This is a genomic window from Streptomyces sp. I05A-00742 (genome assembly GCF_013055795.1).
In the GTDB taxonomy this organism is placed as follows: Bacteria; Actinomycetota; Actinomycetes; order Streptomycetales; family Streptomycetaceae; genus Streptomyces.
Genome location: NZ_JABETO010000047.1, coordinates 1 through 44,066 on the forward strand (window position 1 = coordinate 1; position 44,066 = coordinate 44,066).

Below are 44,066 nucleotides of genomic sequence, written 5' to 3' on the forward strand. Positions count from 1 at the left end.
AGCACCCCCTCGTCCACGACCGCCCCGGCGGCCGGCCGGTCGGCGACCGGCGCCGGCCGGCCCTCCCGCACGGGCCTGCGCGCCGCCGGGGCGGGCCTGGCCGGCTCGGTGAAGAACGAGGCAGCGGGCCGCTCACCGCTCTCCACGGCCCGCACGGCAGCCGCGAGCGCCTCCGCGACAGCGGACCGCTTGGGGGCGGACGCGCCGCCGGAGCTCGCGTCCCCTGCGGCCTGACCGGCCTTCGTACCGCCGGGCTTCGGGCCTGGCGCGTCGGTCGTCTTTGCCGGTTGCGGTACGTCCGCGTCCTGTCCGGAATGTCGCTCCGCAGGGTCGCCGTCATCCGCGGCCTCCCGGCCGGGGCTCATGGTCTCTGCGGTCCGACCGTCCTCCGTACCGCCGGGCCTCGGTTCTGCCGTGCCGGCCGCGTCCGCGGTTTCCGGCGCGTCCGCGTCCTGTCCGGAAGAGCCGGAACGCCCCTCCGCCGAGGCGTCGTCCCCCGTGGCGGCCGTACCGCCGGGGCGCGCGTCGCCCGTGCCCCGACCCGTCTCCGCGCCGCCGGACCTCGGTCCTGGCGCGTCGGCCGCGTCCTGCCCGGAACGCCGCTCCGCCGGATCGCCGTCGCCCGCGGGCGTGCCCGTCGGGCTCCCCTCGGGAGCCGCGCTCCCGGACGCGTGCCGTCCGGTCGGTACGTCGTCGTGTGCGTCGGGCGCTCCGGCGTCGGGCGCGTCCGGGGCGGACGATCGCTGGGCCGGACCGCCCGGCGCCCCGGCAGTCCCGCCGTCAGGTGCTCCCTCGGCAGCGGGTGCGGCCGCGTCCGGCGGGGCCGGTGCGTCCGCGGGCGCCCGCTGTGTGTCACGTTCCGCGGCGGCCGCCTCCCGGGCTGTCACTTCGGGCGCGTCCGGCCCCTCGGGCCCGTCCGGTGTCCCACGATCCGGGGTGGCCGAGGCGTCGGCCGTCTCCCGAGCGGTGCTCTCGGGTCCCTCCGGTTCCACAGGGCCGTCCGGTCTCCCGGGATCCGCGGCAGCCCGGCCGTCCCCCGACCGCGCCCCCGGCGCGCCCTGCGGCGCGTGCGCGTGCGGGTGCGCGTGCGGTTCGGCCGCGAGGGCATGCGTGCCGGGTGTCCCGGGGGCGGCCTCGCCGCCGAGGCGGTCCGTGTTCACAGCTCGCTCCAGTCCTGATCGGGGTAGCGGTGCACCGGAGCCGACACATCGTCGAGCGCCCGGCAGATCTCGTCCGGAAGCGTAAGGGCTTCCACTGACAGAGCCGCCCTGAGCTGGTGCGCCGTGCGCGCGCCGACGATCGGGGCGGTGACGCCGGGGCGGTCGCGGACCCAGGCGAGGGCCACCTGGAGGGCGGTCGTGGCGAGGCCGTCGGCGGCGGTGGTGACGGCGTCGACGACGCGGCGCGCGGGCTCCTCCAAGTAGGGCGCGACGAACGGCGCGAGCTGGTCGGAGGCGCCCCGTGAGTCGGACGGGGTCGCGTCGCGGTACTTGCCCGTGAGGACGCCCCGGCCCAGCGGTGAGGAGGGGAGGACGCCGATGCCGAGGTCGAGCGCGGCGGGCAGTACCTCGCGCTCGATGCCGCGTTGCAGCAGCGAGTACTCCATCTGCGTGCTGGCGAGCCGGGTGCGCGCGCCCGGGGCGGCCAGCTGCCAGGTCGCGGCCTTGGCGAGCTGCCAGCCGCAGAAGTTGGAGACGCCGGCGTAGCGGGCCCGGCCGCTGGTGACGGCGATGTCGACGGCCTGGAGGGTCTCCTCCAGGGGCGTGCCCGGGTCGAAGGCGTGGAGCTGCCACAGGTCGACGTGGTCCGTGCCGAGCCGGGCCAGGGAGGCGTCGAGGGCGGCCAGCAGGTGGCCGCGCGAGCCGTCGGTGCGGTGGTCGGGGTCCAGGACGCTGCCGGCCTTGGTGGCGATGACCAGGTCGCGGCGCGGCACCGCCGTGTCGAGGAGCCGGCCGAGGAGGTATTCGGCGGCGCCGCCCGCGTAGACGTCCGCGGTGTCGACGAGCGTGCCGCCCGCCTCGTGGAAGACCCTGAGCTGTTCGGCGGCCTCGTGCTCGTCGGTGTCCCGTCCCCAGGTGAGCGTGCCGAGTCCGATCCGGGAGACGCGCAGGCCCGTGCGGCCGACATGCCTTAGCTCCATGACGGGTGAGCGTACTGGCCCGTGGCCGGGGGGTCGGGGGCCGGCCGGAGGGGAGTTCGGCTGATCATGGGACGCCCGGTACCCGGTGACGTACCGCAGGTCCGCGCGCTAGAGTCGCCGCGACGACGACGTTACTGATCGGTAGGGAGAGCGCGATGCGGCTCGGAATCAACCTCGGCTACTGGGGCGCCGGGATGGACGCGGACAATCTCGCGGTCGCCAAGGAGGCCGACCGGCTCGGCTACGCGGTCTGCTGGGCCGCCGAGGCGTACGGCTCCGACGCGCCCACCGTGCTGTCCTGGGTCGCCGCGCAGACCGAGCGGATCGACGTCGGTTCGGCGATCTTCCAGATCCCCGCCCGGACGCCCGCCATGACGGCGATGACCGCCGCCACCCTCGACTCGCTCTCCGGCGGCCGGTTCCGGCTCGGCCTCGGCGTCTCGGGGCCGCAGGTCTCCGAGGGCTGGTACGGCGTGAAGTTCGACAAGCCGCTCGCCCGCACCCGCGAGTACGTCGAGATCGTCCGCAAGGCCATGTCCCGCGAGCGCCTGACGCACGAGGGCGAGCACTGGACGCTGCCGCTGCCCGGCGGCCCGGGCAAGCCCATCAAGCTGACCGTGCACCCGGTCCGCGAGCACATCCCGCTGTACATCGCGGCCATCGGCCCCAAGAACCTGGAGCAGACCGGCGAGATCGCCGACGGCGCCCTGGTCCTGTTCTTCGCCCCGGAGCTCGCCGAGGAGACCACGCTCGGCTCGATCCGCGCCGGCCGCGCCAAGGCGGGCAAGGACCTGGACGGCTTCGACCTCGTCCCGACCGTCCCGCTGGCCCTGGGCGACGACGTGGCGGCCCTCGCGGACACCTTCCGTCCCTACACGGCCCTCTACGTGGGCGGCATGGGCAGCGCCAAGCAGAACTTCTACAACCGGCTCGCGGTGCGCATGGGGTACGAGAAGGAGGCCGCCGAGATCCAGGAGAAGTACCTCTCCGGGGACAAGAAGGGCGCCGCCGCGGCCGTCCCGCAGCAGCTCATCGACTCGACGTCACTGCTCGGCCCGGTGGAGCGGATCGCCGACCGGATGCGCGCCTACGCCGAGGCCGGGGTCACCACGCTGTCGCTGACCCCCTCGGGCTTCACGCTGGAGGAGCGGATCGCGGGGCTGCGCGCCGGCGTCGAGGCCATGGAGCGGGCCGGGCTCTGAGACGAGCCTGACGAAGGACGAGTCCGCAAGAGGCCCCTGCGGCCGTGGTGGGGGCTCGGGGTGTCTTCCCCGCCACGGCCGGCACCGGGCTCAACGCCCGCGGGCCCGGCGGGTTACGCGGCGGGGGCGCCCGGCCGTTCCCGCGCCCGCCGTCGCCCGTCCGGCCGAGCGCCCGCCGCCCTCCGGCTGGCGCCCCCCACCCCGGGGACCTTGACTGGAAGCCGACGGAGGTGAGGGCCATGCCGATGGCCGGAAGTCTGTTCCAGGAGATCCTCGACAACGACGCGGCGTACCGTCTCTTCTGCTCCATCGCCGCCGGCGGCGAAGCCCAGGGCGGCTGGGAGAACGGCCGCATCGCCACCCTGGTGCCCGAGGGCCACCGTGCCCTCGCCCCCAAGATCGCGCGACACGGCGCCGACGAGGACAAGCACGGCAGGATCTTCCTCGCCCTGCTGCGCAAACGCGGCCTGGAACCGGTCGAGGTGCCCCCGGAGACCGACTACACGATGCTCCTCGAACGCCGGGGCATCGGCCTGCCGCACACCAGGCTCCGGGCGGACGAGCCGCTGACCGAGCGGGACATCATCACCTACCTCGCCCACAGCCGCGTCACCGAACAGCGGGCGGCCGCCCAGATGGACATGCTCACCCACCACTTCGGCGACCACCCCGAGATCGGCCGGGCGATCCGGATGATCTGCCACGACGAGGCCAACCACCTCGCGTACTGCCACGAGGAGCTGCTGCGCCTCGCCGCCGCCGGACACGGCCGCACGATCCACACGCTGCTGCGGGAGACCGCCCTCGCCGAGATCGCCGTCCACCGGGACGTCGGCCTCGCCGTCATGGGGCACATGGGCCGCATCCTGCGCTGGCCCCGCGCCAAGTCGGCCGCCCTCGCCGCGGGCATCCACGCGCTGTACGGCTGGGAACGGGTCGGCGGCTGGCGGCGGATGGTCACCCTGCGGATGCCGGAGCGGCGGGACGCGCTGGGCGGCGGCGCGGCGGCCGTGGCCCCCGAGTTCGCCTGAGCCGGCCGGCCGGGGGCGCCGGGGGACCGTCACAGCCACCCCCGGTGCTTGAACAGCCGGTACAGCAGGAGGACCACCCCGGCCATCAGCACGACCGCGGCCGGGTACCCCCACGTCTGCCGCAGCTCGGGCATGTGCGTGAAGTTCATCCCGAACACCCCGGCGATCATCGTCGGGGCCGCCGCCATCGCCGCCCAGGCCGAGATCTTGCGCATGTCGTCGTTCTGCTGCACGCCCATCTGCGCCAAGTGGGCGGAGAGGATGTCGGAGAGCAGCCGGTCCAGCTGCTCCACCGACTCGTTCGCCCGCGTCAGATGGTCGCCCACGTCACGGAAGAACGGCCGTGCGTCGTCGTTCACGAACGGCAGGCCGGCGCCGGCCAGCCGGGCCACGGGGTCGGCGAGCGGCACGGTGGCCCGCCGGAACTCGACCACCTGCCGCTTGAACGCGTAGATCCGGGACGCGATGTTCTTGTTGTCCACGCCGAGCGGGGCGAACACCTCGGTCTCCAGCTCGTTCAGGTCCGCCTGGAGCAGCCCGGCCACCTCCGTGTAGTGGTCCACGACCGCGTCGCTCACCGCGTACAGCACGGCCGTCGGCCCGTACCGGAGCAGCTCCGGACGCTCCTCCAGGCGGCCCCGCAGCTCCTTCAGCGGGCTGCCCTCGCCGTGGCGGACCGTCACGACGAAGGAGTCGCCGAGGAAGAGCATCAGCTCTCCCGTGGTCACGGTGTCCGCGTCGTCGTCGTAGACGACGGGCTTGAGCACGACGAACAGCGAGTCGGCGTACACCTCCAGCTTGGGCCGCTGGTGGGCCTTGAGCGCGTCCTCCACGGCCAGGGGATGGAGTCCGAACTCGCTGGTCACCAGCGCGAACTCGCTCTCCGTCGGCTCGTGCAGGCCGACCCAGAGGAACGCGTCCCCGTCGGCGCGCGCCTGGTCGAGCGCGTCGGAGTAGTCGGCCGGGCCGTCGGTGCGGTGTCCGTTCCGGTAGATGGCGAAGTCCACGATCACGCGGGGCATTCTCCCTTCCCGGGGGCCGTTCGTCGTCCGCACCGCCCCCGGACGCCCGTCCGGGGCCGTCGTAGGCTGGCGGACATGCCCACCCTGATCCTGGTCCGGCACGGCCGGTCGACCGCCAACACCGGCGGGGTGCTCGCGGGATGGACCCCCGGCGTCGCCCTGGACGAGCGGGGCACCGCCCAGGCGGCGGCCCTCCCGGACCGCCTGCGGGAGATCCCGCTCGCCGCTCTCGTCACCAGTCCCCTCCAGCGCTGCCGGGAGACCGTGGCTCCCTTGCTCGCCGCCCGTCCTGAGCTGCCGTCGCACACGGACGAGCGGATCGGCGAGTGCCACTACGGCGACTGGTCCGGCCGCAAGCTCGCCGAGCTCCACGACGAGCCGCTGATGACCGTCGTGCAGCAGCACCCTTCCGCCGCCTCCTTCCCCGGTGGCGAGTCCCTACGCGCCATGCAGTCCCGTGCCGTCGAGGCCGTCCGGGACTGGAACGCGCGGATCGAGCGGGAGCACGGCGCCGACGCCGTCTATCTCATGTGCTCCCACGGCGATCCGATCAAGGCGATCGTCGCCGACGCCCTCGGAATGCACCTCGACCTCTTCCAGCGGATCTCCGTCGATCCGTGCTCGGTCACGGCGATCCGGTACAGCCCCCTGCGGCCCTACCTGCTGCGGCTGGGCGACACCGGCGAGACGGCCTCGCTGGCCCCCCGCGAGGAGCCGTCGGGCGGGGGAGCGGGGGCGGCTGGGGACGCGGTGGTGGGAGGCGGTGCGGGAGCACCGTGATCCACGTGCGCAGTAGGGTGGTGACGCGAGGGCGCCCCGTGCGCCCCTGACCCGTACCGGACCGCTGTTCCCCCGCCGGATCCGGAACTTACCCCTCCGACACCGAACCAATGGAGCAGGACGTTGTCCCGTCAGGTGTTCCTCTATGACCCGCCGGACCGCTTCGTGGCCGGCACGGTCGGGCTGCCGGGCCGCCGCACTTTCTTCCTCCAGGCGACCGCGGCCGGCCGGACCACCAGCGTCGCGCTGGAGAAGGCGCAGGTCGAGGCGCTCGCCGAGCGCATCGACGAACTGCTGGACGAGGTCGTCCGGCGCACCGGGGGCAATGCCCCGGTGCCGGCCGTGGCACCCGTCGAGTACGCCGACACCGCTCCCCTGGACACCCCCGTCGAGGAGGAGTTCCGGGTCGGCACCATGGCCCTGGCCTGGGACGGCGAGGGGGAGCGGATGGTCGTCGAGGCCCAGGCCCTCGTCGAGCTGGAGGCCGACACCGACGAGGACCTGGCCGCGGCCGAGGAACGCCTCCTCCAGGACGAGACCAACGGGCCGCCCATGCTGCGCGTCCGCATCACCGGCACCATGGCCCGCGCCTTCGCCAAGCGCGCCCTGGACATCGTCAACGCCGGCCGGCCGCCCTGCCCGCTGTGCAGCCTGCCGCTCGACCCGGAGGGACACGTATGTCCGCGCCAGAACGGATACCGCCGCGGAGCGTGACCCCGCAGGAGCTGCTGGCCCGCGGTGAGCTCACGGTGCGCGGCCGGATCCGCGAGGCCTCCAACGCCGTCCTGTACTGCACGGTCGCGTACGAGGGCGTCACCGCCGCCTGCGTCTACAAGCCGGTCGCCGGGGAGCGCCCGCTGTGGGACTTCCCCGACGGCACCCTCGCCCAGCGCGAGGTGGCCGCCTACGAGCTCTCCGAGGCCATGGGCTGGGGCCTCGTCCCGCCCACCGTCCTCCGCGACGGCCCCTACGGCCGCGGCATGTGCCAGCTCTGGATCGACGGCCCGGCCGGGGACGCCGCCGCCCAGGAGGTCCAGCGCCTCCTCGCCCTCGTCGAGGGCGACGAGCCCGGACCCGGCTGGAAGGCCGTCGGCTACGCGGACGTCGGCGACGACCGCACCGCCCTCCTCGTCCACGCCGACGATGAACGGCTGCGCCGGCTCGCCGTCCTCGACGCCGTCATCAACAACGGCGACCGCAAGGGCGGCCACCTCCTTCCCGCCGCCGACGGGCGTCTCTACGCCATCGACCACGGCGTCACCTTCAACGCCGACGACAAGTTGCGCACGTTGTTGTGGGGGTGGGCGGGGGAGCCGCTGACGGATGAGGCGCTGGAGGCGTTGCGGCGACTTTCGGCCGATCTGGCCGAAGGGAGTCGCCTGGCGGCGCGGCTCGCCGAATTGATCACCTCGGCCGAGATCGACGCCCTTCGGGCTCGGGTCGGGGATCTGCTGCGGACCGGGCGGCATCGGGAGCCGAGCGGGGAGTGGCCGGCGATTCCTTGGCCGCCGGTGTAGGCGCCTGCGGCGGGCGTCCTCAAACTCCCCCCGGAGGGGGCACCCCCAACAGGCTGAGACAGCCCGTCCGGCGTTTGAGGACAACCGCGCGGAGCGCGGTTTCAGGGGGTCCGGGGTCCTCCCCGGGAAACGGTGAAATGGGGGTGCCCCCTCTGGGGGAGGGACCGGGGCACAGGCACACCCCCCACCCCCCGCACAAGCCCCCCTTCTCGGCCAACCACCCGGTCCGGTTCGTATCCGGAACATGCATCCGGTTACGCTCAAGGACATGTATGCCTGGCCCGCTTCTGAGGTTCCCGCCCTGCCCGGCAAGGGCCGCGACCTCCGGATCCACGACACCGCGACCGGTGGACGGGTGACCCTCGTCCCCGGCCCCGTCGCCCGCCTCTACGTCTGCGGCATCACGCCGTACGACGCCACCCACATGGGGCACGCGGCGACCTACAACGCGTTCGACCTCGTACAGCGCGTGTGGCTCGACACCAAGCGGCAGGTCCACTACGTCCAGAACGTGACGGACATCGACGACCCGCTGCTGGAGCGGGCCGCGGCCAACGGTGACGACTGGGAGGCTCTCGCGCAGCGGGAGACGGCCCTGTTCCGTGAGGACATGACCGCGCTGCGGCTGCTCCCGCCCCGCCACTACGTGGGCGCGGTCGAGTCGATACCCAAGATCGTTCCGCTGGTCGAGCGGCTGCGCGACGCGGGCGCGGCGTACGAGCTCGAGGGCGACGTGTACTTCTCGGTCGCGTCGGACGGCCACTTCGGCGAGGTCTCCGGCCTGGACGCCGAGGCCATGCGGCTGCTGTCCGCCGAGCGCGGCGGCGACCCGGACCGGCCGGGCAAGAAGAACCCCCTCGACCCGATGCTGTGGATGGCCGCCCGCCCGGGCGAGCCGAGCTGGGACGGCGCCTCGCTGGGCCCCGGGCGCCCCGGCTGGCACATCGAGTGCGTCGCGATCGCCCTGGAGCACTTCGGCATGGGCTTCGACGTCCAGGGCGGCGGCTCGGACCTGATCTTCCCGCACCACGAGATGGGCGCCTCCCACGCACAGGCGCTGACCGGCGAGCACCCCTTCGCCAAGACGTACGTCCACGCGGGGATGGTCGCCCTGCACGGCGAGAAGATGTCCAAGTCCAAGGGCAACCTGGTCTTCGTCTCCGCCCTGCGCCGCGAGGGCATGGACCCGGCCGCGATCCGGCTCGCGCTGCTGTCCCACCACTACCGGGCCGACTGGGAGTGGACCGACGCCGTGCCGGACGAGGCCGTCGAGCGCCTCGGCCGCTGGCGGGCGGCGGTCTCCCGGCCGGACGGTCCCCCGGCGGACGCCCTGGTGGAGGAGGTCCGCGAGGCCCTCGCCGACGACCTCGACGCCCCGGCCGCCCTGGCCGCCGTCGACCGCTGGGCCGCCACCCAGGCCGCCGGCGGCGGCACGGACGAGGGCGCGCCCGGACTGGTGTCGCGCACGGTGGACGCGCTGCTGGGTGTGGCGCTCTGACGCCGCCCGCGCTCTGACGCCGCCCCGGCCGAGGTGCCCGCCGCCGTCCAGGTGGCGGGCATCCGCTTTTGGGGCGGTCTGGCCGGAGGAGCGGCATCTGTGCTGAGGTGAGCCGACCGCACAGCCGACTGCACGTCGACCCCACCGCCGGGCGCACGCCCGCCGCCGGAAGGACGCCGCCATGCACCGTGCCGCCGCACGTCGTCCGCTCGACCGCCGAGGACTGCTGGGCGCGGGAGCCGCCGCTGCCGCCGCGGCGGCTCTCGGCCCCCTCGCCCCCGCGGCCCGGGCCGCCGCGCCCGCCCCCTGGCCCACCCGTTTCCCGCTTCCCGACGGCTTCCGGCCCGAGGGCATCGCGACCGGCCCCGGCCCGTACGCCTGGTTCGGCTCCCTCGGCAGCGGCGCGCTGTACCGCGCGCACCTGCCCACCGGCCGCGGTGGCGTGCTGCCGACCCGGATGGAGGTCGGCTCGGTCGGGCTCAAGACCGACCGCCGCGGGCGCGCCTTCGTCGCCGGCGGCCCCACCCGGCAACTGCGCGTCGTGGACACCCGCGACGGCCGGATCCTCGCCGTGTACGAGGTCGGCAGACCGGCGACGCTGATCAACGACGTGGTGCTCACCGACCGGGCGGCCTGGTTCACCGACTCGACGCAGGCCCTCGTGCACGGCCTCCCGCTCGGCCCGCGCGGCGAACTCCCCTCCGCCCGCGACGTGATCACGCTCCCGCTGACGGGCGAGTGGGCCGAGGCCCCCGCCGACGGCTTCACCTCCAACGGCATCTCCGCCACACCCGACGGCCGCGCCCTGCTCGTCGTCAACGTCTTCCAGGAGGGCGGCAGCCTCCTCCGCGTCGACCCGCGCACCGGCGACACCCGCCGTGTGGACCTCGGCGGCCGGAAGCTGCCCGACGGCGACGGGCTGCTGCTCCTGGGCCGCACCCTGTACGTCGTCCAGCAGGTGCAGAACGCGATCGACGTCTTCCACCTGGACGCCGCCGGCCTGCGTGGAACCTGGACCACCCGCATCACCGACCCGCGCTTCCGCATCCCCACCACCGTGGCCGCCCACGGCGACCGCCTCTACCTCCCCAACTCCCGCTTCACGGAGGAGCCGAAGCCCACCACGGAGTACGACGTGGTGGCGGTGCGCAGGGCGGGCTGACTTCAGCCTGTTGGGGGCCCTGTGGGGGAGGACCGGGGAGCCGCACCGTAGTCGTGCACACATCACATGCGCTAAGCATTCCGCATGACCATGACTACGACCACGACCACACGCGGACGACGCAGAACAACCGTCGCCGCCACCCTGCTGGGCCTCCTGGCGGCGGCCGTCGGCCCGGCGGCCGGCGCCAGGGCCGACGACCCGCCCGCACCCCGGCACACCGTGGGCGACGTCACCGCGTTCACCGCGCACGGCCCCGACTACCGGTTACGCGCGGGCGACGCCGAGGCCCGCGTCCGCTTCGTCACCCCGGACACCCTCCGCCTCGAACTCGCCCCCGACGGGAAGTTCACCGACCCCACCGGCACCGACATCGTCCTGCCGCAGGGGCCACCCCCGCCCACCCGCTGGCGCGACCGCGGCGACCGCTACGAACTCAGCACCTCCCGCGTCACCCTGCGCGCCTACAAGGCGCCCCTGCGCTTCGCCCTGTACCGCGCCGACGGCACCCGGCTCTGGTCCGAGACCAAGGGCCTGACCTGGGACAAGGACGGCACGACGCAGACCCTCGCACGCGGCGCCCGCGAGCAGTTCTACGGCGCCGGCATGCAGAACGGCCGCGGCAACACCTCGCACCGCGGCAAGAAGGTCGAGGTCGGCGTCGACTACAACTGGGACGACGGCGGTCACCCCAACTCCGTCCCGTTCTACCTCTCCTCGGCCGGCTACGGCACCTACCGCAACACGTACGCCCCCAACACCTACGACTTCGCCGACCCGGTGACCGCCACCGCCCGCGAACAGCGCTTCGACGCCTACTACTTCGCGGGACCGACGGCCAAGGACGTCATAGGCCAGTACACGAAGCTGACCGGCAGACCGTTCCTCCCACCGCTGTACGGCCTGGAAGTGGGCGACTCCGACTGCTACCTGCACAACAAGAACCGCGGCGAGCGCCGCACCCTCGACGCCCTCAAGATCGCCGACGGCTACGTCGCACACGACCTGCCCCTCGGCTGGATGCTCGTCAACGACGGCTACGGCTGCGGCTACGAGAACCTGCCCGAGGTGAACAAGGGCCTGGCCGACCGCAAGATGACGATGGGCCTCTGGACCGAGGACGGCCTCGGCAAGCTCGCCGACCAGGTGCGCGCCGGACAGCGCGTCGCGAAACTGGACGTCGCCTGGGTCGGCGACGGCTACAAGTTCGCCCTCGACGGCTGCAAGGACGCCTACAAGGGCATCGAGGACAACAGCGACGCCCGCGGCTTCACCTGGGCCCCGGAGAGCTGGTCGGGCGCCCAGCGCTGCGGCGTCCAGTGGTCCGGCGACCAGAAGGGCTCCTGGGAGTACATCCGCTGGCAGATCCCCACGTACGCGGGCGCGACCATGTCCGGCCTCGCCTACACCACCGGTGACATCGACGGCATCTTCGGCGGCAGCCCGAAGACGTACGTCCGCGACCTCCAGTGGAAGGCGTTCCTCCCCGCCGTCATGACCATGGACGGCTGGGCGCCGAGCGACAAGCAGCCCTGGCGGTACGGGGAGCCGTACACCGCCATCAACCGCAAGTACCTCAAGCTGAAGGAGTCGCTGCTCCCGTACATGTACACCTACGCGGCCGAGGCGACTCGCACCGGCGTCGGCCCGGTCCGGCCCCTGGCCCTGGAGTACCCGGACGACCCGAACGCGGCGACGGACGCGGCCAAGTACGAGTTCCTGAGCGGCGACTCCTTCCTCGTCGCCCCGGTGTACGAGGACAAGGAGACCCGCGACGGCATCTACCTGCCGCGCGGCACCTGGACCGACTACTGGACCGGCCGCACGTACCGGGGCCCGGCCACGATCGACGGCTACCGCGCCCCGCTCGACACCCTGCCGCTCTTCGTCAAGGCCGGGGCGAACATCCCCATGTGGCCCGGGATCCGCTCCCACCGCGACCGCACGCCCGGCTCCCCGCTCGCCTGGGACCTCTACCCGAAGGGCACCTCCTCCTTCACCCTCTACGAGGACGACGGCACGACCCGTGCCCACCGCACGGGCGCGTCCGCCCGCCAGACGGTGACCGTCCACGCGCCGCGCACCGGCCGGGGCGACGTCACCGTCCGGGTCGGCGCGTCCCGGGGCGACTTCACGGGCAAGCAGACCTCACGCCCGTACGCGTTCACCGTCCACTCGCGGACAGCACCGCACGCCGTGACGCTCGCCGGGCGGACCCTGCCGCGGATGGCGCCCGGTTCCTCCGGGGCGGGCTGGTGGTACGACCCGGACGACCGCGGCGGCATCGTCCACGTCACGACGGCGAGCCGTGCCACGGACCGGCCGTTCACGCTGACGCTGCACGGGGCGAGCGCGGTGGGGTGAGGTGAGATGACGTCCGGCGCGGCGGGGTGCCCCGTCGCGGGCGTCCGATCCGTTCAAGACGGAGGTGATCGTCCTCCGTAGCGTCGGCGGGGTGCGGGCGGCCTCCCGCACCCCGCCGACGCCGAGTTGGAGCCACCATGCACCCCGCCGAGCGCACCGCGCGCATGCGCATAGGAATCGGTCTGCCGAACGCCGTCCCCGGTCGCCCCGCCCAGGGCATCGCCCCCTGGGCCCGGGAGAGCGAAGACCTGGGATTCCACTCCCTCGGCTCGATCGACCGCCTCCTGTACGACGTCCTTGACCCGCTCGTCGCCCTCGCCGCCGCGGCCGCGGCGACCGAGCGGGTCCGCCTCGTCACCAACGTCCTCAACGTGGGCTGGCGCAACAACGCCGTCCTGCTGGCCAAACAGCTCGCCTCCCTCGACCTCCTCTCCGGCGGTCGGCTGACGGCGGGACTGGGCATCGGCGGCTGGCCCCAGGACTTCGCCGCCGGCGGTGTGCCGGCGAAAGGACACGGCAGGCTGTTCGACGACGCCCTGCTGACCATGCGCCGGACGTGGAACGGGGAGGTGACCGGCCTCGCCGGCCCTCCGCCCCTGCCCGGCCCCGGACGCCCCGGACTGCTCGTCGGCGGCATGGTCCGGGCCGGCTGGGCACGCGCCGCCCGCTTCGCCGAGGGCTGGGTCGCACCGGGCGCGGGCCGCGCCCTCCTCCTCGACGGCATCCGGGGCGTGACCGAGGAATGGGCCGCGGCGGGCCGCTCCGGCCGCCCCCGGATCCTCACCTCCCGCTACTTCTGCTGCGGCCCCGACGCGGCCAACGCCCTCTCCGACCATGTGGCCCACTACTACGGTTCGAAGGATTCGGAGTACTACGCCACCTTCCGCGCCGACTGCCTCGACTCCGACGAACGCCTCCACGCCGAACTGACCGCCCTCGCCCTGGCCGGCGTCGACGACGTGCTGCTCCTGCCGTGCTCCGCGACTCTCGACCAGGTCGGGCTGCTCGCGGAGGCTCTGGAACGGGTGGGGGCGCGGCGCGATCCGGACTTCGTCTTCGAGACCGGCCGGGCCGGCTGACGGGGAGGGCACCTCCGGCCCAACCGTAGGGAGGACGACGTGAACGATCTTCCCGCTCCCCCCGCTCCCCACATCGAGGTCGACGGCCGTCCTGTCCCGGCCGACCCGCTGTTCCTCTCGCTCCTCGGCGGTTACGGTCACATGACCGCGATGGAGATCAGGGACGGCCGGGTGCGCGGGCTGGACCTGCCCCTCGCCCGGCTCGACGCCGCCACGCGCGAGCTGTTCGGTGAGGGACTGGACGGCGGGACGGTCCGCGACCGGGTCCGGCAGGCGCTGCGGTCCGCGGGGACGGCCGATGCCGCGGTACGCGTCTATGTCCACGCGCCCGCCGCCCCGGCGCCGCAGCGGACGGTCCGGTCACCACGGTGATCGTCCGGCCCCCGACTCCCGAGTACGGGCCGCCGCAGAGCCTGCGCAGCGTCCAGTACCTGCGCCCTGCCGCCCACATCAAGCACGTGGGCGTCTTCGGGCAGGCGTACCACCTGCGACGGGCGCAGGCCGCCGGCTTCGACGAGGCGCTGCTGGTGGGGCCGGACGGGGCCGTGGCCGAAGGGGCCATCACCAACGTGGGCTTCGTCCGGGGCGACACGGTGATCTGGCCGGACGCCCCCGCCCTGGACGGCATCACCATGCTGCTGCTGCGCCGCGAGCTGGAACGCGCCGGCCTCCGCTGGCTCCGGCAGCCCGTCCGCCTCGGCGAACTCGCCTCCTTCGACGGCGCCTTCGTCTCCAACTCCCGCGGAGTGACCCCCATCGGACGCATCGACGAGCAGCACGTCCCTACAGATGTGGCGCTCGTGGCCCGGCTCCGGGCTCTGTACGCGGCCGCGCACCGGAACGAGGTCTGAGCCTCTGAACCCGGCTCTGGAACTCCCGTACGGACCAGCCCGTTCCCTCCACATGATGAGCCTGCTCACGGGCCCTGGCCTGGCCCTGCTGATCGTCGTCCCGCTCTTCCTGCTCGCCGCCGCCCGCAAGGGCGTCCAGCTCGTCCGGGGGAGCGGTGGCGGCGGCCCGCGCGGCGCGGGCGCTTCGGCGACGGAGGAGCTGCACGCCCTGATCTACCCGAGCAAGCGCGTCCAGTTGGACCAGCGCCGGATCGAACTCGTCCTGCGCGACGACGAACAGGACGGCGCCCCGCGGCGCGCAGACATCGACCTCGACGCCGGAACGGCCCGCCTGACCCCCCGCGACCACGCGCACTAGATTGCGACCATGGACCCCGCCTCCCTCCCCCGCGTCGAATTCGCCTTCCCCGGCCCCCTCCGCGACCGCCTCGTCGCCGCCGTCCTCGACGGCTCCAAGACCTCCACCACCGGCCTCGTCATCGACTACGAACACGAGGGCGAACCCCTTCCCCGCCCGGGGCAGCGAAGCGTCGTCGTCGACTCCGCCGACCACCCCGTCGCGGTCATCGAGGTGACCGACGTACGCGTCGTCCCCCTCGCCGACGTCGACTTCGCCCACGTCGTCGCCGAAGGCGAAGGCGACACCTCCATCGCCGAATGGCGCGCCAACCACGAATCCTTCTGGCACAGCCCCGAGATGCGCGCCGCCCTCGACGACCCCACGTTCACGGTCGACGACGCCACGCAGACGGTCCTGGAACGGTTCCGGCTGGTGGCCGACCTGCGCTGACCGCCCGCTGCCGGGACGACAACCGAAGTCCCGCGATCAGCAGCCGCGCCGACGCCGCTCGTGACCGCATGCGCATCCGCACACAAGGCGTTCGACGGGCACTTCGCCGTCCTCCACCGTTCTGCCGACGCGACGGATGTCCGTCCCACCCGTGCAGTCGCCGTGACGCCCGAGCCTGCACTCAGGTGTGGTGTACGAGGGCGGTTCCACCTGACGGATCAGGGGCACGGGGCCGCCCTCCCGGCCAGTTGCAGAAGCGCGGCGTCGATCGCCTCCCGGAGTTCGCCGGCGGACGTGAGGGCCGGCACGCCGGGAAGCACCCAGACACGATCGCCCTGGTATTTTCCGGGCGGAGGAGCTAACAACTCCGCCCCCTTGGGGTGCCGTACGACACCGGGCGGGCCCATGAGGCGGTGGGACGAGCCGAGCGGCAGCAGCCACCACATCGCGTGTTCCACACCACCCATCAAGTAGGGGCCGATGTGCCGCTTCCGGGCCTTCAGTTGGGCAATGGCGGCGGTCGCAAGGGTGAAGTCGAGCTGGACGAGATCCCAATGGATCCCGATGGTCAAGGGGGTGGTCCGACCCGAGGACCACTGAGCTGTCACGATGCGCTGGTCCGGAGCTGCCCGGCAGAGCCGGCGAGTCACGGTGCTCGCTGATCCGTCCCGTCGTAGGGGGCGTGATCGACTCCCGTGTTCGGTGAGCAGGGCGGCTGTGCGCCTGCGGTCACTGAAGGGCGTCTCCGATGAGACGCCCGCACTGGAATGGTCCACCGGTGGACTAGTCAGGGCGAGGTGTGGAACCACGAAAGCCCCCGCCAAGTGCGGGGGGCCACGGGGTGAGTTGACGATCGCCTAGTCGGTCATCGAATACTCGTCCGTACGGGTCCACCTGCCGCCCGGGCTGACTCCCACCTCGTAGGTGAGCGCCCGGCCCTCGGCGTCGTACGCCACGTGTCGTGCCTCCGCGACGGCGGCAGGGCCTTCGAGCCGCAGCAGTTCCAGCTCCGCTGCCGTTGCCAGCCGCGCGGTCCACCAGTCGCGCCCGGTGTGCGGTCGCCGACCGGTCTGCATCTCGACGTAGCGGGTCGTGCCCTCCCGCACGCGCTCCCGGTGGAGGAGGCGTGGGGCCGCGGCGGCCACGTCTGCGGTGAACCACGACCACGAGGTCGCAGTCGGGTCTCGCCTTCGAAAGTGACGCGATGCCTTCGCGCCACCTGTTCGCCCACGTTGATGTTCAGGGCGGTGGCCACCTCTTCCGGTGTGGGAAGCAACTCCGCCCCGATGATCTCCGCGTACTCGCCGGCGGTGTACACCTGACCTGTGCGTACGGCGGTGCGGTACCGCTCACCGGCCGTCCGTGCCAGAGGTGCGCGCTCGCGCACGGTCGAACCCGTCCCCTGCCGGGTCTCGACCAGCCCCTCCTGGCGGAGTACATCGAGTGCGCGCACGACGGTGGCCCGTGCCACCGACCAACGTTCCGTCAGCTCCCGCTCCGACGGGAGGGCATCGCCCGCCCTCAACTCACCCCGGACGATGCGGCCCCGGATGTCTCCGGCGATCTGGTCGTACTTCGGTAGCGCCATGGATACCTCAACTCATCTGGTGGACCAGTCCAGTAGTCACGGTGGGGACGGGCCCGGCGCCGGTCAAGGCGAGGACTGAGGACATGTGTGCGGACGGTACGGTTTCGGCTGACGCCGGGCCGCGGAGGGGACGTCTGCGCCATCGCCGTCCTCGCCGCCGGGGGCGGCTTCATTGACGTTCCCGCGTTGGAAGCCGCGACCGGGCGCCCGGTTCGCAGCACAGCGCCGCCCGGGTGAGCTGAAGCGAGACCCACCGCCCGATGCTCTGATCGTCGCGCCCATGACCATGGACACGGCCAACAAGTGGGCCGCCGGGATCGCCGACACCTACGCCCTCGGGCTGGCCGTCATCGCTCTGCCTGACTGGTCCACGGCCCCGGACGGTCACCCGGCCACATGACGGTCGCCGGAAGTGCTGTGCAGCACTGGCATCCGGGTCCTTTACGGCGAGGGTGACCGGACGCCGCAATGCCCCGGGCGCCGGCGGCCGGTTCGTGGACGTCCATCCGTGGGAGCCGACCTTGGACGCCGTCCGGAGCCAAGCGCGACGCGGACTCCGGGGCCCGACTGGTTGGCGGGCGTGAGGTCTGTCGAGGGCTGAGCAGGTCATCGGGGTCGTCATGGACGTCGCAACCGACGTTCCCGGGCAGTTGTCGGCGAACGGGGACCTGCGGCAAAAATGGCTGGTCATGGGCCTTGGGCTGTGCTTGCATGCCGCGATGAAGAGCGAAATCCTGTCCGTCGACAACACATCCCGGCGCGTGCGCTATCGGACCGATCGCGACCTCGGTGAATGTGTGCGGGTACTGGCCGAGGTCCATGAGCACGACGGCTATCCGGTCAATTGGCCCGACCACCCCGGCGCATGGCTCACTCCGCCGTCGCTCATCGCCTCGTGGGTGGTGGAACTGGATGGCCGCGTCGCAGGCCACATCGGCCTGTCCCGGAGCGGCGCGGGAGACGTGGCACCCGGGCTGTGGAGCGCTCGCGCGGGGGTGAGTACCGAAGCGACCGCCGTGGTCAGCCGGCTGTTCGTCGCTCCGTCGGCCCGCGGTCACGGGATAGGCGCGTTGCTGATGGCGCGGGCTGTCACGGAAGCACGGGATCGCGGCTTGCATCCCGTGCTTGACGTGGTGGCATCCGGCACCGCGGCGGCAGCCTTGTACGAGCGGCTCGGCTGGCAGCTGCTGGCCACGGTCGAACAGCAGTGGAGCCCCGAGCAGAGGGTGGCCGTCCGGTGTTATGCGGCTGCGGGCACCTGACCGTTGGCCGCACGCCCCGGGCATCGGCGGTCAGTACGCGGACGGCAGAACGAACCGGCATCATCCCTTCCTGGGCCGGGGATGTGGTCAGCGGCGAGCGAGTACGACGAGTTCGCCGCCGCCCACCACCAGTCGGCCGTCCGATGCCACAGCCAGTGCATCGATCCCTGAGGAGAACTTCAGCTCCCGGCCGACTTGCTTACGGGTGGTCAGGTCCCAGACTTCGGCTACCGAAGAGCCGGCGGTGATGGCGTAAGGACGGTTGTCCACCGCCGTCATGGCCACCACCGCGTGCACGGAGTCATAGCCTCTCATGGGCTTGCCCACGGGCCGGCCGGTGGTGAGGTCCCAGAGCCGCACCGTCGCGTCGCTGCCGGCCGTGACGGCGTGCGGTCGGCCCTCGATCTCCACCGTGGCGACCGCACACACCATGCCGTCATGACCGGTCAAGGGCTTTCCGACTTGTTCACCGGCGATGAGATCCCACACCCGCACGGTCTCATCGTCACCGCCGGTCACGGCGAGCGGACGGCCATCAACCACCGTTGTCGCCAGAGCCAGCACGCTGTCGGTGTGTCCGGTCAAGGGCTTGGCCATGGGCCGGCCGGTGGTGAGGTCCCATACCCGCACCGTTGCGTCGTCACCGGTTGTGACGGCGTGCGGTCGGCCTTCGATCTCCGCCATGGCCACCGCCTGTATCCAGCCGTCATGACCGGTCAAGGGCCTTCCGGCCTGTTCGCCGGTGGTGAGATCCCACGTCCGCACGGTCTTGTCATCGCTGCCGGTCACGGCGTACGGACGCCCGTCGATCACCGCCGTCGCCAGCGCGCGGATCCCGTTGGTGTGTCCGGTCATGGGCTTGCCCACGGGATGGCCTTCGGTGAGGTCCCACAGCCACACTGACTTGTCATCACCACCCGTAACGACGTGGGGACGGCCATGGACGTTCACTGTCGCCACCGCACTGATGCCCCCAGGAGGCCCGATCAGAGCCTGGCCGGAGCGGAATTCAAGACGGGAGCCGGTCGCCCACTCGACGCCCCACTGTGCGGCAGGCTCACCCTCCACCGACACCGCGCTGATCCGGGCCGACAACTCACGGTCCCCATACCGGGCCGCGTCCAACGCCAGCAACTGACGGCGTTCCCAGGCAGTGGATTCGTGGTGCCAGTTCTCCGAAATCCGGTACACGGCTGCCGCTAGCCGCTCCGCGGGTCCCGCCGCCGACTCCAGCAGCCTCAACACCCGCCCCGCACGTTCATTGACCAGGAACGCCGGATCGGCCAACTGCTCGTACCGCAGGGACAGTTCACCATGTAGATCGTCAGCCATGAATCAGTATGCTAGCCAACCCCACGGAGATGTCGTCGGCAGGCCACCCCGAGATCGAGCTGCGCGGTCGGGCAGCGGGTCGGCGGAGTCAGGTTGAGGATCCGGTTGCCGAACCGGTGGATGACCTGGGTGACCTGCTCGCGCGGTCCGGGGCGGACAGAAGATCAGGTCGTGCCAGTTGCGGATGCGGTGTGCCCTTGCGCTGCCTCCTGTCCGGCACGGCAGGGGGAGGCCTACCGTTGACCGTGTGGACCTCCGCAACCCGGCCGGGCGCGGGCAGAGCTCGGATCAGAGCTCCAGATGGGACAGGTCGACCGCCGCGGCCATGGCCTTGGTGCCCTCGTCGTTGAGGTGGAGGTGGTCGCCGCAGTCGTAGGCGGGGAGGATCTGTTCGGGGTCGGTCGGGTCCTCGACGGCGGTGGCGACGTCGGTGACGGCGTCGAAGATGTCGGTGGTGCGGATCCAGTCGTTGACCTTGCGGCGGATGGCGCGGCCTTCCTCGGAGTCGTAGCCCTCGTAGATGGTCCCGGCGTAGGGGCCGATGGTGTGGGCGATGACGGTGAGGCCGGCCTCGTGGAGGCGGCGGGTCAGTTCGGTGTAGCCGTCGATGAGTTGGTCGAGGGTGGGGAGCGGCGGGCGGGAGGGGGCGACGATGGTGCCGGGGGTGCCGAGGTCGTTGATGCCGAAGTTGAGCAGGACGTGGGTGACGCCGGGTACGTCGAGGACGTCGCGCTGGAGGCGGGCGAGGGCGTGCTCGCCGACTTCGTCGGTCAGCAGACGGTTGCCGGAGATGCCCTGGTTGACCACCCAGCCCTTGTCCAGACGGCGGTTGAGCTGGTCGGGGAAGCGGGCGTTGGCGCCGGGGGTGGTGCCCGCGCCCTCCATCCAGGAGTCGCCGAAGGCGACGGCGACCGCGGTGCCCTCGGGGGCGAGGACATCGATACCGGAGACGAAGTATCGGGACATGTCCAGCAGTTCCGCCCCGTCGAGGCCGGGAGTCGCGGTCAGGTCGCCCGGGGCGACGAAGCCCGTCTCGGAGGCGACCACGGAATAGGTCGCGAGCCCGGTGTCGTGCGGGAAGTAGAGGCTGAGGGCGTACTGCTCGCCGGCGGACACCTCGCGCACCACCGGGTCGCTCACGGCCTCCTCGCCGGCCGCGAGCGTGAACTCGCGTTCGCCGCCGAAGGTGAGCGGGACGGAGGTCTCCGGATCGGTGCCGTGGCCCTCGGTGCGTCTGGCCAGACGGGCGGCGCCGATGGTCAGTGGCTCCTTCCCGAATCTGTTGCTCAGGCGTACGCGGAGGGCCTCGCCGCCGCCGGCGAGGCGCAGGACCTGGCGTACGGTCTGGTCGGCGAAGCCGCGCGACGGGAAGAGCTGGTAGTCCTCGTAAGGGCTCAGTACGGCGGAGCGGAAGCCGGCGACCCAGTGGGATGTCGTTGTCATGCCGGTTTGAACATCTATGAAGTGGATCTTGTTCCCGCCGGTTGGCCACGCGTCATCCGGCCTCTTCTCACTGACCGGCATCGGGTAACTCCGCCCAGGACGAGGGGCGTTGGTGTCCTCGTCTGCTGAACCCGATGTACTCTCCGGTCAAGTTTGCCCAGAGATTCGCGAATGGCTGAGACGACCGTTCCGGTGCTTCCGTGTCGCACCCTCCGCCCGTCCTCGACTTCTGCACCGCCCTCGGTTTCGAGGTGATCTTCGAGCAGCGGAGTCCCAACCCCTACGCAGTCGTCCGACGCGGCGGCATCGAGCTCCACTTCTTCGGGATGAAGCGCTATGAGCCGTCCGAGTCGTACAGCACCTGCATCGTCGGGACCGACGGGATCGACGGGCTGTACGCCGCAGTCCGGGCCGGGCTGAAGGCGGCGTACGGGCGGATACCGACGCGTGGGCTGCCGCGGATCGGGGCGTTGAAGGACACCTCACACGGGACACGGCAGTTCCTGCTCACCGATCCGGGTGGCAACTGCCTGCGCATCGGGCAGCCGATCAGCGAGGATCGGCGCCACCGGCCCACGCCCGTCGAGCTGTTGCGCCTGCTCGTGCTGCGGGCGGACGTCGCCGGGCGGCTGGAGGACGAGGCCGGCATGGCGGAGGCACTGGCCGGGGCCGCCGCGGTCCGGCTCACCGACGAGGAGCGGGAGACGGTCCGCGACGACCTGGCGCGGCTGGACGAGTTGCGGACCCCGTGAGAGCTGGAGGCGTGCGGACCCCGTGAGAGCGGTCAGCTCAGCGGGTCGATGCCCCGGGACGCCTTGTCGCGGATGTCGCGGAGCCACTCGTCCTGGGTGATGGTCTCCTTGCCCTTCGGGATCCGGATCCCGAGGTCGGCGCCGAAGTCCGTGTACTCCTCGGTCACGCGCGTCTCGCCCTTGGAGCCCTTGCCGTACTCCTCGCTCTTGACCGGGAGGTCGCCCTCGCCGATCCACAGGTCGATCTCGACCTTCTCCAGGCCGGCTTCCCGGTGCTTCCGCACGTAGAGCTCGCGGAGCCAGTCCCGCATCGTGCCGCCCTTGTCCGCCGAGAGGTCGGCGAGGACGACCGTGCCCTTGAAGTGGGTGGCCTCGTGGTCGCCGACCGTCTCGCGGCCGACCTTCCGGACGTCCTTCGAGGTGCGCAGGACGCCCAGCAGGTTGGGCAGCGAGCCCTCGGCCGTCTTCTGGATGTCGCCGGGCTTCGGCGGGGCCTCGCCCTTCTCCTGGAGGCTCATGCTCACCCACCGGCCGTCGGCGATGCCGGCCTCGCGCGAGTAGAGGGTCCGGCCCTCGCTCAGCGTGTGGTCGAAGCGGTCCCGGCCCTTCTTGCCGTTCTTGGTCTCGGGCCGCCAGGTCTTGCGCTCGGCGAGGTCGGGCTTGCGCGAGAAGGCGTACTCGCCGCGCTCCGTGCCGTCCTTGTCCGTGACCCGCCGCTTCGTCCGGTAGGAGTTCGCCTCCGCGGTCTTCTGGGCCGCCGCCTTCAGCACGGTCTGCGGATCGCGGGTGTCCTTCTCCCCGCCGCCGCACGCGGTGAGTGAGAGCGCGAGAGCGGTTCCGGTGGCCGCTATGACGTATTTCCTGATCGCCTTCACGGCCGTTCTGTCCTTTTGTGTGCGCTGTGGTGTGTGTATGGGGTGAAAATGACCGACCTGGAGAGAGTACGTGGCCGTCCCCGCCGGCCGGTGGGCACCCCCACGTACGAAGAAGGGGTGCCGCCCACCGGCGGCACCCCTGGAGCCCGGAGCTCAGTTCCCGCCCTCCGGCGGGCCGGCGTCCTCGCCCCCGCCCTGGTCGTCGCGGTCGTCGTCCCGGTTGCCCTGGCCTTCCCGCCCGTCCCGGCTCTCCCGTCCCTCCTGACCGGTGCGTCCGTCGGCGTCCGCCCCGTGGACGTCCTCCTTCGGTGCCCGGCGCGGCGGACGCGTCCGTCCGCTCGTCGTGTCACGCAGGTACGAGCCGTCGCGGCCGCCGGACTCCCCGAGCCCGGGTTCTGCCGCCAGGCCGCCCGGACCGCCCGGCTGGCCCGGGCCGGAGCCCGCGCCGGCGACCGGACCGGAACCGGCGACCGGTCCTGACTGCCCGTCCCGCCGCCGCAGGTACCGCTCGAACTCGCGGGCGATCGCCTCGCCCGACGCCTCCGGCAGATCCGCCGTGTCCCGGGCCTGCTCCAGCGACTGGACGTACTCCGCGACCTCGCTGTCCTCCGCCGCCAGCTGGTCCACGCCGAGCTGCCAGGCACGGGCGTCCTCGGGGAGCTCGCCCTGCGGGATGCGCAGGTCGATCAGGTCCTCCAGCCGGTTGAGGAGGGCCAGTGTGGCCTTGGGGTTCGGCGGCTGCGAGACGTAGTGCGGAACCGCCGCCCAGAGGCTGACGGTGGGCACGCCCGCATGGGTGCACGCCTCCTGGAGGATGCCGACGATGCCGGTCGGGCCCTCGTAACGGGACTCCTCGAGGTCCATGGTGCGGGCCAGGTCCGGGTCGGAGGTGACACCGCTGACCGGGACCGGCCGGGTGTGCGGGGTGTCGCCGAGCAGTGAGCCCAGGATCACCACCATCTCCACGCCCAGCTCGTGGGCGAAGCCCAGGATCTCGTTGCAGAACGAACGCCAGCGCATGCTCGGCTCGATGCCCCGGACGAGCACCAGGTCGCGCGGTCTGTCCGTGCCCTCCGCGTCGGCCCCGCCGCCCGTGCCACCGGTGCGCACGACGGACAGCCGGGTCGTCGGCCAGGTGATCTTGCGGACCCCGCCGTCCAGCCAGACCGTGGGCCGGTTGACCTGGAAATCGTAGTAGTCCTCCGCGTCCAGCGCGGCGAAGACCTCGCCCTTCCACTCCCGGTCCAGATGCGCGACCGCACTGGAGGCGGCGTCACCGGCGTCGTTCCAGCCCTCGAAGGCACAGATCATGACCGGGTCGATCAGCTCGGGTACTCCCTCAAGCTCGATCACCCAGCGCCTCCTTCCGACCGGGGCGGACGGGGTCCGTGCCACCGCCGGTTGCCGTTCAGTGCAGTTGTTTGCAGGTCTTTTTCCGTGCCCCCCAAGCCTACGACTTCCGGGACCGCTGTCCGCAGTCCGCGCAAGGGATGCTCATCACCCTCGCGTACCCCAGCCCTCGCGGTAGGCACGCCAGTCATCCTCCGTGGCGGCGAAATCGACGTACAGGGCGAGGCCGAACCGTTCGCGGTGCCGGTCCTCGCGCGTCAGTCCGAGGCGGGCGCCGCGCAGCGCGGCCGCGGCGGTCTCGGCGGAGCCGTGGTGGCCCATGTCGTCGGTGTGGAAGAAGGGCAGCCCCATCAGCAGGTCGGTGCCGGCCGGGGTGGCCTCCAGGGCGAGCCGGGTCTGCTGGGCGACGTAGCCGCCGTACAGGCTCTCCCACGGCAGGGCGGTGTCGTACGACATGACGGCGATCTGGTCGGTGCGCCGGGCGACCTTGGCGAAGTACCCCTGCGACCACCACTTGTTGCCGCCGAACGCGCTGGACGCGGAGTGCATCGAGGGCAGCGGGTCGATCTGCTGCGCGGCCACCGAGAGCACCCCGCCGCCCGAACGCACCGCCGCGCGCAGGGAGTCCAGCAGCTTCAGGAAGTTCCGGTCGCCGTTCCTGACGGGTTCGACGTCGAGGTGGACGCCCTCGAAACCGGCGCGCAGCACCTGCCGGGCGCTCGCCACCACGGCGTCCCGGGTCGCGGCGGAGCTCAGCCGCAGACCGGCCCGCCCGTCGTGGGCGACCACGTCGCCGAGCCACGCCTGCACCCGGACCCCGGGCAGCTCGCGGTGGACGGAGTCGAGCAGCCGGCGGACGTCCCGGTAGGCGGAGGCGGGCAGGGTGCCGTCGTGCTCCAGGGGGCCGGCGTGCACGTAGAGGTCGCGGATGCCGGTGCCGCCGACGCGCCGCTTCAGCTCCGCGAGGTCCTTGTCCGTCCGCCGGCCGTCGACCCAGGCGTGCCCCAGCCAGACGGCGTCCCGCCCGCGGGTGACGGCGTCCTCGGCGGGCGAGCCCGCGTACGAGGCGCGCAGCGCCCCGGCGGCGGCCACCACCGGCACGGCGACGATCAGGAACACCGTGAGCGCGACGCGCTTGACCGTCCGCCTGCGCGGCAGCCAGGACCTGCGCGGCAGCAAGGACTTGCGCGGAAGCCAGGACTTGCCCGGCAGCCACCTCCGGACGTCCGGCCGTTTCATGAGCATGAGCGGCCCCCCTTCCCTACTGACTGACGGGGGACGGGCACGGCCGGTTCTCGCGCGCACGCTGAAGGGGAGGGACGTCACACGTCCCTCCCCTTCAGCGGGGTGCGTCCCGTGGGGCCGGGGTTCAGCCCTCCTTGCGCTCCAGCATGTCCTTGACCCGGGCGCGGACGTCCTCGTCGTCCAGGCCGCGGATGGTCAGCGTGGTGCGGCGGCGCAGCACGTCGTCCACCGTCTCCGCCCACTCGTGGTCACGGGCGTAGACGACCTGGGCCCAGATCTCCGGGCCGTCGGCGTGGATGCGCTCGCCGAGCGACGGGTCCTCGTTGACCAGGCGGGCGATGTCGAAGGACAGCGAGCCATAGTGCGTGGCCAGGTGACGGGCGGTCAGCGGGTCCATACGGGCGCCGGGCTCGCGGTCCACGAGCAGGCGGTGGGCGACCGCGTTGGGGTTGGCGACACCGGGCAGCGGGGTCCGGCGGACCAGGCTGGAGACGGGCTCCATGTCCTCGGTCAGCGGGCTGCCGGGCACCTGGGCGAGCTTCTTCATGACCGTACGGCCGATGTGGCGGTAGGTCGTCCACTTGCCGCCCGCGACGGACAGCATGCCGCCCTTGCCCTCGGTGACGACGGTCTCGCGCTTGGCCTGGGCCACGTCGCCGGGGCCGCCCGGCAGCACGCGCAGACCGGCGAAGGCATACGTCATCAGGGAGCGGTCGAGGTCCGCGTCCTGGATCGAGAAGGCCGCCTCGTCCAGGATCTGCTGGATGTCCTCCTCGGTGGCGCGCACGTCCGCCGGGTCACCCTCGTACTGGGTGTCGGTGGTGCCGAGGAGGAGCTGGTCCTCCCAGGGGAGGGCGAAGGTGATGCGGTACTTGTCGATCGGGGTGGCCATGGCGGCCTTCCAGGGCGACTTGCGCTTCATCACGATGTGCGCGCCCTTGGAGAGACGGATCGACGGCGCGGCGCCCTTGTCTTCCAGCTTGCGCAGGTGGTCCACCCACGGGCCGGTGGCGTTGAGGACGACGCGCGCGTCGATGCCGAACTCGGTGCCGTCCGTGCGGTCCTTGAGCTCCGCGCCGGACACCTTGCCGTGCGTGAAGCGCAGGCCGGTGACCTCGGCGTGGTTGAGGACGACCGCGCCGGACTCGACGGCCGCGCGGACGGTCATGACGGCCACGCGCGAGTCGTTCATCTGGTGGTCGTAGTAGACCGCGACGGCCTTGAGGTTGTCCGTGCGCAGACCGGGGTTGTCGGCCTTGGCGCGGGACGGGGAGATCACCTTGCCGACGCCGTCGCCGAAGGCGGACAGCGCCGAGTAGGCGAAGACACCGGCGCCGAGCTTGGCGGCGCCGACCGGCCCGCCCTTGTAGACGGGCAGGTAGAAGGTGAGCGGGTTGACCAGGTGCGGGGCCACGTCCTTGGCCAGCACCCGGCGCTCGTGGTGGTTCTCCGCGACCAGCTTGACCGCGCCGGTCTGCAGGTAGCGCAGACCGCCGTGGACCAGCTTGGAGGACGCGGAGGAGGTGGCGCCGGCGAAGTCGCCGGCGTCCACCATGGCGACCCGCAGTCCCGACTGCGCGGCGTGCCAGGCGACCGAGGTGCCCAGGATGCCGCCGCCGATGACCAGGAGGTCGTACGTCGCGTTGGACAGTCTCTCCCGGGTCTCGGCACGGCCCGGGTTGGCGCCGGCGGCCGGGTGCGTTCCCAGGGTCGGAACGCTCTGCGGGGTTGTCATGATTACTCCTCGTCCTCGATCCAGCCCATGGTCCGCTCGACGGCCTTGAGCCAGCTCTTGTACTCGCGGTCACGCGTGTCCGCGTCCATGCGGGGGGTCCACTCGGCGGCCCGGCGCCAGTTGGCGCGCAGCGCGTCGGTGTCCGGCCAGAAGCCGACGGCCAGGCCGGCGGCGTAGGCGGCGCCGAGGCAGGTGGTCTCGGCGACCATCGGGCGCACCACGGGGGCGTCCAGGAAGTCCGAGAGCGTCTGCATCAGCAAGTTGTTGGAGGTCATGCCGCCGTCGACCTTGAGCGCGGTCAGCTCGACGCCGGAGTCCTTCGTCATGGCGTCGGTGATCTCGCGGGTCTGCCAGGCGGTGGCCTCGAGCACGGCGCGGGCGATGTGCGCCTTGGTGACGTAGCGGGTCAGGCCCGCGATGACACCGCGCGCGTCGGAGCGCCAGTAGGGGGCGAACAGGCCGGAGAAGGCCGGCACGAAGTAGGCGCCGCCGTTGTCCTCGACGGAGCTGGCGAGCGTCTCGATCTCGGCCGCGCTCTTGATGAGGCCCATCTGGTCGCGCATCCACTGCACGAGGGAGCCGGTGACGGCGATGGAGCCCTCAAGGGCGTAGACGGGCTTCTGGTCGCCGATGCGGTAGCCGACGGTGGTCAGCAGGCCGTTGTACGACTGGACGGGCTCGTCGCCGGTGTTCATCAGCATGAACGTTCCGGTGCCGTAGGTGGACTTGGCCTCGCCCTTGTCGTAACAGGTCTGGCCGAACAGGGCGGCCTGCTGGTCGCCGAGCGCGGAGGCGACCGGAACGCCGTCCAGGGCGCCGCCCTTGGCGGTGCCGTAGACCTCGGCGGAGGAGCGGATCTCCGGCAGCACGGCGGCCGGGATCTCCATGGAGCTGAGGATGCGCTCCTCCCACTCCAGGGAGCGGAGGTTCATCAGCATGGTGCGGGAGGCGTTGGTGACGTCGGTGACGTGGACGCCGCCGTTCACACCGCCCGTGAGGTTCCAGATGACCCAGGAGTCCATGGTGCCGAAGAGGATGTCGCCGCGCTCGGCGCGCTCGCGCAGCCCCTCGACGTTGTCCAGCAGCCAGCGGACCTTCGGGCCGGAGAAGTACGAGGCCAGGGGGAGGCCGGTCTCGCGGCGGAAGCGGTCCTGGCCGACGTTGCGGCCGAGCTCGCGGCAGAGGGCGTCGGTGCGGGTGTCCTGCCAGACGATGGCGTTGTAGACCGGCTCACCGGTGGTTTTGTCCCACATCAGCGTGGTCTCACGCTGGTTGGTGATGCCGATGGCCTTGACGTCGGCGGCGGTGATGCCCGCCTTCTCGACGGCGCCGGCGACGACCTCCTGGACGTTGGTCCAGATCTCGTTGGCGTCGTGCTCGACCCAGCCCGGCTTCGGGAAGATCTGCTCGTGCTCCTTCTGGTCGACGGAGACGATGCGGCCGTCACGGTCGAAGACGATGCAGCGGGAAGAGGTGGTCCCCTGGTCGATCGCGGCAATGAACGGGCCGTGCCCGTGGGAGGGAGTGCCGTGGCCGTGGGTGCTGGTCATGTGGTGTGTGCTCCTCAGGGTCTGAAGGTCTCGGCTGTCGTGCGTCAGAACGCGAGCTTGTGGATGCCTGCCGCGAGGGCGGCGCCGGCGAGCGGGCCGACCACCGGGATCCAGGCGTAGGTCCAGTCGGAGCCGCCCTTGTTGGGCAGCGGAAGCAGCGCATGCACGATACGCGGGCCGAGGTCACGCGCGGGGTTGATCGCGTAACCGGTGGGGCCGCCGAGCGAGAGGCCGATGCCGACGACCACGAACGCGGTCATCAGGACACCGGTGCCGCTGACGGCCAGGCCCTCCGTCAGACCCTGGGTGAGGATGGCGAGGACGAGCACCGCGGTGCCGATGATCTCGGTCGCGAGGTTCTGCGCGACGTTGCGGATCTCGGGACCCGTGGAGAAGATGCCGAGCACCGGGCCGGCCTTCGGAGTGACGGTCTGGTCGACCATGCCCTCCTGGGCGTTGAGGCTGCCGACGATCTCCGGGTCGGTCATATGGGCCTTGAACTGCCCGTAGTAGGTGACCCACACCAGCGTCGCACCGATGATCGCGCCGAGCATCTGGGAGCCGATGTAGAGCGGTACGTCGCTCCACTCGGTGCCGCCGTCGATGGCCAGGCCCAGCGTGACCGCCGGGTTGAGGTGGGCGCCGGACGGCTTCGCGATGTACGCGCCCGTCAGTACGGCGAAGCCCCACCCGAAGGTGATGGCGAGCCACCCCGCGTTCAGTGCTTTCGAACGCTTCAGTGTGACGGCGGCGCAGACGCCACCGCCGAGCAGAATCAAAACGGCGGTACCGATGGTCTCGCCGATGAAGATGTCGGAGCTGGACACCCGCGACTCCTTTGTCCTTCGTCCAGGGGAAGGCGAACCCCGGGTACCTCCGGCGGTCCGCGCCCTCCGAGAGGGCGTTGATCGGTCTCCCATGGCTCTGCAGCACTGCACGCACTGCACACCATAGCGAATATTGTCGTCAGGTGTTCGACAATGCCGACCGATGAACGGCAGTTTTCTGCACGGTTAAGGGCCCGTCAAGGGTTCTGTGACAGGAAACTCCCGGCCAACTGGCCTGAAATGTACGTTTGGATACCGACCGGTAACGAAGGGGTCTCGGGTGGAGCGGAGGGGCAGGGGAAGGGGCCCGGGCGAGGGTCCCGGCCCCGCCGGGAGGGCGGCGCCCGGGGCGGGGCGCGGACGCCGGGACCCGGGCCGGTCCGTCAGAACCGCCCCGCTCCGAGGTCCCGCGAGACGGCGCGGGCGCAGTCGCGGACGGCCGCGACCAGCTGCGGGCGCAGGTCGCCGCCCTCGCAGACGCGCTCCACGGCGCCCGTGACGCCGACGGCGCCGACCGGCATCCGGCGCCGGTCGTGGATGGGGGCGGCGACGGACGCCACGCCGGCCCAGGTCTCCTCGACGTCCGCCGCCCAGCCGCGGGCGCGGGTCAGGTCCAGCATCCCCTCCAGCTCGTCGAGGACGGTCACCGTGCGGTCGGTGAACGCCTCGTGGCCGGTCTCGGTCAGCTGGCTGTGGGCCACCGGGTCGTAGGCGCACAGCACCTTGCCCAGGGCGGTGCTGTGCAGCGGGTGCATCGCGCCCACCTCCAGCACCTGGCGGCTGTCGTCCGGCCGGAAGACGTGGTGGACGATCAGTACGCCCTGCTGGTGGAGGACGCCCAGGTAGACGCTCTCGCCGCTGGCGCGGGCCAGGTCGTCCGCCCAGACCAGGGCGCGGGCCCGCAGCTCGTGGACGTCCAGGTAGCTGTTGCCCAGGCGGAGGAGCTCGGCGCCGAGCTGGTAGCGCCCGGAGGCCGGGTCCTGCTCGACGAAACCCTCCTGCTGGAGCGTGCGCAGGATGCCGTGCGCGGTGCCCTTGGCGAGCCCCAGCGCGGAGGCCACGTCGGACAATCCCAGCCGCCGCTCGCCGCCCGCGAGCAGCCGCAGCATGGCCGCCGCCCGTTCGAGCGACTGGATGGTCCGTGCCATCGAGCAACCTCCTCCAAAATGCCGTTCGGCATTGCTGAACACTATCGGCCCATGCCGACCACGGGGTAGCCGACGTGGCGTGATCATGATCGCTGAGACTCCGCCGTGCCGCGTACCGGAGGGCCCGCCGCACGGCGTGGCCCGGCCTCGTGCCGGGTGTCCGCGCCGTGGGACGCCCCCTGCTTTCGGCGGGGACTGCGGCTACGCTTGCGGCGTGCGCCCTCTTCAGGAGGGCGCAAAGCCGACAGCCGTCGCAACCACGGGAGCACATCCATGGCCTCGAAGCCATCGACCGTCCGTTCATCCCGATCCGACCTGCTCCGGGAGGCACTCGCCACCCGGGTCGTGGTCGCCGACGGGGCCATGGGAACCATGCTCCAGGCACAGGATCCGAGTCTGGAGGACTTCCAGCAGCTCGAAGGCTGCAACGAGATCCTCAACGTCACCCGGCCCGACATCGTCCGCTCCGTCCACGAGGCGTACTTCGCCGTCGGCGTGGACTGCGTGGAGACCAACACCTTCGGCGCCAACCACAGCGCCCTCGGCGAGTACGACATCTCCGACCGCGTCTTCGAGCTGTCCGAGTCCGGCGCCCGGGTCGCCCGGCAGGCCGCCGACGCGTTCGCCGCCGACGGCCGTCCCCGCTGGGTGCTGGGCTCGATGGGCCCCGGCACCAAGCTGCCCACCCTGGGCCACGCCCCCTACACCGTGCTCCGCGACGCCTACCAGGCCAACGCCGAGGGGCTGGTCGCCGGCGGCGCGGACGCGCTGCTGGTGGAGACCACCCAGGACCTGCTCCAGACCAAGGCGTCCGTCCTCGGCGCCCGCCGCGCCCTCGAAGCCTCCGGCGCGGACCTGCCGCTGATCGTCTCGGTGACCGTGGAGACCACCGGCACCATGCTCCTCGGCTCGGAGATCGGCGCGGCCCTCACCGCGCTGGAGCCGCTGGGCATCGACATGATCGGCCTCAACTGCGCCACCGGCCCGTCCGAGATGAGCGAGCACCTGCGCTACCTCGCCCGGCACGCGCGCACCGCCCTGTCCTGCATGCCCAACGCCGGTCTCCCCGTCCTGGGCAAGGACGGCGCCCACTACCCGCTGACCCCCGGCGAACTGGCCGACGCCCAGGAGACGTTCGTCCGCGAGTACGGGCTCTCGCTGGTCGGCGGCTGCTGCGGCACCACCCCCGAGCACCTGCGGCAGGTCGTCGAGCGCGTCCGGGGACTCGCCCCGACCGAGCGCAGCCCGCGCCCCGAGCCGGGCGCGGCCTCCCTCTACCAGACCGTCCCGTTCCGCCAGGACACCTCGTACCTGGCCATCGGCGAGCGGACGAACGCCAACGGCTCGAAGAAGTTCCGCACGGCCATGCTGGACGGCCGCTGGGACGACTGCGTGGAGATGGCCCGCGAGCAGATCCGCGAGGGCGCCCACATGCTCGACCTGTGCGTGGACTACGTCGGCCGCGACGGCGTGGCCGACATGGAGGAACTGGCCGGCCGCTTCGCCACCGCCTCCACCCTGCCCGTCGTCCTCGACTCCACCGAGGTGGACGTCATCCGGGCCGGCCTGGAGAAGCTGGGCGGCCGCGCGGTCATCAACTCGGTCAACTACGAGGACGGCGACGGCCCCGAGTCGCGCTTCGCCAAGGTCACCGGCCTCGCGCGGGAGCACGGCGCGGCGCTGATCGCGCTGACCATCGACGAGGAGGGCCAGGCCCGGACGCCGGAGAAGAAGGTGGAGATCGCCGAGCGGCTGATCGCCGACCTGACCGGCAACTGGGGCATCCGCGAGGAGGACATCCTCGTCGACACCCTGACCTTCACCATCTGCACGGGCCAGGAGGAGTCCCGCAAGGACGGCATCGCCACCATCGAGGCGATCCGGGAGCTCAAGCGCCGCCACCCGGACGTACAGACCACCCTGGGCCTGTCCAACATCTCCTTCGGCCTCAACCCGGCCGCCCGTATCCTGCTCAACTCCGTCTTCCTCGACGAGTGCGTCAAGGCGGGCCTGGACTCCGCGATCGTCCACGCCTCCAAGATCCTTCCCATCGCGCGCTTCGACGAGGAGGAGGTCACCACCGCCCTCGACCTCATCTACGACCGCCGTGCCGAGGGCTACGACCCGCTGCAGAAGCTGATGGCCCTCTTCGAGGGCGCCACCGCGAAGTCGCTGAAGGCCGGCAAGGCCGAGGAACTGCTCGCCCTGCCGCTGGAGGAGCGGCTGCGCCGCCGCATCATCGACGGCGAGAAGAACGGCCTGGAGGCCGACCTCGACGAGGCACTGACCGAGCGCCCGGCCCTCGACATCGTCAACGACACCCTGCTGGAGGGCATGAAGGTCGTCGGCGAGCTCTTCGGCTCAGGCCAGATGCAGCTGCCGTTCGTCCTCCAGTCCGCCGAGGTGATGAAGAACGCCGTCGCCCACCTCGAACCGCACATGGAGAAGAGCGATGCGGAGGGCAAGGGCACGATCGTGCTGGCCACCGTGCGCGGCGACGTCCACGACATCGGCAAGAACCTCGTCGACATCATCCTCTCCAACAACGGCTACAACGTCGTCAACCTCGGCATCAAGCAGCCGGTCTCCGCGATCCTGGAGGCCGCCGAGGAGCACCGCGCCGATGTGATCGGCATGTCCGGGCTGCTGGTCAAGTCCACCGTGATCATGAAGGAGAACCTGGAGGAGCTGAACCAGCGCAAGCTGGCGGCCAGCTACCCGGTGATCCTCGGCGGCGCGGCACTGACCCGGGCCTACGTCGAGCAGGACCTGCACGAGATCTACGAGGGCGAGGTCCGCTACGCCCGCGACGCCTTCGAGGGGCTGCGCCTGATGGACGCCCTGATCGCCGTCAAGCGCGGCGTCCCCGGCGCCACGCTCCCCGAGCTCAAGCAGCGGCGGGTGGCCCGGCGGGACACCCCCGTCGCGGTCGAGGACGAGCCCAAGGGCGCGGTGCGCTCGGACGTGGCCACCGACAACCCCGTGCCCACGCCGCCCTTCTGGGGCACCCGCGTCATCAAGGGCATCGGCCTCAAGGACTACGCGTCCTGGCTCGACGAGGGTGCCCTCTTCAAGGGGCAGTGGGGGCTCAAGCAGGCCCGCGCCGGCGGCCCCAGCTACGAGGAACTGGTCGAGACCGAGGGCCGGCCCCGGCTGCGCGGCTGGCTCGACAAGCTGCACACCGAGAACCTGCTGGAAGCGGCCGTCGTCCACGGCTACTTCCCCTGCTACTCCAAGGGCGACGACCTGATCCTCCTGCACGAGGACGGCACCGAGCGCACCCGCTTCACCTTCCCCCGCCAGCGTCGCGGCCGCCGGCTCTGCCTCGCCGACTTCTTCCGGCCCGAGGAGTCCGGCGAACGCGACGTCGTCGGCCTCCAGGTCGTCACCGTCGGCTCCCGCATCGGCGAGGCCACCGCCCAACTCTTCGCCTCCGACTCCTACCGCGACTACCTGGAGCTGCACGGTCTCTCCGTCCAGCTCGCCGAGGCTCTCGCCGAGTACTGGCATGCCCGGGTCCGGGCCGAGCTCGGGTTCGGCGGCGAGGATCCGTCGGATGTCGAGGACATGTTCTCCCTGAAGTACCGCGGCGCGCGGTTCTCGCTGGGGTACGGGGCGTGCCCCGATCTGGAGGACCGGGCCAAGATCGCGGAATTGTTGCGGCCGGAGCGGATCGGGGTGGAGCTGTCGGAGGAGTTCCAGCTGCATCCTGAGCAGTCGACGGATGCGATCGTGATCCATCATCCGGAGGCGAAGTACTTCAACGCGCGGTAGCGCCTGCGGCGGGCTGTGCCCCCGCCCCGCCCCTTCGCCGTTTCCCGGGGAGGGCCCCGGACCCCGGCATCGCGGCTTCGCCGCGAGGTCCTCAAACGCCGGACGGGCTGGGTTTCGCGCCCGGGCGCGAACTTCAGCCCGTCCGGCGTTTGAGGACAACCGCGCGGAGCGCGGTTTCAGGGGGTCCGGGGCTCTCCCCGGGAAACGGCGAAGGGGAGGGACCGGGGCACACCCCCCGAAAACAGAGGAGCGCTTCCCGCGCCCCCGCCGTAGACTTGTCCTCCGGTGAAGAAGGCCGGTCCGCCGCCCGCAAGGGCAAGGCAGACCGGCCTTCTCGTCCCCTCTGGAGGTGCGCGGATGACCAGCGGCATTCCCACGGTCGCGACACGGCCGACCACGGGCGGCTCGGCCCTGGAGGCCGTCCTCCTGGACATGGACGGCACCCTGGTCGACACGGAGGGCTTCTGGTGGGAGGTGGAGGTCGCGGTCTTCGAGGAGCTGGGGCACCAGCTCCTGGAGGAGTACCGGGAGATCGTCGTCGGCGGCCCGATGACGCGCAGCGCCTCGTTCCTGATCAAGGCGACGGGAGCGAAGATCGCTCTGGCGGAGCTGACGGCGCTGCTCAACACCCGCTTCTCGGAGATGATCGTCCACGGTGTCCCGCTGATGCCGGGCGCCAAGCGGCTGCTCACGGAGCTGGCGGCGCACGGCGTACCGACGGCGCTGGTCTCGGCGTCGCACCGGCAGATCATCGACCGGGTGCTGGGCACGCTGGGCCCGGAGCACTTCACCCTGACGGTGGCGGGCGACGAGATCGAGCGGACGAAGCCGTACCCGGACCCGTATCTGCTGGCCGCCGCCGGGCTGGGGGTGGCGCCGGAGCGCTGTGCGGTGATCGAGGACACGATGACGGGCGTGGCGGCCGCCGAGGCGGCGGGCTGCCGGGTGGTGGCGGTGCCGTCGGTGGGGGCGATTCCGCCGGCGGTGGGACGCACGGTCGTCGGCTCCTTGGAAGATGTCGATCTCAGATTCCTGCGGAGCCTGGTCAAGAGCTGATCACCAAAGGTGTTTGGCCCATACACCTAGCGTTGACGGTGGAATGGTCAAGGAACTCTGAGCGCCCGCCCCATCGTTTTCCGTGATCAAAGCGACGGGAAAAGCCAAGAGCTCCAGGGGTATTTTCCGAGTGAGCTTCGTCACCGGCTCCGGGCTATCGCGTCGCCTTCCCCATCCCTTCCTGACGCTTTGTCGGCGATGGAAGCGCACCCTTGTGTCCAGATTGATCCACTGGTGTGCGAATCGTTCCACCGTCCGGATATCGGTCAACGCATCGCCGTTATCGCGGCGTGATATCGCATCAGGTAGGCCACGTTCCGGTACCTCCGGCGCCGCGCATTAATCTCTTGGCGAGTACTTCACGGCAGCCCGTGGGGCCCGTGCACCAATGCATCCGTACGGAGTCCCGGGCGCCGTTCGCACCACAGGGAGAACACCGGACAATGAACCGCAAGACGTTGGTGCTGCCGACCGTGGTGAGCCTGCTGGCCCCCGTGCTCGTCGCCTGTGGCGGGGGCGACGGAGCGGGCAAGGGCGAGGCCATCGTCGTCGGCACCACCGACCGGTTCGAGCGGACGACGGACGCTCCCGCCCCCTTCGACCCCGCCGCCGCGTACGACATCGGCGCGTGGAACGTGCTGCACAGCGCCTTCCAGACGCTGCTCCGGCTGCCCCGCTCCGGCTCGGAGCCGGTGGGCGACGCCGCCTCCAAGTGCACGTGGAGCGACCGCCGCAACGAGCAGTACCGCTGCACGCTGCGCAGCGGACTGACGTTCTCCAACGGCCATGAGATGACCGTCAAGGACGTCAAGTTCTCCATCGAGCGCGCCCGGGCGATCAAATTCGAGAACGGCCCGGTCTCGCTGCTGAGCAACATCGACCGGGTGGAGACCCCGAACGACCACGAGATCGTCTTCCAGCTGAAGACGCCCGACGCGACGTTCCCGCAGAAGCTCGCCACCCCGGCCGCGGCCATCGTCGACAGCCGGGCGTACCCCAAGAACAAGCTGATGGGCGACGGCTTCAAGGTGGTCGGCTCGGGTCCGTACACCCTCGACACCGAGGAGAAGGACGGCCGCGTCGTCAAGGTCGTCCTGAGCAGGAACCCGGACTATCAGGGTTCGGTCAAGGTGCAGAACGACAAGGTCGAGATGCGCTTCTACGACGACTCCAAGGCGATGGAGAACGCCCTCAAGGGCGGCGACATCGACCTGGCCAACCGCACCCTGTCGCCCGACCAGATCGCCCGGATGCGCAACGCCACCGACCAGAAGATCCGGCTGCGGGAGTCGGCCGGCCAGGAGATCGGCTACCTGGCCTTCAACACCGAGGACCCGGCCGTGAAGCCCAAGGCCGTGCGGCAGGCCATGGCGCAGCTGGTGGACCGTCAGGCGCTGGCCAAGGAGGGCTACGACCGGACGAGCGACGCGCTCTACTCGCTGGTCCCCAGCGGTATTCCGGGCCACCAGAACTCGTTCTCCAACCAGTACGGCGGACCCAGCGTCGACAAGGCCCGCGCCCTGCTGAAGAACGCGAACATCAACACCCCGGTGCGGTTCACCCTCGCCTTCTCCTCCGACCACTACGGCGAGGCCACGGCACGGGCGTTCAAGGCGCTCCAGAAGCAGCTGAACGGCAGCGGCCTCTTCGATGTGAAGCTCCAGGACGTGAAGTGGGCGGAGTTCCGCCCCAACGCGGCCAAGGGCCAGTACGCCGCGTACGGCATGGGCTGGTTCCCCGACTTCCCGGACCCGGACAACTTCATCGCCCCGTTCTTCGGCAAGGACAACTTCCTCCGGTCCCGCTACCAGAACGCGAAGATCAACGACCTGATCCCGCGGACCCGGCAGACCGCCCAGCGCGAGTCGGCGGCCAGGCTCTTCCAGCAGGCGCAGGACATCGTCGCCGACGACGTGCCGGTGCTGCCCCTGTGGCAGGCCAAGCAGTACGTGGCGGTGCGCGAGGGCCTCACCGGCGCCGAATGGGCGCTCAACGCGGCCTCCGAGCTCCAGCCCTGGGAACTCGTCCGCGGCAAGTGACGCACAACACGGCGAAACACCCGGCCGTGACGAGAACACCCCTTTTGCAGCGCAACGCTCCACCTGTACAACAAGCTCCACAGAACGACCTCGAGGGCGGGCGCGATGCCCGCCCCGTACGACTGGAACTGTGAGGAACGTGCACGTGAGGAAACGTGACCAGTGGCTTGCCGCCCCGCTCGGTGCGGGGCTCGCCGCCGCCCTGCTCAGCGGGTGCGGTTCGGAGGACGGCAAGGCGGCGGGCACCGGTGAGTCGGTGGTCATGGGGATGTCCGACGAGATCGTCGCCGTCGACCCGGCCGCGGGTTACGAGCCCGGTTCCTGGCTCGTCTTCAACAACGTCTTCCAGTCGCTGCTGAGCTTCCCCAAGGGCAGCAACACGCCGCAGCCCGACGCCGCCCGGAAGTGCGGCTTCAAGGACCAGACGAGCACCGTCTACGAGTGCACGCTCAACAACGGGCTGAAGTTCAGCAACGGCCACGACCTCACCTCCGAGGACGTCGCCTTCTCGTTCCGGCGGACGCTGAAGATCAACGACAAGTCCGGTCCCGCGGCGGCCATGCTGTCCACGATCAAGGACATCAGGACGCCGGACAAGAAGACCGTGGTCTTCAGGCTCAAGCGGCCCGACGCGACCTTCCCCCTGAAGATCGCCTCGGGTGCCGGCTCCATCGTGGACCACCAGGAATACGCGATGGACAAGCTCCGGACGGACGGCAAGGCCGTCGGCTCCGGTGTCTACACGCTCGACTCCTACGGCAAGGACGAGGCCGTCTTCAAGGTCAACGGCTCCTACCGGGGCCCCGCGACCGTCCAGAACAGCGGCCTGACCCTCAAGCTGTTCCACGGCGAGCAGGACGCCCTGAAGACCGCCCTGCAGAAGGGCGACGTCGACCTCGCCTACCGCGGCCTGGCCACGGAGGACATCGCCGGCCTGGAGGCCGCCGGTTCCGGGAGCAAGGACCTCAAGGTCGTCCAGGGCACCAGCGCCGAGGTCCAGCACCTGGTCTTCAACACCAAGGACCCGGTGGCGGGCAAGCTCGCCGTGCGCAAGGCGGTCGCCTACCTCGTCGACCGCAGCGCCCTCGCCCGCGACGTCTACAAGCGCACCGCCGAGCCGCTGTACTCCGTCGTCCCGAGCGGCATCACCGGTCACCGGACGCCGTTCTTCGACCTCTACGGGGACCGTCCGCAGCCCGACAAGGCCAAGGACGTCCTCGGCGGCGCCGGGATCAAGGGCAAGGTCAAGCTCACCCTGTGGGGCACACCGGTCCGTTACGGCCCCGGCACCGTGCCGGAGCTGAAGGCGATCGCCAAGCAGCTGAACTCCAGCGGGCTCTTCGACGCGGACGTGCGGACCGCCGCCTTCCCCGAGTACCAGAAGGGCATCGAGGCCGGCCGCTACGCCGTCTACGTCAAGGGCTGGGTGCCCGACTACCCGGACCCGGACAACTTCACCGCGCCGTTCTTCGGCGAGGACAACGAGCTCGCCAACCACTACGAGTCGAAGGAGATCGCCGGCCGCATCCTCCCGGCGACCGCCGCCCAGGGCAGCCGCGCCGCGACCGTCGGCGACTTCGCCAGGCTCCAGACCACCGTCGCCCAGGACGTGCCGGTGCTGCCGCTGTGGCAGGGCAAGCAGTACGCCGTGGCCAACGAGCGGATCTCCGGCCTCCAGTGGACCCTGGACGCCTCGACCGTCTTCCGGTTCTGGGAGATCAGCAAGTCCGACAAGGGCTGACACCTCGTCCGACGCGAAGGGCCCGCCGGTCTCCCGGCGGGCCCTTCCGCGCTGTGGTCACATACTGCCGCGGTCACGTACTACTGCGCGCCCGGGCGCACCAGCCCGCTCTCGTAGGCGTAGACCGCGGCCTGCACCCGGTCGCGCAGACCGAGCTTGGTCAGCACATGGCCGACATGCGTCTTGACCGTGGTCTCGCTCACGAACAGATCCGCCGCGATCTCCGCGTTCGACAGCCCGCGGGCCACCAGCTTGAGCACCTCGACCTCGCGGTCCGTCAGCGTGCTCAGGGTGTCCGGCAACGGCTCCTCGCCCGACGGCAGGTGGCCCGCGTACTTGTCGAGCAGCCGGCGCGTGATGCTCGGCGCCAGCATCGCCTCGCCGCCCGCGACCACCCGGATCGCCTGCACCAGCTCATGGGCGGGCGCGTCCTTCAGCAGGAAGCCGCTCGCCCCCGCGCGCAGCGCCTCCACCACGTACTCGTCGAGGTCGAAGGTGGTGAGGACCAGCACCTTCGCCGGGCCGTCCCGCTCCGGGCCGGTGATCTGCCGGGTCGCCTCGACCCCGTCCATCCGGGGCATCCGGATGTCCATCAGCACCACATCGGGCTGGAGCGCGCGGACCTGGTCCAGCGCCTGGAGGCCGTCGCCGGCCTCACCGACGACCGCGACGTCCTGCTCGGCCTCCAGGATCATGCGGAACCCCGTGCGCAGCAGGGGCTGGTCGTCCACGAGCAGGACACGGATCGCCACAGGAGAACTCCTTCGCTAGACCGGGTCCATTCTGCCCTGACCGGCTCCGTCAAGGGCCACCAGGCCCGTCCCCGGCCCCCGCGGCCCGCGGCGCGGGCAGCACCGGCAGCGGATACGGCGGGGGAGTGCCCCCGAACTCCGGGCACACCGCCTGGTGATCGCACCAGCCGCACAGCTTCGTCGGCCGCGGCCGCCAGTCGCCCGTCTCGGTGGCCAGCGAGATGGCCTCCCACAGGGCGCGCAGCCTGCGCTCCACGGCCAGCAGCTCCGCCTCCACCGGGTCGTAGGTCAGCACGTCGCCGCTGCCCAGGTAGACCAGCTGGAGCCGGCGCGGCACCCGCCCGCGCAGCCGCCAGATCACCAGCGCGTAGAACGTCATCTGGAACAGGGCGTCCGACCGGTACTGCGGGGCGGGCGCCTTGCCGGTCTTGTAGTCGACGATCCGCACGTCCCCGCTCGGCGCGACGTCCACCCGGTCGACGATGCCGCGCAGCACCAGCCCCGAGTCCAGCGTCGTCTCGACGAACAGCTCGCGCTCGGCCGGCTCCAGCCGCGTCGGGTCCTCCAGCGTGAACCACCGCTCGACCAGCCGCTCCGCCTCGGCCAGCCAGGTGGCCAGCCGCTCGGGATCGTGCGCGCCGTCCTCCCCGGTGAACAGCTCCCCGAGCTCCGGCCGCGCCGCCAGCAGCTTCTCCCACTCGCCGGGGACCAGGCCCCGGGCCCGGGGCGCGGTGCGCTCCGCCGCGGGCGCGTCGAAGAGCCGTTCGAGCACGGCGTGCACCACCGTGCCGCGGGTGGCCGCGGCGCTCGGCTTCTCCGGCAGCCTGTCGATCACCCGGAACCGGTACAGCAGCGGGCACCGCATGAAATCGGCCGCGCGCGACGGCGACAACGAGGCAGGCGGCCGCGCGGTACCGGCCGGCCGTCCGGCCTGCGGGGACGGCGGGGCGGCGGCCCCTCCGGCCGTTTCCCGCGGGGTGCCGTCCGGCCCTGCCGGAACCCGCGCGGCGTCGTCGAGAGCGGTGTCCATGGCAGAGACCCTACGGCCCCCCACGGACATTCAGCGGCATACCATCGACGACAGAGCTCCCACACTGCATGATCGTGACAAGACGCGCGCACCGGGCGGGTGCGGGAGCAGCACCGACGAGGGGAAACCGTGGACAACAGCGGGCAGGGCGGATCCGGCAGCGAGGGCGCCGACCCCCAGGCCGGGCAGCCCGGGCAGCAGGGCCGCGGGCCGCGGCGCCCACGGGAGAGCGGCGGCGGGATCCTCATGGGACGCCCGTTCGGCGTCCCCGTCTACGTCGCCCCCAGCTGGTTCCTCGTCGCGGCCCTCATCACCTGGGTCTTCGGCGGCCAGCTGGACCGCGTCCTGCCCGAACTGGGCCGCGCCCGCTACCTGGTCTCCCTCTTCTTCGCCGTCGCCTTCTACGCCTCCGTCCTCGTCCACGAGCTGGCGCACACCGTGGCCGCGCTGCGCTTCGGGCTCCCGGTGCGCCGCATCCAGCTCCAGTTCTTCGGCGGCGTCTCGGAGATCGAGAAGGAGAGCGAGACACCCGGCCGGGAGTTCGTCCTGGCCTTCGTCGGCCCGTTGCTCTCCCTGGTCCTCGCCGGCCTGTTCTGGCTCGGCCTGCAGGCTGTCGAGCCCGCCACCGTCCCCGGCGTGCTGCTCGCCGGACTGATGGTCTCCAACCTCCTCGTGGCCGCCTTCAACCTGCTGCCCGGCCTCCCGCTGGACGGCGGCCGGATGCTGCGCGCCGTCGTCTGGAAGATCACCGGGCGGCCCATGACCGGCACCGTCGCCGCCGCCTGGGTCGGCCGCGCGCTCGCCGTCAGCGTCCTCATCGGCCTGCCGCTGCTCACCCAGGCCCAGCGCTCCGACAACTTCGGCAGCGTCGACTCCCTCACCGACGCGCTGCTCGCCGCCATCCTCGCCGCGATCATCTGGACCGGGGCCGGGAACAGCCTCCGCATGGCCCGCCTCCGCGAACGGCTGCCCGGGCTGCGGGCCCGCGCCCTCACCCGCCGCGCCGTGCCCGTCGCGCCCACCACCCCGCTGTCCGAGGCCCTCCGCCGGGCCAACGACGAGGGCGCCCGCGCCCTGGTCGTCGTCGACGGCGCCGGCGTCCCCACCGCCCTCGTCCGGGAGTCCGCCATCGTCGGCATCCCCGTCCACCGCCGCCCCTGGGTCGCGGTCGGCAGCCTCGCCCAGGACCTCCAGGACGGCATGCGGATCTCCGCCGAGCTCTCCGGCGAGGAGCTGCTGGAGACCCTCCGCGTGACCCCCGCCACCGAGTACCTGGTGGTCGAGGAGACCGGCGAGGTCTACGGCGTGCTGTCCACCTCCGACGTCGAGCGCGCCTTCGTCGCCGCCATGGCCCGCACCCCGGCGGCCCCCTGAGCCCGGGGCCCCGGCCCGTGGTCCCGGGCCCGCTCAGCGCCCGGTAGGCTGGTCACATGTCCGAACCGACCGGTGCCGCCCGCCGTCGCGGGCCCTTCCAGGTCGGGGACCAGGTCCAGCTCACCGACCCCAAGGGACGCCACTACACCTTCACGCTCGAAGCCGGGAAGCAGTTCCACACCCACAAGGGTGCCTTCCCGCACGACGAGCTGATCGGTGCTCCCGAGGGCAGTGTTGTCCGTACCACGGGAAACGTCGCCTACCTCGCGCTGCGCCCCCTGCTCCCCGACTACGTCCTGTCCATGCCGCGCGGAGCCGCCGTGGTCTACCCCAAGGACGCGGGGCAGATCCTGGCGATGGCCGACATCTTCCCCGGCGCCCGCGTCGTGGAAGCCGGCGTCGGCTCCGGCTCGCTGAGCAGCTTCCTGCTGCGCGCCATCGGCGACCAGGGCATGCTGCACTCCTACGAGCGCCGTGCCGACTTCGCCGAGATCGCCACGCAGAACGTGGAGCGCTACTTCGGCGGTCCGCACCCGGCCTGGCAGCTGACGGTCGGCGACCTCCAGGACAACCTCTCCGACACCGACGTCGACCGCGTCATCCTGGACATGCTCGCCCCCTGGGAGTGCCTGGAGGCGGTCCGCAAGGCGCTCGTCCCCGGCGGCATCCTGTGCTGCTACGTGGCGACCACCACCCAGCTGGCGCGGACCGTCGAGTCCATCCGCGAGATCGGCTGCTTCGCCGAGCCGTCGGCCTGGGAGACCATGGTCCGCACCTGGCACGTCGAGGGCCTGGCCGTCCGCCCGGACCACCGCATGATCGGGCACACCGGCTTCCTGCTCACCGCCCGCCGCCTCGCGGACGGCGTGGAGCCGCCGATGCGCCGCCGCCGTCCGGCGAAGGGCGCCTATGGCGAGGACTACACCGGCCCCGGCGGGCAGACCGCCGAGGCCTGATCCTCCTCGTTCCGCCGGAGGAGCCGTCACCGATGAACTCGGTGGCGGCTCCTCCGTGTTGGGCCGGGCACCGTTCCGCTCCCCGGGCCGGTGTGCGACGATGCGGCTGTCCCCGCAGCCCACTCAGCACAGGAGCAGCGCGTGCAGCCCCCGGCCGGACTCCCGCACACCCACCCGAGGCCCGTCCACTGGCTGCTGACCGCCCTCCTCGTGGCCGCCGTGCTCACCGCCGCGGTGCTCCTCGACCCGGGTGACGCCACCGCGGGAGCCGGCCGGGACGCCCCGTCCGCACCGTTCGTCGTCGCGCCCGATCCGACCGCCGTCCGCTACCCGCTCGACTGCGGCACGGTGGGCACCGAGCTCCGCGACCGGGCCGTCGCCGATCTGGACGGGGACGGACGGCCCGAGACGGTCGCCGTGGTCAGCTGCCGGGCCGGGGCGGGCACCCCGCCCGACGGGGTCTACGTCCTGGCGGCGGGGAAGGGGACGGGCGCCCCGCCGCGGGTGGTGGCGACCCTGGTCGACCCCGCGCGGCGGGTGAACGTCAGCCGGTTCACGGAGCTCTTTCAGCGTTGCCGCTCCAGGGTGAGGACGGCTCGGGCGATTGCCGACATTCGATTTGGGCTGCACCGGGCTCTGCGGAAGATCCGCCAGGACTTCAGACGGGCCACGCCTCGCTCGACCGGTGCCCGCGCTGCCGAGAGTGCGCGGTTGACCGTGCGTTGGGTCGGTGACAGGTCGCCGCCCGGCGGGCGTCTGACGGGTGTTGTCACCCATGGGCCGGCGCCCAGGTAGGCGCGG

Annotated in this window: 37 protein-coding genes and 3 pseudogenes; 23 read left to right on the top strand and 17 right to left on the bottom strand. The window is 71.8% G+C overall.

The features are described from left to right. The coding region (locus tag HN013_RS28440; RefSeq protein WP_212764925.1) for a hypothetical protein at positions 1-234 on the top strand (234 nt) is incomplete at its 5' end. Between the two features lie 922 nt (positions 235-1,156). Here HN013_RS28440 and HN013_RS28445 read toward each other — a convergent pair. Next, on the bottom strand, positions 1,157-2,140 hold the full coding sequence (locus HN013_RS28445) for an aldo/keto reductase (RefSeq protein ID WP_171171268.1): 984 nt from the start codon (positions 2,138-2,140) through the stop codon (positions 1,157-1,159). 155 nt (positions 2,141-2,295) lie between these two features. On the opposite strand from HN013_RS28445, the gene HN013_RS28450 reads away from it, so the two are divergent. Further along, entirely contained in the window at positions 2,296-3,342 is a 1,047-nt protein-coding gene (locus HN013_RS28450; RefSeq protein WP_171171270.1) for an LLM class F420-dependent oxidoreductase, read from the top strand. Positions 3,343-3,581: 239 nt separating this feature from the next. Continuing rightward, positions 3,582-4,373 (top strand): ferritin-like domain-containing protein, encoded by a 792-nt coding sequence (locus HN013_RS28455; protein WP_171171272.1) that lies wholly within the window; start codon positions 3,582-3,584, stop codon positions 4,371-4,373. A gap of 29 nt (positions 4,374-4,402) precedes the next feature. On the opposite strand, the gene HN013_RS28460 is transcribed toward HN013_RS28455, so the two are convergent. Next, positions 4,403-5,395: a magnesium and cobalt transport protein CorA gene (locus tag HN013_RS28460; protein ID WP_171171274.1), complete on the bottom strand. Its 993-nt coding sequence runs from the start codon at positions 5,393-5,395 to the stop codon at positions 4,403-4,405. Positions 5,396-5,470: 75 nt separating this feature from the next. Here HN013_RS28460 and HN013_RS28465 point away from each other — a divergent pair, with 75 nt between their 5' ends. From HN013_RS28465 to HN013_RS28510, 11 genes and pseudogenes are all read left to right on the top strand, one after another. Next, positions 5,471-6,175, top strand: coding sequence for a histidine phosphatase family protein (locus tag HN013_RS28465; RefSeq protein ID WP_171171276.1), 705 nt, complete (start codon positions 5,471-5,473; stop codon positions 6,173-6,175). Between the two features lie 123 nt (positions 6,176-6,298). Further along, a complete protein-coding gene (locus HN013_RS28470) occupies positions 6,299-6,889 on the top strand; it encodes a DUF3090 domain-containing protein (protein WP_171171277.1) in 591 nt (196 codons plus the stop codon). Then, positions 6,853-7,692 carry an SCO1664 family protein gene (locus HN013_RS28475; RefSeq protein WP_171171279.1) on the top strand — a complete coding sequence of 280 codons (840 nt, stop codon included), beginning with the start codon at positions 6,853-6,855 and terminating at the stop codon, positions 7,690-7,692. The genes HN013_RS28470 and HN013_RS28475 overlap by 37 nt, the downstream gene beginning before the upstream one ends. Before the next feature lie 268 nt (positions 7,693-7,960). Then, entirely contained in the window at positions 7,961-9,190 is a 1,230-nt protein-coding gene (gene mshC, locus HN013_RS28480; protein ID WP_171171281.1) for a cysteine--1-D-myo-inosityl 2-amino-2-deoxy-alpha-D-glucopyranoside ligase, read from the top strand. Positions 9,191-9,371: 181 nt separating this feature from the next. Further along, positions 9,372-10,352, top strand: a complete 981-nt coding sequence (locus tag HN013_RS28485) for a superoxide dismutase (protein ID WP_171171283.1) — start codon at positions 9,372-9,374, stop codon at positions 10,350-10,352. A gap of 90 nt (positions 10,353-10,442) precedes the next feature. Continuing rightward, positions 10,443-12,713: pseudogene (locus HN013_RS28490) on the top strand (TIM-barrel domain-containing protein); the annotation flags it as partial. Positions 12,714-12,853: 140 nt separating this feature from the next. Next, positions 12,854-13,795, top strand: a complete 942-nt coding sequence (locus HN013_RS28495) for an LLM class flavin-dependent oxidoreductase (RefSeq protein WP_249375524.1) — start codon at positions 12,854-12,856, stop codon at positions 13,793-13,795. 39 nt (positions 13,796-13,834) lie between these two features. Continuing rightward, positions 13,835-14,167 carry a hypothetical protein gene (locus HN013_RS33385; protein ID WP_249375526.1) on the top strand — a complete coding sequence of 111 codons (333 nt, stop codon included), beginning with the start codon at positions 13,835-13,837 and terminating at the stop codon, positions 14,165-14,167. After that, positions 14,164-14,646 carry an aminotransferase class IV gene (locus HN013_RS33390; RefSeq protein ID WP_312018740.1) on the top strand — a complete coding sequence of 161 codons (483 nt, stop codon included), beginning with the start codon at positions 14,164-14,166 and terminating at the stop codon, positions 14,644-14,646. The genes HN013_RS33385 and HN013_RS33390 overlap by 4 nt, the downstream gene beginning before the upstream one ends. A 55-nt stretch (positions 14,647-14,701) precedes the next feature. After that, positions 14,702-15,004, top strand: coding sequence for a DUF6191 domain-containing protein (locus HN013_RS28505; protein WP_171171285.1), 303 nt, complete (start codon positions 14,702-14,704; stop codon positions 15,002-15,004). A 9-nt stretch (positions 15,005-15,013) separates the two neighbouring features. Beyond that, entirely contained in the window at positions 15,014-15,436 is a 423-nt protein-coding gene (locus HN013_RS28510; protein ID WP_171171287.1) for an ASCH domain-containing protein, read from the top strand. A gap of 218 nt (positions 15,437-15,654) precedes the next feature. Here the strand turns inward: HN013_RS28510 and HN013_RS28515 are convergent, their stop codons facing one another. From HN013_RS28515 to HN013_RS33400, 3 genes and pseudogenes are all read right to left on the bottom strand, one after another. Continuing rightward, positions 15,655-16,008: a hypothetical protein gene (locus HN013_RS28515; RefSeq protein ID WP_171171288.1), complete on the bottom strand. Its 354-nt coding sequence runs from the start codon at positions 16,006-16,008 to the stop codon at positions 15,655-15,657. 285 nt (positions 16,009-16,293) lie between these two features. Beyond that, positions 16,294-16,542 carry a UTRA domain-containing protein gene (locus tag HN013_RS33395; RefSeq protein WP_398980913.1) on the bottom strand — a complete coding sequence of 83 codons (249 nt, stop codon included), beginning with the start codon at positions 16,540-16,542 and terminating at the stop codon, positions 16,294-16,296. 338 nt (positions 16,543-16,880) lie between these two features. Continuing rightward, a pseudogene (locus tag HN013_RS33400) lies at positions 16,881-17,024 on the bottom strand (GntR family transcriptional regulator); the annotation flags it as partial. Positions 17,025-17,196: 172 nt separating this feature from the next. On the opposite strand from HN013_RS33400, the gene HN013_RS34255 reads away from it, so the two are divergent. Both HN013_RS34255 and HN013_RS28530 read left to right on the top strand, forming a co-directional pair. Next, positions 17,197-17,424, top strand: a complete 228-nt coding sequence (locus HN013_RS34255; protein WP_398980915.1) for a flavoprotein — start codon at positions 17,197-17,199, stop codon at positions 17,422-17,424. 319 nt (positions 17,425-17,743) lie between these two features. Further along, positions 17,744-18,286, top strand: a complete 543-nt coding sequence (locus tag HN013_RS28530) for a GNAT family N-acetyltransferase (RefSeq protein WP_171171323.1) — start codon at positions 17,744-17,746, stop codon at positions 18,284-18,286. Between the two features lie 87 nt (positions 18,287-18,373). Here HN013_RS28530 and HN013_RS28535 read toward each other — a convergent pair whose 3' ends face one another. Further along, positions 18,374-19,618, bottom strand: a complete 1,245-nt coding sequence (locus tag HN013_RS28535) for a WD40 repeat domain-containing protein (protein ID WP_171171290.1) — start codon at positions 19,616-19,618, stop codon at positions 18,374-18,376. Positions 19,619-19,906: 288 nt separating this feature from the next. Then, on the bottom strand, positions 19,907-21,061 hold the full coding sequence (locus tag HN013_RS28540; RefSeq protein ID WP_171171292.1) for an SGNH/GDSL hydrolase family protein: 1,155 nt from the start codon (positions 21,059-21,061) through the stop codon (positions 19,907-19,909). Positions 21,062-21,232: 171 nt separating this feature from the next. Between HN013_RS28540 and HN013_RS28545 the strand changes: the two are divergent. Then, positions 21,233-21,813: pseudogene (locus HN013_RS28545) on the top strand (bleomycin resistance protein). 32 nt (positions 21,814-21,845) lie between these two features. Here the strand turns inward: HN013_RS28545 and HN013_RS28550 are convergent. The 7 genes from HN013_RS28550 to HN013_RS28580 all read right to left on the bottom strand — a co-directional run bounded on the left by HN013_RS28550 (position 21,846) and on the right by HN013_RS28580 (position 30,543). Beyond that, complete coding sequence (locus HN013_RS28550) at positions 21,846-22,688, bottom strand: hypothetical protein (RefSeq protein WP_171171294.1); 843 nt, start codon at positions 22,686-22,688, stop codon at positions 21,846-21,848. A 153-nt stretch (positions 22,689-22,841) separates the two neighbouring features. After that, complete coding sequence (locus tag HN013_RS28555; protein ID WP_171171296.1) at positions 22,842-24,041, bottom strand: PAC2 family protein; 1,200 nt, start codon at positions 24,039-24,041, stop codon at positions 22,842-22,844. Between the two features lie 144 nt (positions 24,042-24,185). Next, entirely contained in the window at positions 24,186-25,283 is a 1,098-nt protein-coding gene (locus HN013_RS28560) for a glycosyl hydrolase family 18 protein (RefSeq protein WP_249375528.1), read from the bottom strand. Positions 25,284-25,407: 124 nt separating this feature from the next. Beyond that, the gene (locus tag HN013_RS28565) at positions 25,408-27,018 is read right to left on the bottom strand and encodes a glycerol-3-phosphate dehydrogenase/oxidase (protein WP_171171298.1); all 1,611 of its coding nucleotides are present in this window, start codon (positions 27,016-27,018) and stop codon (positions 25,408-25,410) included. 2 nt (positions 27,019-27,020) lie between these two features. After that, positions 27,021-28,568: a glycerol kinase GlpK gene (gene glpK / locus HN013_RS28570; protein WP_171171300.1), complete on the bottom strand. Its 1,548-nt coding sequence runs from the start codon at positions 28,566-28,568 to the stop codon at positions 27,021-27,023. 44 nt (positions 28,569-28,612) lie between these two features. Beyond that, on the bottom strand, positions 28,613-29,395 hold the full coding sequence (locus tag HN013_RS28575) for an aquaporin (RefSeq protein ID WP_171171302.1): 783 nt from the start codon (positions 29,393-29,395) through the stop codon (positions 28,613-28,615). A 383-nt stretch (positions 29,396-29,778) separates the two neighbouring features. Continuing rightward, positions 29,779-30,543 (bottom strand): IclR family transcriptional regulator, encoded by a 765-nt coding sequence (locus tag HN013_RS28580; protein ID WP_171171303.1) that lies wholly within the window; start codon positions 30,541-30,543, stop codon positions 29,779-29,781. Positions 30,544-30,816: 273 nt separating this feature from the next. Between HN013_RS28580 and metH the strand changes: the two genes are divergently transcribed. The 4 genes from metH (at position 30,817) to HN013_RS28600 (ending at position 39,153) form a co-directional block, all read left to right on the top strand. Then, positions 30,817-34,317: a methionine synthase gene (metH, locus tag HN013_RS28585; RefSeq protein WP_171171305.1), complete on the top strand. Its 3,501-nt coding sequence runs from the start codon at positions 30,817-30,819 to the stop codon at positions 34,315-34,317. Between the two features lie 357 nt (positions 34,318-34,674). Next, positions 34,675-35,373: an HAD family phosphatase gene (locus HN013_RS28590; RefSeq protein ID WP_171171307.1), complete on the top strand. Its 699-nt coding sequence runs from the start codon at positions 34,675-34,677 to the stop codon at positions 35,371-35,373. A gap of 443 nt (positions 35,374-35,816) precedes the next feature. Next, positions 35,817-37,412, top strand: a complete 1,596-nt coding sequence (locus tag HN013_RS28595; protein WP_171171309.1) for an ABC transporter substrate-binding protein — start codon at positions 35,817-35,819, stop codon at positions 37,410-37,412. Between the two features lie 145 nt (positions 37,413-37,557). Beyond that, positions 37,558-39,153 (top strand): ABC transporter substrate-binding protein, encoded by a 1,596-nt coding sequence (locus HN013_RS28600; protein ID WP_171171311.1) that lies wholly within the window; start codon positions 37,558-37,560, stop codon positions 39,151-39,153. 80 nt (positions 39,154-39,233) lie between these two features. Here the strand turns inward: HN013_RS28600 and HN013_RS28605 are convergent, their stop codons facing one another. Further along, positions 39,234-39,905: a response regulator gene (locus HN013_RS28605; protein WP_171171313.1), complete on the bottom strand. Its 672-nt coding sequence runs from the start codon at positions 39,903-39,905 to the stop codon at positions 39,234-39,236. Between the two features lie 49 nt (positions 39,906-39,954). Next, complete coding sequence (locus HN013_RS28610) at positions 39,955-40,935, bottom strand: PD-(D/E)XK nuclease family protein (protein ID WP_171171315.1); 981 nt, start codon at positions 40,933-40,935, stop codon at positions 39,955-39,957. Between the two features lie 129 nt (positions 40,936-41,064). On the opposite strand from HN013_RS28610, the gene HN013_RS28615 reads away from it, so the two are divergent. Then, positions 41,065-42,309: a site-2 protease family protein gene (locus tag HN013_RS28615; RefSeq protein ID WP_171171317.1), complete on the top strand. Its 1,245-nt coding sequence runs from the start codon at positions 41,065-41,067 to the stop codon at positions 42,307-42,309. Positions 42,310-42,365: 56 nt separating this feature from the next. Further along, on the top strand, positions 42,366-43,265 hold the full coding sequence (locus HN013_RS28620; RefSeq protein ID WP_171171319.1) for a tRNA (adenine-N1)-methyltransferase: 900 nt from the start codon (positions 42,366-42,368) through the stop codon (positions 43,263-43,265). Between the two features lie 566 nt (positions 43,266-43,831). Here HN013_RS28620 and HN013_RS28630 read toward each other — a convergent pair. Beyond that, a partial coding sequence (locus tag HN013_RS28630) for a transposase family protein (RefSeq protein ID WP_249375530.1) occupies positions 43,832-44,066 on the bottom strand: 235 nt, incomplete at its 5' end.

Excerpts from the sequence above, each read along its gene's own strand:
- HN013_RS28445 (WP_171171268.1), bottom strand. The coding sequence starts at position 2,140 with ATGGAGCTAAGGCATGTCGGCCGCACGGGCCTGCGCGTCTCCCGGATC.
- HN013_RS28450 (WP_171171270.1), top strand. The coding sequence starts at position 2,296 with ATGCGGCTCGGAATCAACCTCGGCTACTGGGGCGCCGGGATGGACGCG.
- HN013_RS28455 (WP_171171272.1), top strand. The coding sequence starts at position 3,582 with ATGCCGATGGCCGGAAGTCTGTTCCAGGAGATCCTCGACAACGACGCG.
- HN013_RS28460 (WP_171171274.1), bottom strand. The coding sequence starts at position 5,395 with ATGCCCCGCGTGATCGTGGACTTCGCCATCTACCGGAACGGACACCGC.
- HN013_RS28465 (WP_171171276.1), top strand. The coding sequence starts at position 5,471 with ATGCCCACCCTGATCCTGGTCCGGCACGGCCGGTCGACCGCCAACACC.
- HN013_RS28475 (WP_171171279.1), top strand. The coding sequence starts at position 6,853 with ATGTCCGCGCCAGAACGGATACCGCCGCGGAGCGTGACCCCGCAGGAG.
- mshC (WP_171171281.1), top strand. The coding sequence starts at position 7,961 with ATGTATGCCTGGCCCGCTTCTGAGGTTCCCGCCCTGCCCGGCAAGGGC.
- HN013_RS28485 (WP_171171283.1), top strand. The coding sequence starts at position 9,372 with ATGCACCGTGCCGCCGCACGTCGTCCGCTCGACCGCCGAGGACTGCTG.
- HN013_RS28495 (WP_249375524.1), top strand. The coding sequence starts at position 12,854 with ATGCACCCCGCCGAGCGCACCGCGCGCATGCGCATAGGAATCGGTCTG.
- HN013_RS28505 (WP_171171285.1), top strand. The coding sequence starts at position 14,702 with ATGAGCCTGCTCACGGGCCCTGGCCTGGCCCTGCTGATCGTCGTCCCG.
- HN013_RS28510 (WP_171171287.1), top strand. The coding sequence starts at position 15,014 with ATGGACCCCGCCTCCCTCCCCCGCGTCGAATTCGCCTTCCCCGGCCCC.
- HN013_RS28530 (WP_171171323.1), top strand. The coding sequence starts at position 17,744 with ATGAAGAGCGAAATCCTGTCCGTCGACAACACATCCCGGCGCGTGCGC.
- HN013_RS28535 (WP_171171290.1), bottom strand. The coding sequence starts at position 19,618 with ATGGCTGACGATCTACATGGTGAACTGTCCCTGCGGTACGAGCAGTTG.
- HN013_RS28540 (WP_171171292.1), bottom strand. The coding sequence starts at position 21,061 with ATGACAACGACATCCCACTGGGTCGCCGGCTTCCGCTCCGCCGTACTG.
- HN013_RS28560 (WP_249375528.1), bottom strand. The coding sequence starts at position 25,283 with ATGCTCATGAAACGGCCGGACGTCCGGAGGTGGCTGCCGGGCAAGTCC.
- HN013_RS28565 (WP_171171298.1), bottom strand. The coding sequence starts at position 27,018 with ATGACAACCCCGCAGAGCGTTCCGACCCTGGGAACGCACCCGGCCGCC.
- glpK (WP_171171300.1), bottom strand. The coding sequence starts at position 28,568 with ATGACCAGCACCCACGGCCACGGCACTCCCTCCCACGGGCACGGCCCG.
- HN013_RS28580 (WP_171171303.1), bottom strand. The coding sequence starts at position 30,543 with ATGGCACGGACCATCCAGTCGCTCGAACGGGCGGCGGCCATGCTGCGG.
- metH (WP_171171305.1), top strand. The coding sequence starts at position 30,817 with ATGGCCTCGAAGCCATCGACCGTCCGTTCATCCCGATCCGACCTGCTC.
- HN013_RS28590 (WP_171171307.1), top strand. The coding sequence starts at position 34,675 with ATGACCAGCGGCATTCCCACGGTCGCGACACGGCCGACCACGGGCGGC.
- HN013_RS28595 (WP_171171309.1), top strand. The coding sequence starts at position 35,817 with ATGAACCGCAAGACGTTGGTGCTGCCGACCGTGGTGAGCCTGCTGGCC.
- HN013_RS28610 (WP_171171315.1), bottom strand. The coding sequence starts at position 40,935 with ATGGACACCGCTCTCGACGACGCCGCGCGGGTTCCGGCAGGGCCGGAC.
- HN013_RS28620 (WP_171171319.1), top strand. The coding sequence starts at position 42,366 with ATGTCCGAACCGACCGGTGCCGCCCGCCGTCGCGGGCCCTTCCAGGTC.